The sequence below is a fragment of the Leptospira bourretii genome, assembly GCF_004770145.1.
GTDB lineage: Bacteria > Spirochaetota > Leptospiria > Leptospirales > Leptospiraceae > Leptospira_A > Leptospira_A bourretii.
Map to the genome: position 1 here is coordinate 403,701 of NZ_RQFW01000019.1, position 57,671 is coordinate 461,371.

Below are 57,671 nucleotides of genomic sequence, written 5' to 3' on the forward strand. Positions count from 1 at the left end.
GAAAAAATTCCAAAAAAAAACCATCCCCACCATCGTAACTTGATCCAAAACTTTTGGGACGGAATAAATGTTCACGGCGGCCAACACCAAAAAGGAACTTGGAAGTTTCGTAAGCGATAAAATGATTTTTTCCCAAATAAAAAGGCCTAAGGCCTGTTTCTATTCCTGAAGTTAATTGAATATTTAAATCCCAGACAACATTTTCTCTTTTATTTTTGTCTTTCAGGCCAACAAACATAGATTCGCCGGAGACTCTGTTCAAATAAGATGAATTTTGAAATTCTTTTCCCATTGGATGGATTTGTAAATCCCAGATGGGAGATTGAAATTGGTTTGTTTGGGTTTTTTCTTTAAAAAACAATTCATATCCTAAAATTCCAACTTCGACTCCTACTGCTTGGATGGAGCTCATCCCAAATAACAAGAAGAAGCTGATCAGAAAAAACTTTTGAAACGAGTTCAAAATTCCTCGCGAAAGGTTTCGTAGTCAAAAGGAGACATTCCTGAAGCACCAGATTTGAGCCAAAGAAATTCTCCGGTGTTGACTAAAAGGTGAAATGAAGAATGACTTTCTTTGTGCCCAAAAGAAGAAATCAGGATGGAATTCTGTCCTTGTTTTTTTCGTAACTGGATGGATTCTCCTGAAGAAATTCCATTTCCAATGGTTTGTGTAGTTCTGACTGTGAGGAGTAAATCTGATTCGGAATGAAAAATGGGTAAAAACCAATCTTTGCCGTCAGGATCAACAATCCAGGCACAAACATTCGGATCAAGAATCGTACGATTGGTTTGGAATTTTTGGCCGTTTTTTCCCAAAGGAGTGGAATTTGGAAAACGAGACTGATAAGAAATAAGTTCATCCACACTTACTTCATCTTCAATCAAATACAAACTTAAATCTTCTGACGCAGAAGATCGGTTGCAAACATAGATCCATTCATTTTGTGATTCTTTTGGGTTAGGAAAAATTGCTTCTATTTGAAGGGGACCTTTTTGTTCCAAAAAACTTTTTGGTTTGAGTAAGGATGGATCAGACCAAAAAGAATAAACTTGTTCTTCTGAAGAAAAGGAAGAGAAACCACTTAAATCCAGCTGATAATTCTTGTTCCCAAGTGAAGTATAGGAAATTGGAATTTTCCAATTTCCATTTCCTAACAAAACATTTGTTTGGTTACCCAAAGGAATGTTCGTAAAGTATAACACTTGGAAATTGATTTTTTCAATTTCTAAACTACGTTCTTTGACCAAACCGGGACTACGCCAATCCCCAGAACAAAGAGTCGATGTAACCAGAGAATTGGAAAATACGATGGGATTTGGTTCTGGATGGAGGGACCTCGTTCCCCCTAAAGATTTCTCTTTCGCAAACTTTGGATCCCAAGAAATAAATGTTGGGGTAACATTTTGATTCCCCAAATACCGTAATGATGAAAGGGTGCTCGTAAAAAAATCATCCGGTAATTGGTAAAACAAATCCCCATTACAAACCGAAGGCTCTGTTCCTAAGGTTAGGATGGTTTTTCCTTCTGGTTTCCAAAAGAGAAATTGATTTCCGTTTTCTCTTTCCAATTGGACAAGTCCTTCTACATGACTTTGGAATCCAAAATCCAAAAAAGGAGATTGGTTTGGTGCATACTCCAATAAATCACTAGGAACAAAATTCGCAGAGTTTTTGTTAGGTTTTCCTGGGCTAAATTGGAAACCATACTCCAAAAATTCTGATGAAGCACCTTCTTTTGGATGGGGAAATTCCTTTCCTGATTCTCGAACGATCGAAAATCGATTTTGTTGTTTAAAACGAAGTAAATGAAACAAACTGGGACTAGGTTGGAATTCGTTTTTTACTTGGCTCTTTCTTTCTTCCCAGAAAAATTTAGGAATCTGGAAAACAACTCTTGGAATCGAAAAAGGTTTTTCTTTTGCTCTTAGATCCCAACCCAACCAAAGTTTTTTAGAAATGATAAAATAAGAATTGGAATGAATCACCCATTCATCAGCTGACAAAGGATATATGGTATCATTGTAGACCCAGTTGAGGGAAGAAACATCACAACTTTCTCCTATGTTTTGAAATTCAAAAAAACTAGGGAAAGGAAATTGGGAATCAAATTGATTCCCAGGATAAAATTCCGTAATTTGAATTTGTTCTGCGATACAACCAGGGACACCACCTTCTTTCTGTTTGGATTCGAATTGATTCGGTAACCCAGGGTTTCCACAAAATTGATCTGATGAAGTCCAAAACTGAAATTGATCTCGACAGGATACTGGATGAAACTCGTTTGAAAAAAATTCATCCCCTTGGCGAAAATTAAATTCGGAATCGAGAAATTCTGAATTTCCCCACCGAACCTTTGTATTCGTTCCTAAATTTGATCCATATTCTTTGGGAAGGAAAATTCCATGGAATTTTGGTTCATCGGAGAAAAGGAGAACCCCTTTCGGAAGAATCAACTTGGTCCGTTTCGAAAAATCCTCCGAACGAAAAGATGTTTGAGATCCATCTTTTACCCAATCCAAAGATTCCGAACGGGGGCAAAGAAAGGTTTCTTTAGGATTTTCCCATTCGAGAAACCTTTGGAAACTGGATTCTGAATGCCGAAATAATTCCGAAACAACAGGTTCCCCCGGTTCACATTCAGAAAACCATTCTTCATTTTGGACCTGGATTCTTTCGGTAATTGCAGCAATGTCCGGGCAAGGAAGTTCGAAAGACAGAACTAGTTGTTTGTTCAGAGATCCTTTGAGTTGGTGTGAAAAAAACAAGACCTCACATTGGTCCAAAGTTCTCTGTAAAAAAAGTGGATGAGGAAGAGCAAACGTTTGGTAGGTGACAAACCCATTCGACCAAACCTGAGAATCCCAATCCAAAACAAATCCCAACTTGTCAGATTCTTTTTTCCAATTCCCATATTCTTTGAGTGTGGCAGTCCATCCCTTCCCCTTATCCAACCAGGAAGTATATTCACTTTTTTCTTCCTCTAAAATAGAAAACCCAAGTTTCCATTTTTCGGAATTGGATTCATCTGTTTTCCAACAGATTCGAAACTTTCCACCTAACTCTCGTCTATACAAGGAAACAGGTAAGGAATATATACAAAGAAGACCCGATTCATAACGAACTTGGTTTGTATCTTCAATGACATTCTCCTCTTCTTCTAAATTTCCGTATTGAAACTCGAAGCGAGGAGATTGATCAAACTGATTACCAAACAAAAAAAATGGGATCTCTTCTTGATTCTGACAGGAACAGAGAAGAAAAAAAAGAATGATCGTGATTTGTTTTTGCATCTCCCACCTCGAGGCCTTTGGGTGGGGAAAAAGAATTTATGGTTCTATTTTTTTTAGTTTTTGGATTCCAAGATAAATTTTTTCCGCAAGCACAGGTCCAATTCCAGGGACTTTTTGTAATTCCTCTTTTGTGGCATCCGTAACTTTCTTTTTGGATTGGAAATAAGAAAGAATACTTTTTCTGCGACTTGCTCCAATGTCTTCCATATCATCTAAAATTGTTTTTAATGCTTTTTTCTTTCTTTGGACACGTTGGAAGGTAACTCCAAACCGGTGAGCTTCGTCTCGCAAATTCCGCAGAAGACGCATCATGGGGGAATGGATATCAAAACTATATGGATATTTTTCTCCGGGAAAATAAATCTCTTCTCTCTTTTTAGCAAGACCCACCATCGGTATATGACCAAGTTCTAATGCATTTGCAGCTTCAGCAGCACGAGACAATTGAGTTAGTCCTCCATCGATGACAATAAGATCGGGAAGCGGTTCTTCTTCATTTACTAAATGGCTGAGTCTTCTTGCGATTACTTCATGGATCATTCCTGGATCATTGATTCCCTCATACCCACGCATTTTATAATGCCTGTAACCAGCCTTATACGGTTTCCCGTCGACAAACATAACACCACTAGCCACAGGGGAAGAACCTTGGAAGTGTGAGATATCATAACATTCAATCGTTCTCGGTAGAACAGGAAGTTTTAGTTTTTCTTGGAGTTCTTTCATTGCAACCGATTGGTCACGAAGTTTTGTGGCAAGAATTCGTTCTGTCAAACTGAGGTCCGCATTTTTTTCCGCCAAACGGAGCAGTGATTTTTTAGGTCCCATTTCTGGAAACTTCAGTTTGATAGAAGTTCCTAATTTTTCGGTGATAGCTTCCACAAAAACATCGTAATTCCCTTTGGCAGAAGGAGGTAAAAATAAAGTACTTGGAAGGACTGTGACATTCAAATAATAATCCCGAAGAAAAGAAGTAAAAACTTCTTCATCATCTGAAAAGGAAAGCCCAGTGATGGGAAAAGATTTTTTCCCTTCTAACCTTCCCCCTCTTACTTCTAAAATCACAACTTGGCCTTCATCCTCTCGTTTGCTAATTCCGAGTATGTCTTCGTCTCCTCCATCCATACTGACAACGGTTTGTTTTTCTCTGACTTGGTTGATTTTTTCGATCCTTGCTTTTAAGTATCCGGCTCTCTCATATTCCATTCGTTCGGATGCTTTGACCATCGAAGTTTTGAGCCCGGCAACCAATCGTTCTTTTTTTCCTTCTAAAAAACTCAATATCTCATCTACCAATTCTCCATAGGTTTCTTTTGTAATATTTCCTTGGCAAGGCCCAAGACAACGACCCATATGAAAATTGAGACAAGGCCTTTGCGGTTTTGCGAGTGGGAGTTTGAGTTTGGTTTTACGAATGGGAAAAATTCGATGGATTAATTCTAAAGTGTCACGAGCTGCTTTTACATCTGTAAACGGCCCAAAGTAGCGATCCCCATTGTCTTTTACATTTCTTGTCAAAAAAACCATGGGAAAGTCTTCACTTGTGGAAACACAAAGAAAGGGATATTTTTTATCGTCTTTTAACCTAACATTAAACTTTGGATTGTACTTTTTGATGAGTGTGGCTTCAAGAAGCAAAGCTTCCTTTTCTGTACTGGTGGCAATCCAATCCAGGTCATACAACTCAACGAAGAGTGCCCGCGTTTTGCGATCTTTTAGGTTTGGATTTAAATAAGAGCGGACCCTCGATTGTAATTTGAGAGCTTTTCCAACATAAATTACAATTCCTTCCTCATTTTTCCAGAGGTAACATCCAGGTTGGCTTCCTAAATTTTTAATCTTTTCTTGGATGGTTTTTAGAATGAGTTGGTCTTTCATTATCGTTTTATGCGGGAATTTTACGTTTACAATTCTTAGACAATTTGTATCCCTAGGGTATGGATATGCGTAAATTGATCAAATTTATAATTTTTGGTCTAGAAGGTTTTAATTACGGAATCGGCTTCCCCACTCTCCTTGCTTATATTTACTTTTTTACAGAATGGTCAGGAGAAGAATTTCAAATTATTCTAATTTCTACATCCATTTCTGTATTTTTTATCATTATTTTCTGTGTCAGTTTCTACTGGATTCGGTTTGCTTCCGTAAGTCGAATTGGAAAACCCGAATGTACCAAACGAGATCAAATTAAGGCCTATTTTTGGTTGGATCATTTGGCCCAAGTGGCCATGATCGATGTCATCATTCGCTATGCGATTGGATTTTTATTTGTCCTTGGATCTTTATACTTCTACCAACATTCCAAAAACTTTGTCCTCATGAGCGAAATGGGAATTGGCCTTTGTTTGACCTTAGCCTTCACAGTCATCTTCCAATCCATTTTTATTGATTATGTAGAAAATAAATTCAATACCAAAGGAATTCTACTTTCGATTCGACTAGACCACCATAAAAGCATCAATACAAGAAAACTTTCCCGCAATTTAGGTTTCCAAACTGTCCTCTCTTTTCTTGCGGCTATCCTTGTTTTGTTTATCATCAATTACCGGATGAATTTTAAACAAGAGTTAGACTTGGTACATTCCAGTATGGAACAATCAGTGATGGATTCAGAAACACTCATGCGTGTGACCCTTGTTGACTTTCGTGACAGGTTGACTCTTTCTATATTTGCTGAAAACAAACTAAAAGACCAAATTGTTCGTAAAGATTTACAGGGGGTTCGTTCGGTTCTCAACGAAATCCAATTAAAAAGTACAAACCATGCAGTGGAAGCCCTCTTCTTTTACAAACCTGACGAAGGAATTTTTGTTTCAACAAATGAATACGATCGTTCCAAAACTGGTACCATATTTTTTATTGAAGATGTGGACCTAGCAAAACAAGGGCCACTCAGACATACAAGCATTCGTTCCAAAATTTCTGGTGACATCGTTTCACCTTATACCCTTCCTGTTTACCAAAATGATCAATTTTTAGGTTATGTTGGGGGTTTTTTAAATATTGGAAAACTCTCTAGTTTTATTTTAGGTAATATTAAAATTGGATCTTCAGGAAAGGTTGGTTTTTTCGATGGAGATGGAACCATTGTATATTATACAAACAAAAAAGAAATTGGGAACAACGCAAAATCAAAGTTAGTTTTCGATACACCTTTTCAAAAAGAAGATGCTCTTGGATTTATTGATTCCACGGAAGACGGAACTCTCAAACGGATTTTTTATGTAAAAAATCCAGAATTTAATTATATCATCTACTGCATTTTTGAAAATTCAGAACTTTATGAAAAAACTCTCACCAGTTTATTTACAACACTTGGAATTTCAATTATCGTTTTACTCCTGATTGGATTTATCACTGTCGTTGTGATTGAATCCAAACTCAAACCATTAGAAAGAATTAGAGTAAGAATTGCAGAAATGGTAAAAGGAAATTTACAATCCGATTTTTATGACTCCAGCCGAGATGAAATCGGAAGTATGGCCAATGCGATGTTTGACTTCCAAACAAAACTACGTCAAATCGTAAACCAAACCCAAACAGTTTCCAATGAACTCACAAACACAAGTTCCGATATTTACGAATCCATGTTGTCTTTATCGGATGCAGCACAAAACCAAGCAGCAAGTAGCGAAGAAATTTCTGCCTCAGTAGAAGAAATTACAGCGGGTATTGAAAGTGTAGCACAAAGAACAGAAACTCAATCTTTTACCTTAGTTTCGCTTATGAAAAAAATGACAGAACTCAATCATGCTGTATCTGAAATTGATAAAAAATTCCAAGTTGCTGATGTACGAGTAGAAGAAATCACAAACGACGCCAAGTTAGGAGAAAAGTCTTTGGGAGAAATGAAACTTTCAATGGACAAAATTTATCAGTCTTCTTCGGAAATGACAAATGTCGTTGAAATCATTCATAATATCTCAGAACAAATCAACTTACTTGCATTAAACGCCGCCATTGAAGCAGCTAGAGCCGGAGTGAGTGGCAGAGGATTTGCCGTGGTTGCAGATGAAATTTCCAAACTTGCAGACAAAACAGCGAAGTCCATTGATGATATCGAAGAGCTCATCAAACAGAATGAAGGTGAGATCAAACAAGGTCAGGAAAAAATCGACCAGTCCATTGTGATTTTAAGTGAAACTATTTCAGGTGTAAACTCGATCAATCAAATGACAAAAGAAATTCGTTCTGTTGTTAGAAAACAAATTGAAACCAACGAAGAAGTCAACGAAGGTGTCACACAAATTCGTGAACTTTCGGAAATGATCAAAGAAGCCACTGATGAACAAAAAATGGCTATGCTTGAAATTTCCAGATCGATGGCAGAAATCAATAACCATGCACAAACCACAGCAATGTCGAGTGAAGGAACAAAATCTAGTTCCCAAACCATGAACCAACTATCCGAAAGCCTCAGAAGAGAGATCAACTACTTCCATGTCTAAATCAAAAAACAAAGTTCCTTTCAAAACAAGACTACTTGCATTTGCCATTCCTCTTGTTGTAGGCCTCGTCGCTGCCGTTGTCTTTAAATACTATGTAATCACGCCCGTCCACATTCAAAACCAGTTTATGGAACCTACGTTAAAAAATGGATCCACTGCTTATTTTAATCGATGGTTTCGTGCCAAACAATTGGGGATTGGGGATGTGGTTCTTGTCCACTCTCCTCTTGACCCGGACTCGGTTCTCATCGCAAGGATCGTTGGAAAACCGGGGGATACCATCTATGTCCAAAAACGAATGGTATTTCGCAATGGCACTCTACTCGATCCGACAAGTTTTCCAGAATCCTCATCAAACGATATCCCGATGATCCCTCCTGGAAAAACAGAATCGGATGATATGCCAAAAGTGACAGTTCCCGAAAAATCTTTTTTCCTACTTGCTGACAATCGCGAACTCGGAGTGGATTCCAGAACATTGGGTGTCATCCAAGAAAGCCATGTCATTGCTACCTTATGGTAAAAAAGATTTAGAAGATTGGATTCATTTTTTTGAATCCTCTCTACTCATTATAGGGTCTTCCCTTCTAGTTTCTGGAATATTTTTCCTAGTTGCATTCAACTGGAACCTACTAGATCACTTCACAAAACTAGGAATCATTTATTTCCTAAATTTTGTATTTTATCTGATTCCTTTTTTTATCCGTAAAAAAGAATTTCTTTATGAAATTGGGCTCACCATTCTATTTTTCCTAACAGGATCCGCCTTACTTGTGTTTGGCCAAATTTACCAAATGGGGGCTGATGTTTATGATCTTTTTTTGGGTTGGACAGTTTTTACCTTTCTTTTGGTTCCGATTTCCCGTTCTGGTGTGGTGGCCGGATTCTGGATGGTCCTACTATCATCCACTGTTTACTTGTATTCAATTCAAGTCACAACAGAAAAAGAAAATCACTTTCTATTCGCTTCCGCAGCAGTTTTCTTTGGTTTTCTAGGCACCATACTTGATTGGCAAAACACAGAGTTTTATTCGGAAAAAACAAAATCCTTTTTATCAACCTTAAGCATATTTTTTGCACTTGGTTTTTTGAATTTAATCCATTGGAACTTATTTAGAATTCATTCCGAATTCACTTCTACTTTAACTTATGGATTTTTCCAGATTTTTTTCCCTCTCCTTTTTTATGGATTCCTTTATGTGTATTACCGGTGGTTTCGATTTCGGCACTTAAATTTAAGTTTGATTTTACTCTTTGGGTTAGGCCAAGTCCTTTTGAAATCTGCAGATATATTTGGAATTTGGGCTTATGGTTCTGCGGTTAATTTTTTGCTCTTTGCCCTTTTGATCACCATTTATACCGTTTGGGCTGTGTTTCACCTAAAACAATTGCGAAAGACAATTGATACCGAAGAGAGAATCTTTTGAAATCTTATGTATATATAGAGATTTTGAGTTTTTTAGGGTCCCTACTTGCTGGTGGTTTTTTCCTACTTTGTTTACTTGTACTTGGATTATTAAATAACTACGAAGTCGATTTGTATTTAGGTTTGTTTCTGATGATTTTGGTTTCGGTTGTCTCTTTTGTTTTTAACAATTCAAAACGAGAAACATTAGGCCCAGTTTTATTTTCTTTTTTAAACCAAGGATTTTGTTTATTTCTTTTTGGAGTACAGAAAACCTTTCAACCAAAAGATACATCTTTTCTTTGGTCGATCCTTTGTTTTCAACTGATTTTCTTTTTCTTTGTATCCAATCCCATCCAAAGATTTTTTTCTCCAATCCTTATCTTTGTCTTTGCCAGTGTTTTACTTTTCGAATATCAGTTACTCTATTTTTTCCCACTCCTTACCACTGTTTGTTTGTGTTTGTTGTTATATTTTAGCCTGCCAAAAAATGCACCCGAACCGTTTCATCACCTTCCCCACTCACTCGGCATTTCCTTACTTTTATTGGTAGGTTTTTCATTTTTCCCAGAACTAAAAGAAATCCCTTGGGTTTCCAAATCTCAGTCCGTCGTTTTATTGTTAGCGGGAAGTTATTTATTATACAAAGAACTTGTTCCTAAAATTAGTAATTTTTCCTTTTTACTGTTTTTTATTTTCTATACTTTGATTTTTATCCCAACGATCCAAACACCAGGGATCATCACCTCCTCTTTTCTTTTCCTTTTGGGATTTGCAAGAGGGTATTCCTTTTTATTCTATCTGGCTTGGGTGACCTTCTTTCTCTTCTATTTTGGATTCTATTACGATTTAGAAACCACTCTCTTGGAAAAAGCAAAGCTGATGATAGGCTCTTCTTTGTTATTTTTTGTGGCTTATTTATTTTTAAGATTTTCACCAATGGGAAAAAGAAAATGAAACCCAACTGGTTAGTTTTACTCTTCCTGAACTTTTTAGTTTTCACTGGATTTTTTACATACTCTATATGGGAAAAAGAAAAAATTCGAAAAACAGGAAGGCTTGTCTTTTTACCCTTAGTTCCCAAAGATCCAAGGTCTCTTTTCCAAGGTGATTATATGATCTTAAACTATGACTGGCAGATTTTGGAAACGGAAGAAAACGCAGATACTCCCAAACGTGGCTGTCTGGTATTTCGAATTCAAAAAGAGGAGTTAGTCCCCATTCGTTTGCAGAAGGACTTTACCAACCTGTCTTTCGGCGAACATTGTTTAAAGTATTATCGGAGTGCGTTTCAATTGAAGATCGGACCCGAATCGTATTTTTTCCAAGAAGGTGATACTTCTCTCGGTTCGGAAGCAAAATTTGCGGGCATTCGTTTTTTGGAAACTGAGAACAATGGAGATAAACTCCTAATCGGGTTGTTTGACAAAAACAAACAAAAGTTAGGTTCCAAAATAAAGAACTAAATCCCAAAAACAGTAAAAACTAAAAAACCAGGTTTGTCCCTTTAGCTGACTCAGGAAGTGGCTTTGAGACACCTTCGTTTGCAAACGGGACCGCACCTTCCCTGGTGAGTACGTCCTACCCGAGGCGATTGTATTTGTTTGGATGCAAGCGGAAAACCCAAGGAAAAAGGGAATTTCTTATGGCATATCCGCACCTTCTACCCTTAAAATGAGTGACAGAGACCCCGAATCCGAAATTCTGTAATTAAAAAATCGTTTCATCTCTCGATACGAGCCTTTTAGGAGAAACTCATGGTAAAAATCGCAATCAATGGTTTTGGTCGCATTGGACGACTTGTACTTCGATCCGGAATCAAAGATCCCAATTTAGAATTTGTCGCAATCAACGACCTTGTCACGCCAGACAACCTTTCTTATCTTTTCAAATATGACTCTACTCACGGTCGATTCGACGGTGAAGTTTCTCACACAGACAACGAAATCATTATCGATGGCAAAAAAGTAAAAACTTTCTCGGAAAGAGATCCAGAAAAACTCCCATGGAAAGAACTAGGAGTGGACTTTGTGATCGAATCTACTGGTCTTTTCACTGACCGAGTGGGTGCTGAAAAACACATCAAAGCTGGTGCCAAAAAAGTAGTTATCTCTGCTCCTGCAAAAGACAAAGACATCCCTACTTTTGTAATGGGTGTAAACCATGAAAAATATGATTCTGCAAAAGACAATGTGGTCTCTAACGCATCTTGTACAACAAACTGTCTAGCTCCGATCACAAAAGTGGTTCTTGACAACTTTGGAATCGTAGAAGGACTCATGACTACCATCCACGCGATGACTGCAACCCAACCAACCGTTGACGGACCTTCTAAAAAGGACTTCCGTGGTGGTCGTGGGGCTGCGCAAAACATCATCCCTGCATCAACTGGTGCTGCGAAAGCGGTAGGACTTTGTATCCCAGAAGTGAACGGAAAACTCACTGGTATGAGTTTCCGAGTTCCGACACCGGATGTTTCAGTTGTGGACTTAACGGTTCGCACAGAAAAACCAACAACACTTGCAGAAATCAAAAAGAAAATGAAAGAAGCAAGTGAAGGTTCCATGAAAGGAATCCTTGGTTACACGGAAGATATGGTAGTTTCTAACGACTTCCTGGGAGACATTCGTTCTTCTATCTTTGATGCCGATGCTTGTATTGAACTTAGCTCCACTTTTTTCAAACTTGTTTCTTGGTATGACAATGAAATGGGATACTCTAACCGAGTGTTAGATCTCGTACGTTACATGGCAAAAAAAGGCTAAGATGAAATTACCTCTTCTTGAAGAACAAAATCTAAAAGGAAAACGAGTCTTTGTTCGTGTGGACTTCAATGTCCCTGTGGAAAACGGAAAAGCCACGGACAAAACTCGGATCGAAAAAACCCTTCCCACTTTGGAGTTACTCATCTCCAAAGGGGCAAAGATCATTCTGGGAAGTCACTTAGGTCGCCCGAAAGGTGGCCCTGAGGCAAAGTACTCCATGAAACCTGTGTTTGATGTGCTTACTACACTCGTCAAAACCAAAGTCAGTTTTTCTGACTCTGTGATTGGCGCAAACGTGGTCAAAATGTCGAATGAACTTGGGGAAGGCGAAATCCTCCTTTTAGAAAACCTTCGTTTCCATAAGGAAGAAGAGGAAAATGAGGCTGGTTTCTGTAAGGAACTGGCCAAATTAGCGGATGTCTATGTCAACGATGCTTTTGGAACCGCACACCGTGCGCATGCCTCCACAGAAGGTGTGGCCCACTTGCTCCCGGCGTTTGCAGGACTTTTGATGCGTAAAGAAATTGAAGTCTTAAGTGGCCTTCTTGCCAAACCAGAACGTCCTTTTGTGGCGATTGTGGGTGGATCCAAGGTGAGTTCTAAATTTGCTATTTTAAAGAACCTTCTCGAAAAGGTAGACCACCTCCTCATCGGTGGGGGGATGGCTTATACCTTCCTCAAATCCAGAGCCGTTCCTGTGGGTAAGTCCCTTGTGGAACCAGACTTTGAGTCCCAAGCCTTCCAACTGATTGACAGAGCCGGAATCCAAGGGGTAGACCTCCAAATTCCGGTAGACCATATCATTGCCGATCATTTTGATCCCAATGCCAAAACCAAGTCTGTTGATAAAATGGGAATTTTGGATGGATGGATGGGAATGGACATTGGTCCAAAAACCATCGATAATTACATCAAAGCCATCAAAGAAGCCAAAACCATTCTTTGGAATGGACCGATGGGTGTGTTTGAGATGGACAAATTCTCAAAAGGAACCATTGAGATTGCCAAAGCCATTAGTAAATCCAAAGCCAAAACCGTTGTCGGCGGAGGTGATTCCATCGCTGCCGTGAACAAAGCGGGTGTGGCAGACAAAATCACTCATATTTCCACTGGTGGTGGTGCTTCCTTAGAATTTTTAGAAGGACGCACACTCCCTGGTGTGGAATGTTTACTCCCTAAGGAAGGAAAATAAGATGAGAAAGAAGATCATTGCAGGAAACTGGAAAATGAATTTAACCTTGGCGGAAGCTTCGGCCATCACCAAAGGTTTGGTTTCCGCAACTAACTCCTCTTCCTACGAAGTCATGGTTTTCCCAAGTGCTTTGCATTTGGAAACTGTATCTTCCCTAACCAAAGGATCGAAACTGATTGTAGGTGCACAGAATGCTTACCAATCAGGACTCACCGCGATGACAGGAGAAATTTCCCCTACCCAACTGAAAGAAATCGGAATCCAGACGGTACTTGTGGGTCACTCCGAAAGACGCCAATTCCTCGGAGAAACTTCCGAGTTTGACAACCAGAAGATATTATTCTTTTTAAAAGCAGGTCTCCGTGTTGTTTATTGTGTTGGAGAAACCTGGGCGGAAAGAGAAAAAGGAAACACCTTCTCTGTGTTAGAAGACCAAATTAAAAAAGGTCTGAAAGACATTACCAGTGACCTCTTCTCTAAACTGGTGATCGCTTATGAACCGGTTTGGGCGATTGGAACAGGAAAGGTAGCCACTCCTGTAGAAGCAGAAGAAGCACATGCCTTTATCCGCAAAGAGATTGGGAATTTGTTCGTAGGAGCGGGTTCAATCGCTGAGAACATTCAAATTCTTTATGGTGGTTCCGTAAAACCGGACAATATCAAAGAACTTCTCGCCAAACCAAATATTGACGGTGGCCTCGTGGGAGGAGCCAGTCAAAAATTAGATTCATTTTTAGGACTTTTAAAATAAGGAAACATTATGGGATTTTTTGCAGGAACCATCCTCACACTTTTTATTCTACTTTCACTCTTTCTCATCCTTCTTGTGATGATCCAAACAGGAAAAGGCGGAAGCGCTGGAATGCTTGGCGGATCTACAGCGAGCCAATCTGTCTTTGGGGCATCCACTGCTGATGTAATGACAAAAACAACAAGAGTGGCAGCCATTCTATTCATCGTTCTTTCTTTGGCCCTATCTTTTGTTTTTGCAAAAAAAGACGAAGTGTTGGTTCCCGATGTAGAACCAAGTTTAGAAGCTCCGGTAGAAACTGATGGAACACCTTCCGAAGTACCGGCTCCTACTACTCCTTAGTTTTTTCTCACTGAATGTCAGCCTTTTTGCAGAGTCTGACATTTCTGAAAAAGAAAATCGTTTAGACAAGGAAATCCTTAGCCTTTACCGAGAAATCGCTAAAGCTAGGGAGTTGTTGTCTTACGAAAAACTCACATCACTTCCAGCAAATACAACCATTAGTTTTATTGGAACTTATCCCAACAGAACAGGGCTACGCATTCGAAAATACAAAGTTGACCCAGACCCCCAAAACAAAAATCGAATCAAACATTCGGAAGAAAAATCGATCCTCCTAGAATTCAATGGATCTGTTCTCTCAAAAGTGGAAGTACAAGTAGTCACAGAAGACACCGAAATTGAACAAAAAACAAAAACAAAAATAACTGATACCTCACCTCTTGACACTTCCTTAAACGATATGGTGATTAGTTTTTCTGGCCTGGATGGAACCGACAGTTTCCCACTTTCTTCCCTTCGTAATGATGATATCAAACAAGAAAGAAACGATTTCAAAAAAGATTTTTATATCAAATTCCTTTTGGATTTTCATAGCCAATTGGCATCCATATCCGCCTTACAAAAAACAGGTGGAAATAAAAACCAAAAGTCAATGTTCAAACAACTAAATCAGTCTTTAGGGTATTAGTTTTGCCTGAAAATTCACAAAACAAAGATACATCCTCAGTTGAAAAAGTTGCGGAAAAAGCACGCGAACTTGAAGCGATTTATGATGTAGTACAAGATCCTCTGGTGCTAATCGATTCCGATTTCCAAATCCAAAGAGCCAATCTTGCGACCATCCTCTTTGCCAAAAACAACAAATACGATGAACTACTTGATCGTAAATGTTACGAAGTTTTGTACCAAAGAACAGACATTTGTCCTTATTGCCCAAAAATCAATGTAAAGTCAAAAGAAAAAAATCAGACCTACTCGACTCCCATCACTCGTGAGATTTTTTTTCGTTCGGAAGATAAAAAACAAACTCTGCTTTTGGAATTTTACCCCTACCCCAAACAAGAAGATCTTTTTTGGATGGTTGAAAAAATTTCAGATGTGACCAAACAAAGAGACAAAGAAGAAGAGTCGTTTCGGATGCGTAACCTTGCTTCTCTTGGAATTTTGATTTCTGGAATCGCTCACGAGTTAAACAACCCACTAACAGGAATTAGTCTTACTCTCCAAAACTTAAAAGCAAATTGGCAAAACCAACCACCAGAACAAATTGAAAAACGTTTAGATATGATTAAAAACGATGTATCCCGGGCTGCCATCATTGTTTCCGATATCATTTCTTTTGCGAAAACGGATAAAGTAAAAGTCACACTGGGAGATATTGTCGAAACCATCAACCGTGCCAAAGATACAGTGATTCGTTTGTATCCCCATTTAAGTAAAAACATTGTTTGGCGAATCTCTTGCGACCATGACTATCAGTTTCCATTCCATCCAGGAAAAATGGAACGTTTGTTTATGAATTTATTTAGGAACTCACTCCAAGCCTTTGACTATCGACCAGGCGAAATCTCAATAGAAATCAGAAAAACAAAAAACTGGTTACATATCATAGTGGAAGATAACGCAGGAGGAATCCCGGATTCAATCATCCAAAAAATATTTGATCCATTTTTTACTAGCAATAAATCGGGAACGGGAACGGGACTTGGTTTATCAATTTGTCACTCCATAGTCAAAGAACATGACGGGAATATATCCGTAAAATCTAGTGAACAAAAAACACGTTTTACGATTTCCTTCCCTCTCACAAACGATATCACGGAGCAAAATCCATGAAACAATCCATTTTAATTGTGGAAGACATCCATTCCATTCGAGAAGCCATTATGGATTTACTTAGCACCAAATTTAATGTTTTTGGTGCGGAACATTTTGAAGAAGCTGTTTGGTATTTAACAAACGAAAAAATAGATTTAACCATTACGGATATCCGTCTCCCAGGAAAGTCTGGAATTGATTTAGTGAAACTCATCCAAAAAGAATTTCCGCATATATTGTATGCGCTTATGACAGCATACAATATTAATGAATATATTAAATTTGCCAAAGACCTTCATATCTGGAACATCATCCCAAAATATAGTTTTTTAGACATCCACCTAATCGAAGTAATGGTAAAAAAACTTCTTTCAAACGACATCTTTGGAATTGAAAAGTATTTCACGGGAGACTTTAAAGTTTATAGCCAAAACATAAACAATGAATTCGAAGAAGCCCCAAACAACGGAATCATTTACAAACAAATCAAATCGGATCAAGACCGCTCCATTCTTTGCGGAAAAATCTCCAAAAACTTAATCCAATTGGGAGCTCCAAAAGCCATTCAACAAGTGCTAGAGGAACTCACTTCCAATGCAATGATCAGAGCACCACGGACACATGAAGGGGAATACAAATACCAATTTGAAATCCCAAGCCATGATATGGTTGTCCCCCTTGACAATATCCAACTGATGCCAGATGATTATTTTTTAATTGGTTATGGTGCAACGGAAAGCACCATTTTTATTGTGGTTCGTGATCAATTTGGATCACTAAAAAAAGAAGAAATTCTGCACAGACTTGATCGCCATATTAGCATTGATGAATCCACAGGGTTTCCAAAAGGGCTGGAAGATAGTCACGGTCGGGGACTTTATATTTGCAGAGAAATATCCGACCAACTTATCTTTAATATTGAACCCGGTGTCTGTACAGAAACCATTGCGATGATCAATAGAGAAGGAAGGACAGGATTCAAATCTCTTTCCATCTACGAAGTGGATCCATCCAAAAAAACAAATTTGGATTCAGAATCTTAATCGAATTGTTTTGAAATCACCAAAACTTTTGAAACGAATACTTAAAATCTGAAGATTCAATCCTAAAAGATTTGGAATTGCATCAAATCCGATTTCGATTGCAGATAAAAAGTAGAGTTTGTTTTTCCCGGAAAAAACCTTATCGGCAATTCAGTCGGTGGCATCTTTTTGGATCGGATCAAGTTTCCCTTAGTATTGTAAAATTGGATTTCGGATTCGGATAATGCCATATAAACAGAATCAGTGGCAAAAATAGATTGGTACACTCCACCTGACTTTGTTTTGGTCTTTTCCCAAACCAATTCACCATCTCTATAAAAAGACAAACTATCAGGAAAGTTAAAAACAATCGATCCGTCGTTACCTATCGCAAAATAGAGTTTATGAGGATAAAACTTAGAAAGAGGAAACTCATCCACTGTGTCTCCAACTTCATCCAAAACTTCCACAAAATCTTTATCTAACAAAGAATAATGGATGGCTGTAAATTTTCCATTAGGAGAAAGCGCCACCGATTTAAAAAAAGAATCTTTTTTCTCCTTTGAAAGTTCTTTTTCAAACAGAGTATTTCCTTTTTCATCTAAACGATAAATTTCCCCACCTGAAAATAAAACAATCACACCTTTGTTTTTAGAATCAAATTGATAGTCAGTTAGGAACCTTCCGTTTAACTCTGATTTACCGACTCGGTTTCCACTTTCATCCATAAGGAAAACTGTATTGTTATCTCCCGACAAATACAAAACGGGAGATGCGAAGTATCCACTCCTGGGATAAGAATTAATTGGCTTTTTCCAAAAGAGTTCCCCTGAATCAGAGAAAAAGTTTACCTCATCTCCAATTTTTTCATATAACAGATAACCATTTGATAACAATGGGAAGTCGACCAAATACTTTGGATCCATTTCAGGAAATTTACCTGTTTTAAATGAATAATACCTTCCTCCAGTTTTATATCCATTGATTGTTTTGAATGGATCTTCTCCTATTTTTGGGGAAGTGGTACCAAATCTACCTTCACTATTCCAAACCCAAGTCTCTCGAATGTTAGGGACTAAATTTAAATCCACGTCCCAACTAAAAAAGAATAAAAGAAAAAAACCAATTGAATAAACAATCGTCTGCCACATGTTATATGTTCCTTTGTTTGAGAGACTGGTATAATAAAAATAGAGCTGTGTTACTTGCGTTTTCTCGAACCCCTTCCCTATTTCCAGGAAAGATATAGGAATGAGTTTGAACCGAACCATCTGGTGTTTTTAATCCAATCCATACTGTTCCCACAGGTTTTGCATCGGTTCCACCATCGGGTCCTGCGATACCGGTAATGGAGATACAATAGTCTGCTTTCGTTTTTTCAAAGATTCCGTTCACCATAGAACTGGCAGTTTCCATACTGACCGCTCCAAACTGGTTCAAAATTTCATGGGAAACACCAAGTTGGGATTCTTTCATCTCATTGGAGTAAGTCAAAAATCCACCCACAAAATAAGAACTGGAACCTGGCTGATCGGTCAATTTTTTACCAAGGAGCCCGCCTGTACAACTCTCTCCCACGGCGATTGTCAGCTGGTTGGCAATGAGTTCTTCATGAACATAGGAAAAAACATCGTCTGAAATGATTTTAGGATATTGTTTTTCTAACTCACTCACAATTCTTTCTAATTTTTCGGAATCATTCGACTGGAAGATACATTTGATATACCCTCTATTGGCGGTAACTCCCCATTCCACACCTGAAAACAAATTTTCTCTGTTCTTTTCTACAAAATCTTTTTGGTAGAGGGATTCACCAATGTTCCACAACCATTTTGTTTTTTGGACTAAATTCTCTCGAGGGTATAATCTTTTTAGTTCCGGTGTAAACCTTCTTGTAAACATTTCCTTCATTTCAGAAGGAACCCCAGGCATACATACTAAGTAAGAATCTGCACCAATGGGTTCAACAAACCCGACGGCAATTCCAACATTATTGTCTAAAATTTTACAATCTTCAGGAACATGAGTTTGGCGAAGAACGGTAGGAAGGATATCGCTATATTGTTTTCCTCTAGATTCATATACACGCGTTAAACGAATCTTTGCTTTTTCCACTGAATATGTTTTTTTTCCACTTAACTTCAAAACAGTTTCTAAAGTATAATCATCTTCTGTTGGTCCAAGTCCCCCTGTCATTAAAGCAAGTACTGGTTTTGTTTTACTTAGTTCTTTTAAGTTTTGCAGTTCCGATAAAATGAGTTCTGGGTCATCTGGTAGTGCGATAAACTTTTTTACTTTCCAACCCAGTTCAAATAACTGGTTTGCCATCCAACCAGAATTTGTATCTAAACTTCTGCCGGCAGTAATCTCAGATCCCGTTGCAATAATGACAATATAGGGTGATTCCATCTTTTGTTACTACTCAGTGTCTTCTTTTGACATCTTCTCAGGTGCAGAAATACCAAGAAGTTTTAGTCCACTTTCTAAAGCAAACTTCGTGTAAAGCACAAGTGCAAGGAGGGTGTCTCTTTCGTTTCCAGTTTTATCTTTGATCCTATTGTCTTTTTGCGAATAAAACTTTGTAAAAGACTTACTCAAAGATTGTAAATAGTTAGTAAGTCTGTGGGGTTCAAAACTTGTAGCAGTGTCATATACTTCTTCTTGTAATCTTGCCACCCAAAAAAGAAGACGAGTTCGTTCCTCTTGTTTTAAAAACTCAGCTGATATGCCAGATTGTAGAAGTTTAAGATCCATTGGCACTTGTAATTCACGAAAAATGGAACAAATCCTTGCATGAGCGTATTGGATATAAAACACAGGGTTTTTATCAGATTCGTCTTTTGCTAAATCCAAATCAAAATCAAGGGGAGCATCGGAACTTCTCATTAAAAAGAAATAACGTCCTACATCCCTACCTTGTTTTCCTAAATAAGATAAAAGATCGCGCATGGTTTGGAAAATTCCCAAACGTTTGCTCATTTTTACCTTTTCTTTGTTTTCGATTAAGTTGACTTGTTGGGCAATGAGAACTCGGAAACTCTCATCTGCTTTCCCAAAGGATTTCACCGCACCTTTCAAACGAGCGATGTATCCATAATGGTCCGGCCCCCAAATATCAATTAATGTATCAAATCCTCGTGTGAATTTATTATAATGATAAGCGATGTCTGCCATCAAGTAAGTGGGTCTTCCATCTTCTCTTCGAATCACACGGTCTTTATCATCTCCATAAAGAGTAGAAAGGAAATGAAGTTTTCCATCAATCGTGGTAACATCTTCTTTTTTTAAGATAGTAGGAACCTTTTCTACATCCCCAACTTCATGAAGGCTACGTTCGCTAAAGAATAAATCAAAGTTCACACCAAAGAGTGACAAATCTTCTTTTTGGCGGCTCAAATTGTATTCTACCGCATAACGAGAAAGGAAATCAATCACCTCATCCCATTTTTCTGCTGATACAGAATCAAATATAAATTTTGTCCTCGATGCATCTTCCAAACATTGGATGGCAATGTCTTTGATGTATTCGCCACGGTAACTTTCTTTGGGAAGAATTCTTTTTTTGACAAGATCTATAACCGAATCCTGAGATTCTTCTTCTTGGAATTGAATTGGTTCTCCCTTGGATTCAAATATTCTTAGTAAAACCGCAACACCAAGTAAATACACCTGATTTCCATAATCATTCACATAGAACTCTCGTTTGACGGTATGACCAAGACTTGTTAGTAAATTTGCCAAGGCATCTCCATACGCGGCTGACCTGGCCGAAACAATATTCATAGGTCCTGTTGGATTGGCAGAAACAAATTCAAGTAAGATCTTTTCTTTTTTAGGAGTCTCTGCAAATACCACGGATGGAAACATAACAGATTTTACATACTCATTCAAAAACTTTGTTTGGATTCGAAAATTAATAAAACCCGGTGGGGAAAAGCTAACAAACTCAAAAAAAGAATGATTTTGAATCTCCGCCAAAACCGCTTCCGCAATTTCTTTGGGATTTTTATTTAATATATTTTTGTTTTCTAAAGCAAAAGGAGAAGAATAATCTCCGAACTTTTCATCTCTAGAATATTCAATACGAATTTTTAAGTTTTCTTTAACGGAGCTAAGGTTATTTTTTTCTAAATAGATATCGACTGCCTTCTCTAACTGAGAAAGTACAAGTTGTTTTAATAATTGATTCACATTCATTTCTAAAATTTAATTTCCATTTTTAATTTGTCAGAATTTTGCCAGAGCTCAAAACTTTTGGCTTTGAATCTGGAAATAAAATGAGGGATACTTTCCTTTTCTTCCCGTAGTGTTGCCAAAAAAGGTTCAGATTGTTCTTTTGTTAAATTGTTCTTTTTATCTTTTCTGAAGTTTTCTCCTTTGAGTAGGAGTTGGAACAAAGCAAAAAAAACGGAAAGGGTCATACAGAGTAAAACTGTCTTTGTAATCGAATTCATAAATACCCTATTGACTTGTAAAACTCGAAGTAGGATTTTAATTCCTTTCCGAAAAGTGACCGGAGAAATTGATTCAAAATTAAATCCCCATCTCGGTATTCCGTTTCTTTTGGAAAGATTCCTAATACATTCGAAAATTTCTTTGATAACATAGTATGAAATAGTTTCAAAACAGGCAAATGATCTTTAGGGATAGGATGGCAATCTGAACATAAAAATTCACGCTCAGCGACCGCAAAATAAGCTGCCGATTTGGTAAGGACCTCTTCCCCACAAGTATGGCAATAGAATTCGGTAGGGAAATGGCCCATATGGGAAAGGGCTCGTAGTTTAAAAAAAGGAAGGATTTGTTTTTGAAATCCTTGTTCATTCGAGGTTTCTAAACTACCAGAAAGCAGTTGGAAAAGGAAGGGATGGTTTTCCCCTTCCGGATAAATGAGCGAAGTAAGTTCTGTTACATATAAAACAAAAAGTGTACCCAAATAATCCGACTTCAATTCATCATAACGTTTTACCAGATGAATTTCTTTGATGGATTTCCAATCTTTTTCCGCTTGATCATAATAATCAAGTTCCACAAGAGAACCAAGCTCCGTTGTAATGATGGCACGACGTTTGGATTTACGAATTCCTTTGCTCAGGAAATTCATTCTACTTTGTGATTCACCTGCTAAACTAATGAGCCTGTCGCTATCTCCAATATCTCGACTCTGGATGACAATTCCTCTCTCTTTGCGAATGGCCATTTAACGTTCAAACACCAATTCCAAACATTCATCTTCTTTGGCACGCATCCGGATGGCATCTTCTTCACCTGTTTCATGATCATAACCAAATAAATGCAAAATTCCATGCACCAGAAGGCGATAAAACTCATCAATGATTGAATGACCGATTTCTTTTGCCTGTCTGCGACAAGTATCCATTGAAATCACAACTTCGCCTAAAATCTGGAAAGGAATGGGTGGAGATTCTGAATAGAGAGGAAAGGACAAAACATCTGTTGTTTTGTTTAGTCCCCTTCTTTCTAAATTAATTTCTTTCATCACTGGATCATCTACAAGTAAAATCTCTAGTTCTAAAACTTGTAAAAAACTTGGACTTATATGTTTTAAAATCAATTCACAATTTACTAAAACAAGATCCGATAAAATTTCTGTATTCGACTCACATTGGTCATTCCAATGGGTCAAAACTTTTAAAGAGGAATTCATTTTTTAGTTTTTTTAGAGCCAGCAGATTCCAAAGCTTTTGTGTCTTCCGGTTTGGGGTATTTTGGTCTTTGGTGCAAACTAGAAAGTAATACTTCCTTAAAACTAGATTTTATCACCTCTAAATCACCAATGGTCAAACCGCTTTCATCCAGTTGGTTTTCGGCAAGTTTTGAATTTACAATTTTACGAATGAGTTCATCTAAACTTTCAGGCGACACTTCGTCGAGCGAACGTGAGGCGGCTTCCAAAGAATCAGCAATCATCACAATAGCTGTTTCTTTACTTTGAGGTTTAGGTCCTGGGTATTGAAAATCTTTTTTATTGATATTTTTTCTAGCAGAAGGTGAGATTTCCTGCAATGCCTTGTGGTAAAAAAATGCCATAGTGGATGTGCCGTGGTGTTCCGGGATAAAACTTATAATTTCTCTCGGAAGTCTTGCTTTTTTTGCCATTTCAATCCCATCTAACACGTGATCGATGACAGTTTTGGCAGCAAGGGAAGGATTGTTTTTATCAATATGTTCTGGTTTTGGGATCAAATGTTGGTTTTCCACAAAAAAACCCGCATTGGGGATCTTTCCAATATCATGAAAATAAACACCCACACGCACAAGCAGGCGGTCCAAATTTAAATTTTGGGCAGCTCGTTCAGACAAAGCGGCCACCATAAAGGTATGAGTATAAGTGGAAGGGGCTTTGGTTAATAACTGTTGCAACAATGGATGGCCAGTATCGGCCAGTTCAATCAATTTAAAACGTGTTGGAATATTAAAAACATATTCATACATTGGAAGTAAAAACTGAACTGCAGTTGCACTGGCAAAACCATTCACAAAACACATAACTGTAATACGGAAGAGATTGGAATTTGTTAGGTCGCGAAAAAAACCGACTCCGGTCGTTACATAAAACTCCCTTCCATCAAACAAATAACCGGCAGTTGTCACAAGAATTTGGACAAAGGTAAGTAAAAACCCTGCTTTCAAAAAATCGATTCGTTTGAGAAGTCTCCTTCCATAAATGGAACTCATGACGGCTACGGTAAAGGCCAACATAAACGATGTCGGATTGTATCTAGAGGCAAAAAATACAGCAAAGGCCAGAAAAAAACCTATGGATATAGAGAGTTGTTCATCATAAACAAACCCAAGAAGCAAACAAAGCATCCCCACAGGAACAAACATTCCAAAATAATAAACTCCCGACAAATCACTGTCAGTTGCATAAAAAACTTTTGAAAGTAGATAAATAGATGCGATCACAATCCAAAGTGTAAAGAAGATGATAAGATTACTTGAAAGATCATTCAATCGGTTTGGGCGGTACCGAATCAAATAGAACCCAACTATCACAATCAACACACATTGAGTTAAAAAAATAGATACAATCGATGCTAAGTTTGCCCGAGTGGCATAACGATTCATCATATCCAATTTGATTTTTACTTCTGGAGTGATCACATCTCCTGAACGCACAACTACTTCATTGGCTTGGATTCGGCTTTTCTGAATTGGAATAGCATTGGTAGCCCGCATCCTAGCATTTTCTGTTTCTTCTGGATTGTAATTACAGGCTGGATAAGAATACACATAATAAAGTCCAATCCGGGACACTGCTTTCAGTAGAGAATCAGAAACATTTGGCAATTTTTCAGAAGCTAACTTTGATAATACGGAAGCAACAGGTCCTTCTTTATAAATTTGAGATCTTGGAATTACCAAATTTCCATCAATGATAGAAGTTTGGTCTTGGGTTCCAATGTTACGAATTTTGGCTCCAGCTTTATCCAAATCTTTCGAAAACGGAAGGTCTTCTTTCACGATACAATACTTAGAAAAAATTAAGTTGGTATATTGTTGGAGAAAACTTTTTAACTTATCTTTTCTTGGATAATCTAGGATAGCTTGGATCTCTTCATTGGTCCTGTTTCTCCATCTAGGAATTCGATCCTTGACTAAACCAGGTGTTGCTTTTCCTTCTGCAAGAATCGCACGAAGGAGCTCCACATCTTCAGAAAGATTGGTGTCAATGCCTGTCACCAAAATTCCGAAATCTTTATCAAACGCATAAGGGACACTCGCCGCTGCTTTCTGTTTTTCCAGGTTTGTTTTTTCAGTGTCTTCGTAAGAAAATTCTTTGACCGACTGGATGGTTTCCGGAGCAATTTTTCCTTCTGAAAACATTCCATCAGGATCTGTATTGACACTTGTTTGTCCAAAAAAAGGAATCGAAAGTACATAGGTCACAAACAGTAATGTAAGAAAAACAAGGATGATTTGAATGTTTCGAACTACAGAAACTGGCCTTACTCTCGTGAGAAAGTCTGTAAGCCGGGTCATGGAAGTATCTAAGATGGCTTTCATGGTTTTTTCGAAAAGAGACTTTCGTTTTCTTCAAAACGTCTTACTATAGATTCGACGATGGGGTGGCGTGTGATGTCTTCTCTTCCAAAGAAAATTGTTTCGATCCCATTTAGATTTCGTAAAGTATACACTGTTTTTTCAAGGCCTGAACGTCCGTGGGCCAAGTCGATTTGTGTGGCATCCCCAGAGATTGCCATTTTGGAATTTTTACCAAATCTTGTGAGAAACATTTTCAACTGTGGTAGTGTGCAGTTTTGTGCTTCATCCAAAATGATAAAAGAATGAGAAAGTGTCCTTCCTCTCATAAAGGCAATGGGAGCAATTTCAATTTTCCCCACTTGTAAGTATTCACTTGTTTTTTCAAAACCTATACATTCGTGTAACGCATCATAAATGGGACGAAGGTATGGATTTACTTTTTGTGTTAAGTCTCCAGGTAAAAAACCTAAGTTTTCACCTGCTTCCACAGCAGGCCTTGTGAGGATGAGCCGATCCACTTCTCCCGTTTGCATCATACGACAAGCTGTGGCAATGGATAAAAAAGTTTTTCCAGTTCCGGCAGGACCCATAGCAATGGTGATGTAATTTTTATGAAGGCTATCGACAAAACTTTCTTGGTTTTTAGTGCGAGGAAAGATGGGTTTTCCTTTGAAGGTGACAAAGATTTTGTCCCGGGGAGTCCAAGTTTCCCCTTCCTTTTGGAAGTCAGAGGAACCAGGAGTCGGCCAACCACCACTGGAATCTTTTACCTTATTTACTAAGTAATCGATATCAAAAAAAGAATAATCGGCTTTGTCAGGTCTACGTTTGAAATTCTCTTCCACTTTATGGAAAGTATCCAAGGCTACTTGGACTTGGTCCTCACTTCCTTGGATGATGAGAGATTTTCCTCTGGGGATGAGTTTTACATTGAGGCGACTTTCCCATAACGGTAGTTTGCTGTCTCCAATCCCACATACCGTTTGGTAAAGGGATTCTTCCTGAAATGTAAAACTTTCATCCATATTAAATAGTGACTACCCTGAGTTTTAATTCTTCAAGTTGTTTTGCCTCAACAGGACCTGGTGCTTCACTCATCATACAGGTTCCTTTCTGAGTTTTTGGGAAGGCAATGACATCACGAATGGATGTTCCCCCAGTGAGTAACATCATAATCCGATCCACTCCAAAGGCAATTCCCCCATGAGGTGGCGCCCCAAAGGAAAGTGCATCCAGTAAAAATCCAAATTTAGATTTTGCATCTTCTTCCCCAATTCCAATGGCTTCCAAAACTAGGCTTTGGATTTCTGGGTTGTGAATCCGGATGGAACCACCACCAATTTCTGTACCATTGAGAACTAGATCATAAGCTTTAGCACCAATGGAAGAAAGGTCAACTTCTTTCCCAGCCTTCCAATCTCTTAGTTTATCAAAGTCTTCTTCTTTGGGAGAAGTGAAGGGATGGTGGAGGAAGGTCCAAGTTTTTGTGGTTTCATCCAGTTCAAACATTGGAAAGTCCACAACCCAATGGAAACTATAAGGAACCTTAGGTGGATCATATTTTTCCGATAATTTCAGACGAAGGGCACCAAGAGAGGCATTCACAATTTTAGAGGAGTCGGCACCAAAAAATACCATATCCCCTTCTTTCGAACCAACCGCTTTGGCAATGGCAGCAAGTGCTTCTGGTGTGAATCGTTTGGTGATGGTGGACTCAAGTCCATTGGCACCGTGTTTCATATACGCAAGTCCTTTGGCTCGGAAGTCACGTGATAACCAAGAAGTTAAGTCTTCGATTTCTTTTCTAGAAATCACAGAACCACCAGGAACACAGATGGCTTTGACTACTCCGCCGCCAGAAACAGCAGCACTAAAAACTTGGAAGTCTGCATCTTTGACAATCTCGGATACATTGACTAGTTTCATTCCAAATCGAATGTCTGGTTTGTCAGAACCATACTCTTCCATTGCCACGTGATAAGGCATGGTTGCAAAAGGGGCACTGACTTCTAAATTAAAAACTTTCTTTAAAGCAAAGGCCCACATAGCTTCAATTTCAGAACGGATGTCTTCTTCTGTTACAAAAGAAAACTCCATATCGAGCTGCGTGAATTCCGGTTGTCTGTCAGCACGTAAGTCTTCATCTCGAAAACATTTTACGATTTGGAAGTACCGCTCCATTCCCCCAATCATTAGGATCTGTTTAAAAAGTTGTGGGGACTGCGGGAGAGCATAAAACTCACCGGCATTCAAACGAGAAGGAACAAGGAAATCACGTGCTCCTTCCGGTGTGGATTTATTTAAAATCGGAGTTTCAATTTCCAAAAAGGATTTACTATCCAAGTACTCCCGCAGAGCAAATGTTAGTTTGTGACGCAAAACCAATCGGTCACGAAGTTCTTCACGACGCATATCCAGATAACGATACTTTAACCGAATCTCTTCTCCAGATGGATCAAACTCATCTAAAGTAAACGGAGGAGTTTTGGATGTATTTAAAATTTCTACTGATTCTGCAATCAGTTCGTATTTACCGGTTTCCATTTTTGGATTTACCGATTCGGCATCACGAAGAGAAAGTTTTCCTTTGACTGCAATCACAAACTCGGAACGAATTTTTTCTACTTTGGAGAAGTCATCACCCAAAATTTCTTTACGGGCTACAATTTGCAAAATTCCCGAACGATCCCGAAGATCGATAAAGATCACTCCCCCTTGGTCGCGGTAACGAAAAGCCCAACCGGAAAGGAATAAAGTTTTACCAACAGAGGCATCGGAGACACTTGTTGCGCTAATTCTATTTTTGTATTCGGAACTGACCCACTGATTCAATGGAAAACCTCTTTATAATGGAACGTTGTCGAAACGGCTGATCTTCGGATTGAACATCAATGGAAAATCGGCCGTAGCACCCGCTCTGTTTTTGGCGATAATGATTTCAGCCATTCCCCTTTTGTTTGGGTCAAGCTCTTCGGGAGGTTTCACCATTTCTTCCCGATATATAAAACATACGATGTCCGCATCCTGCTCAATGGCACCTGACTCCCGTAAGTCGGAAAGTTGTGGCCTTTGGTCTTTGGAGCGGTTTTCAATGGAACGGTTCATCTGTGACAATGCGATGATAGGACAACCTACTTCCCTTGCCATTTGTTTGAGTCCCCTGGAAATGTTAGCAACCTCTTGTTGCCTTCCCCCCATAGCGGCTTTGGGATCACTCATTAGCTGCAAATAATCCACAATCACAAGACCAACTTCTTCTGTCGTACGAAGTTGTCGGAGTCTTGCCGAAAATTCCTGAATGGTCAAATACCCAGAATCATCAATGTAAAGACTAGCCGAAGTGATATTTCCAATACTGTCTTTTAATTGCGTCATCTGTGCCGAAGTCAGAGTTCCTGCTTTTAAGGCATAGGAATCAATCCTTGCATCCGCACTGATGAGTTTGAGTAGTAACTCGATCCGGCTCATCTCTAACGAGAAAATAACAACCGTTTTACGTTCTTTCAAAGCGGCATTGGCAGCGATATTCAAAGCAAAAGTAGTTTTTCCATTTCCTGGACGGGCTGCAAGGATCATAAGTTCGTGTGACTTAAGACCTGTGGTTGCCATATCAAGACCAGTAAAATGGGTTTTTAATCCGTTGATTCCACCGGTTCCATTTTGGCTGGCAGCAACTACATTTTTAATGTAATCAATAAGGGCATTGGCATCATCTTTTACTTTTCGTAAACCTTTGGATCTCTCTTGGCGAGAAATATCCATTAGCGACTGTTCTACGAGACTGAATACAGAATCGTTTTCACCAGGTTCAATTTTAACTTTGTCAATGGCTTGGTTTAATGCTTCGACATACTTACGTCTGTCCGAAACACGTTTCACACGCCGCACATAATATTCAAGCGGCTGGAAAGGAACTGTATCTTTGTATAGAGAAGTGATGTATTCCAAGTCGCGAGATTCGTCTTTAAAAAGACGTTTTTCTCGCATTTGGTTTGTGACCGTAACTAGGTCGATATTGATCCCTTCATTAATGAGATCGGTAACGGCTTCAAAGACTCGCCTGTGGCTGTCCATATAGAAGTCGTCCGGGCTTAGACCTAAGTCTTCCTGCCCGGCTACCCCTCTCATGAGTAGGTAACCGATTAAATTCTTCTCAGACTCTATCTCCTGAAGGGGGTTAGAATTCATCGAAAAAGCTTTAGTGTAAGACTATGCTTGGCCGACGACTTTAACTACGATTTGAGGTACAACACCTTCAGCCAAACGAACTTTGATTTTGAATTCGCCTACTGATTTAATTGGCTCACCTAAATCTAACTTACGTTTGTCGAGTTCTACTCCAGTGTTTTTAATTGCTAGTGCAATGTCGTTCGCTGTAACAGAACCAAAAAGTTTGTCGTTTTCGCCCACTTTCACTTTGACTTCGTATGTTTTACCATCAATCGAAGCAGAGAGTTCTTTCATCACTTTTACGCGTTTGTCACGTTTCAGTTCTGCAAGTCTCTTTTGGTGGACTGCCGCTTTTGTGTTTCCATCATTGGCACGGACAGCAAATCTTCTAGGAATGAGGAAGTTACGTGCATAACCATCAGCAACTTCTTTCACATCACCAGCATCACCAAGATTTAATACGTCTTTTTGTAATACAACTTTCATCCGTTACTCCTACAGAACTTTAAACGGTAGTAAACCGATAGATCTGGATTTTCTGATTTCACGAGCAAGGGCTCTTTGGTGTTTGCCACAAGTTCCAGTGATTCTTCTTGGAATGATTTTACCGCGGTTGGTAACAAATCTTTCTAGAATGTCTACTCGTTTGTAATCAAGACCTGCAAGTAGGGCTTTGTCAGCGCAGAACTTACATACTTTCTTTTTATATTTTGCGTTTTTACGACCGAATTTGCCTTCTCCGTCTTTACCACGGAAACCGCCTTTTTCGTCGTCTTCCATCCCGTCCATACTCTCGCGGGAATCTGTTCTTGTATCATCAATATTTGTCGTTTCGCTCATTGTCATAACCTATCAAAAAGGAATGTCGTCATCACCGGCTGGATAATCATCATAACCATTACTTACGCCGGAATCATAAGAATTGGAACTGTCAGAACGGTCTCCACCTGATCCACCACCCTGTCCTTGGCCGCCCAGTAATTGTGCGGATTCAACATAAACACGGATTTTAGAGGCTTTTTTGCCTTCAGGAGTTTCCCAGGACTGTTGTTGCAGTCGACCTTCAATCGCTACTTGTTTTCCTTTGCCGGCATATTGTTTTAATATGTCAGCGAGTCGGCCCCATGCCACACAGTCAAAATAATGAGTTTCCTCTTTCTTTTCACCGTTAGTCACATAAACTCTGTTATTCGCAATTGAAAAATTGACAACAGAACTTCCGTTCACCGACTTAAATTCCGGATCACGGGTCATTCGACCGATTATAAGTACTTTGTTAAGATCGTTAGCCATTGGCCCTGATTACTAGGGTTTTTAAGATGTTTGCATTGAGTTTAAACTCATGTTCAATCTTTGCTACTTCTTGTGGGGCGCCAGAACACTTGATCAACGTAAAGTGACCTTGTTCGTCTTGTCCAACCGGATGCCAGAGTCTTTTAGAACCCCAATCCTCTTCGCCTTGGATCGTGAAGTTGTATTTGGAGAGTAAGTCTTTGACTGCAGACTTCGTCTCTTCTACATTACCTTCACGAAGAATATTCGTGATTTCGTAGTTTCTCATATTTCTCCTATGGGTATACCTACATAGAAACACTTGTAGGTAGAAGAATTTGTTAGTTTCCACTAGGGTTTTGCCAATGGGGCCTTGGGTCAATGGAATTTCTTCTTGGAGTTCCCAAACCCTTCCATTTCCATGTAATTTCTAACATTTTTATGGGTGAAAAATCAAATTTTCCAGAAGTTTGGGGCCTCGGTCTTGGCCTATTTTTAGCACTTTATGCTGGTTTTCTAAACCACATCACTCCCAAAGAACCGGCTCTCGACAACCACTCCGGATTTGAATCCACCCTCCTCGGCCTTGAAATGGCAGAAACCCCTAAACAAGTCCAAGACCTAATCGGAATCCCTGACACCATTGATTTTTTCCATTTATCTGCGGAATATAGAAAGGTTCACTATTTTGACTTTGGATTTATCTTTTGTTATTTGGCATTTTTAACATATACCGGGCATTATGCGGGAAGAAAGGTAAGACCCATATTTTTAAAAATCTTTATGGGAATGGTTTTACTCCTTGTGATTGCGGGTTTTGCGGATCTAATCGAAAACATTTTAATCTTAAATGTTCTGGATGCAAAATCAGCGGAAGAGATGGCACCTTCTCTTGAATATTTAAAACCTACATCCCAACTCAAATGGTTTTGTTTATTCGGTTATGTGGCAATAGTTTCCGTTTACTTTTGGTTATACGAAAAAAGTTGGATTTTACGAACGGCATCCGTTCTTTTTTTTACAGGATTTTTTTTGCAGTTGTTTTCGATTTACAAAACCAATTTGTTAGAACTTAGTTTTCCATTTTTTGCACTAGGGCTTACTTGCAGTTGGTTCCACTACGGTTTTAGTTTGGCCTTTAGTTCCTTATCCAAAAAAACATAACCCCTACCCCCAGAAATCACAAGATCGGTTCCGAGTTGTTTACAGAGGATCGCATATTCTTTTAAAAAACTTTCTGCCTCTTTTGGACCTAAAGGAAAAAAATAATGATCTCCCGGAAGCGATTGGTGTTTTCCAAAAACAGGAACCACTTCCACAAACAAAAGTTTATCGCCATCAAAATGCAAAACCACAGAGATATTGTGTTTTAAATATTGGTTTTTAGATCCAAAAAAAAAGTTACCGAGGGAATAAATTACCACACCTTTTGGAAATACTTCAATCCCTTGTGGGACATGAGGATGGTGTCCAATGATCACCTGATAACCAGCACCTACCAAATATTTAGCGGCGTTCCGTTCCGTATCCATTGGAAGAGGGTTATATTCCACACCCCAATGAACCGAGAGAATGTTTACTTGGTTTGGTTTTGTTTTTTTAACCAAACGTTCCGCCACTCCCACTCGAAAGTATGCTGCCCCCGGAGATTTGGTTCCCGAAAACAACCGAGTTTCACCAGTATCAGAAAAAGAAAAAATCCGATACTCGGTATTTTGTTTGGAAACCGTAATGGGAACCAAAGCCTCATCGGTATTTTTGCCTGCCCCTGTATGACGAATTCCAAATTCATCTAACAACTCTAAGGTATCATAAAGTCCGTTTTCTCCGAAGTCCATGGTATGGTTATTTCCAAGAAAAACCCCATCGATCCCAAGCATTCGCAAAACCATCAAATCCCTTCTTTCCCCAAAAAACACATAGGATTTTCTTTGGTCAGCAGCCGGAGTTTTGTGAAGGATCGGAGTTTCTAAATTGAGAAAACGGAAATCAAAGTTTTTCAAATAACTAGAAAAACTGCGAAAAGGAAAGTAAGGATCCTCACTTCGCATCGAATCCCTTACACCCCAATTGAACATCACATCCCCACCAAACCATAATTTGGTGGATTTTGGATATTGGATGGTCTCTCCTGTTTCTGTTCGAAAATGGTAAAGGTTCTGAATGGGTAAATCCAGTTTTGGCTCTACCGATTCAGGAATATCTGCTCCCAATAAAAAAAAGGGTAAAACAAAAACAAAGGCTAAACAAATACGAAACAGATTCATTTAAAAACGAAATACGTTTGAAGGCACTTCCGTGATTTGTGATTTTTTGAGTTTAATTTGGATGAGGACGTTTTCCTTTTCAGTATCCAAACTAATGACTTTGGTGATAATTTCCTTTGGTGGATGAATTTGTTCTGGTTTGGTTTTCACAAGAGCAATTGCTTTTAACCCACGTTTGACACTAACAAGTTCCAAACGGTCCAAATTCCCCGCTTTAAAAAAATACTCATACTCTCCATCGGCTTTGGATAGAGCAATCCTCGTATCATTTGTATTGAATTTTGCCTTTGGACTTTGGATTTCACCGATGTATGCGCCTGTCAAATATTCATAAATGACAGGGAAAGGGATCGCAAATTTTTTACCCGTGTTTGGATCTTGGATGAGGATGTCTCCCATCGGCAAGGTTTGGATTTCCTTTGTACTAGTTGGTTTGATTTGGATTTGGTTTGGGCCTGCAATGAGTTCAGTAAAAACCATTCCAAAAAAACTATCCATGAGTTGGATTTTGATCTGTTTGGAATCTTTAGAAAAATAGAGTTTCCCATCCAAAGATACATTCTCTTTTTTCGGAACAAAGGTTTGGATCTGCATGGAAAACTCAGATTTAAAACTTTGGAATTCGGTTTGTTTTTCTAAAATTTCTTTGAGTAAGGTTTTGGATTCTCCCTCTTTCGCTGAAATATATTTTTCTTTGTCTCTTCCGATGAAATTAGGATCCTCTACTTCAGTTGACTGACAAGAGATGATCAAAAATAAAACGCTAAAGAGGATGGTATTTCCTTTCATTCTGAAATTTCCTTTTGTACTTTTTTAATTTTTGCGATTAAGTCTTTATTTGGCTCTGATTTTGATTTTGATTCTGAAAGTTTAAAAAATTGAAGCGCATTGACTGGATCCTTTTTGGCCAAATACACATCGCCCAAATGTTCATAAATCACAGGATCTTCAAATCCTCGTTCCAATGCCAATGAAGCAGCAAAATTCAAATGGAGTAAGGCTCGATTAAAATCTTTTTTCCGAAACAATACCCAACCCAAACTATCCTGGTAAGCAGGATTGTCTGGTTCCAAAGACACTGCTTGGCTTAGAAGTTTATTTGCTTCTTCGGGATTGATGTCTTTTTCTGCATACAGATATCCCAAATAATTCATTGCATTCGAAGCATTGGGATTGAGTGAAAGTGTAGTTTTTAAATCTGCTTCCACTTCGCTAAACTTTTTTAATTTATCAAAAGCTGTGGCGCGATAAAAATAATAATTATAATTATTTGGATCTAGTTTGATGGCATCAGTAAAATCTTGTACACTTTCTTTGTATTTTGCCAACTGGAAATAAGTTAGACCTCTCAAATATAAATGAGTGGAAGTTGGATTTTCTTTGATTGTATCAGATAAAATAGAAACTGAGAGAGATTCTTTTTTTAAGTTCCCCTGTAAGTAAAGATAAGCCAATCGAAACCGCAACCGAAACTTTTTATCGGTTTGTTCTGTAAGCTTAAGAGCTTCTTTGGTCGACTTGACCGCATGGTTCCACAATCCAATCATCTCTTGGCAGGATGAAATTTTTTCGAAATACAAAGATTTTTCTTCGCTGGCATTTTCCTTTGTTTCAATTCGGGAAAGGCCTTTTCGTAATATTTTTTCTGCTGTAAGGTATTGTCTATACTCGAATGCATATTGGGCTGTGTCCGCATTTAATACTTCGTATTCGGGAATGTTTTCTTTTTCGGCCAATTCCAAAAGAGCAATCCGAGGAGATAACCTTCCTGGATTTTCTTGGATATAAGCCTTTAGTTTTGTTTCTAACCCAAGTTTTGATCCCGAAATCAATCGATCCAACAAATAGACAATTCCCTCTTTTGGAATTTTTTTCTCTTTTTTTAAGGTCGCAAAATAAATGGGAGCTGTGTCTCGAGAATCCATAAAATAAATTTCTGCGAGCATATGAGAGGCATCAATGTCTCTGGGATTTTTTTCTCGAATCTGTTCCAGGTAAATTCGGCAATTTTTAAAATCACCTAACACAAAATAGATTTGTGCCAATCGAAACAAAACTTCCATATCATTTTTATAAACATTTGTATATTCGCTATAACGTTTGATGGAAATTTTTGGATGATCTAATTTATAATTAAGTTCGCCCAGAGCTTTTGCTGTAAGGTATTTGTATTTGGAATGGTTGTCTCTTCTTTCAATGACAAAGGAAAGTGCAGTGTAGTATAAAATAGACTGGTTCCAAAGTTTTCTTTCGAAATTCAAATTTCCGAGTAAATACAAAAAGTCAGGGTCGTTCGGAAACTTGTGGAGGGAATTTTCCAAAACTTCCGATGCCTTTGCTAGTTCTCCTTGCCGAATTCGAATCCTTGTTTGCAAAAGAACCAGGTCTTTTGATACATCCGGTGATTTGCCAATAGATTTTTCCGACCATTCCCAAGCCTGGTCCAAAACTCCTAGTTCCAAATAATTCAAAGCCAATGTTTCCGAACTAAGAGCGCTTGGTTCTTTGCCAACTTCCAACAAACATTTGTGGTAAGAATCCAGAAAAGAAACAGAACGTTCAAAGGAAAGTTTGGATTCTTCTGTTTTGCGCCTTTGGGCTGCCTGAAACCCATCCACCTGTTCTCTGAGAGCCCGAGAGAGGAGAAACTCTGATGGTACTCCAGGATCTAACGTAGAACATTCTTTGGTTCTTGTCCCAGGTTCGGTGGCAAACAGAGAAAGAGAGAGAAAACAAAAGAAAACAAAGAGGAAGGGACGGTTTACAGTTTTAATTGCTTGAAACATTAGTAGATTCCGGCAACGATCGGGAACAGGGAAAATCCTTGAACCAAATCTTCCGAGAAAATTTAAAATACATCCTGGCCGTTCTCATCGTGTGGGCAATCACTTTCCCATGGATTCTGAGAAACAAGGACACCATCCTTGCCAAATTCACCCTCGCTTACAATTCGTTTTTTGGTTATCCCAATCCCCGGATTGCGCACCAACTCATCGCCAAAGGGGATGCAGTCCTTGATGGTAGAAAAGAGGGAGGAACAGATATCCTCCAAACCATAGGCCAGTTCTTTAGTTCGGAAGAAAATACCAAAGGCTCCATTTTGCCTTTGGATTTGGCTCTTATGGAAAAAGCCTGTTTGTATTTCCGAAGCAAAGAACATGTGGAAGATCATTTTTTAGAGCTCACCTGGAGAGAAAAAGCCAAAGATTGGGGCTCTCCCCTCTTCCTAAGAATGGCACCTCAAGGAGAACTCACCCTCGGGCCCAATCCCAAAGACTATTGGAATTCTCATATTGAGGCAGTTTTGACTGCTCTTGACTACTACAAACGAGCGTTACGTTTTTCAGGACCAGAACTCCTTGCCCCAAAAAAAATTGAATCCGTTGCATGGGCAAGTTGTCGCCCAAGTGAAATCCTACTCGGTTACAAAACACATATGTTGGAAACAGAAAGTTTTGTTTTAAAGAAATTAACCGAATTAGAAAAAGTCCCAAGTGGACTCAGTGCCGTTCAAAAAAGAACTGTAGTTTTATCTTCCATCAAACGCAGCGATTTTTCTGAAGTTTCTGCAAACGATTATTTAGAATCACTTCTCAGACAAATTTTATTAACAGGAATGAAAAACTTTTCTCCCAGAGAAATGGATGATATTTATGAAAGGATCATTTACTTTGTTGGTGCAGATGAAAGGGAGTATTTAAAATTTAAATTCCGCCGGGCTGAATTGTTTTTTCAACTGGGTAGAGAAGAAGAAACCTATTACAAACGTGCGGCAACTGAATTCAAAGAAGCTGCCAATATCCAACTTGCTTCAGAAATTGAAGATATCAATGTTCCTGCACTTCTCGTTCATGAATTTGAATCGAAAATGAAAGAAGCGGAATCTTATCACAAACTCAAAGAAAATTCCAAAAGTTTGACGATCCTTGATGCCCTAAAACCAAAACTTCGAAATGTCGATGAACGAAGCGTAGGTGGAAAAAAAGACGATATTCTAAAATCATATCATAATTTAACTAGATCCGTCCTTCGCAAACTGGGTCGCTACGAAGAAGCAGATGAAATCCCATTTAACGAATGAAATAAAATATTTTGATTACAATGCCACACACCCACCTTTTGCAGAAATTCTGGAATCCTGCTTGGCAACGTATCTCTCTGAGTTTTACAATCCATCTGGGATCACCAGGTATTCCTTAAAAAACCAAGGAAAAATCGAACAAACAAGAAAGTATTTAGTTACCCTAACGGGAGGTAATGAAAAACAATTTGTTTTTTCTGCCACAGGAACAGAAGCAAACTATTTACTCATCCAAAGTCTACGTGTTTTGTATCCCAACTTAGATTCCTTAATCGTTTCCCCTTTTGAACATTCTAGTATGTATGCGGCCTTAGAATCATATGGTTTTAGCGCTGACTTAATCAAAACTGATCAATCTGGGATCATTGACATTCAAAATTTGGAAAAAAAACTAAAAGAAAATCCAAGGCCTGTGGTTTGCCTTTATGCAGGAAACGAAACTGGGGTCATCCAACCAGCTGAAGAAATTTCAAAACTCACCAAAAAATATGGGCAACTTTTTTATAGTGATCTAATGCAAGGTTTTTGCAAAGTTTACCTCAACTTTTCATTGTTTGATGGTTATACATTTTCTGGCCATAAAATTGGTGCGGGAATGGGTGCCGCTGTTACCTATTTACCAAATGCAGATACAAACTTTCGTGTGTTTGGTGGCGGAAACCAAGAAAATGATCACAGAGCTGGAACAGAAAATACATTTGCCATCGAATGTTTAAATAAAGTTTCAAAATTCCAATTGGAACATTTAGAAGAGAAAAACAAACGACTTCAGTTATATCAATCTATGATCGAAACATCTTTAGAAGAAATGGGTTGTATCATCATTGCAAAAAACTCAAGACGACTTCCGAATACAACTTTTCTCATTTTACCCATCCAAGCCGTAGATTTCTTTTTATTAGGAATGGAAGAAAAAGGAATTTTAGTTTCTACGGGAAGTTCTTGTAAATCCCGAGCAAGAGAAGCCTCAAAATCTCTTCTTCATATGGGCTACACAGAAGAGGAAGCCTTACGTTCTATTCGTATCTCCACTGGATATTTTACAACCAAAGAAGACGTAGAACAGTTGTTATCGAGAGCAAAGGAATTAATCCAAAAATTCCAGTCCATTGAAGTCCCATGAAACTTAGAATTATCGCAAAATATTCCAGAGAAGAATTCGCCGATGGAGAATGTATTTGGGAAGAAAAACAAGACCAATTTGGAACTGTGGAAAAAACAACCAAGTTCTCCGGTAAACTCCTCAGCGAATTTTTAAAAGATTGGGCTCTATTTGTCGAAAGAGTTCTTTCACAAAATCCCACAAATGAAGAATTCTTAGAAAAATTAGGGAAAAAATCGGATAGTCTGGAACAAATTGTTTTTGGGAAAACACTCCCCTTTTGGCGTTATCCCGGATTTCCCGATTCCATCCAACTCCTCATTGATCCTGAATTTTCCCCCATCCCTTGGGAAATTTTACGCACACACAAAGGTTTTTTATTCCAAGACAAAGATTACCGAAGAGGAATCAGAATCGACACAATCCAAAAAGAAAACAAACAAAAAACAAATTCCGTTTTACTTGTTTGTAATCCAGTTAAACCCAACTTAATTGCGACTGTAAAAGAAGAATGTGCGATCCTTTTTCCTATTTTGGAAAAAAAACTAAACTTGAGGATTTTAAAAGAAAATCATTTAACAAGGGTAAGGCTAATTGAAGAAATTGGTTCTGTAAAGTATCTACACTATGCAGGCCATACGGAAAAAAACGGAATTCCACTGGGTGCAAACGACTTTTTATATTCCAAAGAAATAGCAGAACATTCTTTTACCAATTTAGATCTTGTTTTTTTCAACAGCTGTCACTCTTCTTTTGACTCTATCGAACATTCAGGCTTAACCACGAGTTTTTTAAAAGCTGGCGCCAAGGAAGTCATAGGGTTTCTTTTCCCAGTGGAATCTAACTTAGCTAAGAGCATTGGAATCAAATTCTGGGACTCTTTTTTAAAATCAAAAAGTTCCCACAAATCCTTAGCAAAAATTAGAAAAACATTATATAATGGAACTTCAAAAGAGATCATAACGGCAATTAGCTTAGTCCATTTTTCAACACAAATACCCAAACGTAAGTTTGGTCAAATTGCGGGCATAACGTTTGTTTTATTGTTTTTATTTTTTTGTATTGTTTTTTTAGGTAAAAAGAAGGAGCCTATCAAGGTAGAGAGTTTTGAAATCCAAAATACGCCCAAGGTAGAATCTAAAAAACCAAAAGAAGATATTGCCGCTGCCAAGGATCCGATTTTACTTCAAATCTCTCATTTAAAAAATTCAGAATTCCGCAAAATGGCTCTTCAGTTTTTAAACACCAAACATGAATTTTTAGATGATTCTCAAAAAAGAGAACTATTAGAATCCATTTTATCAAACGGTACCTCTGAAGAAAAAATGTATTATGAGTTCAAAACCAGGAGCGGATTTTGAAAGAATTCAGAAACATTCTCATCATACTTTTTTTTTCCAGTTTTCCAATCCATGCGCAATGGTTCCCAAAATCAAAATCTTTTGAGGATGTATGGACTTCCTATTATTTAAAGCAAAATCTATTTAGCCAAGCCTATGGCATTCAAACAAGGGACTTGATTCGTCAAACAACGGAAGCAGAAGAGGAAGATTTTTCTTTTTACTGGAAATCATGTCACCAACCGGAGATTAAAGACTTAACACAGATTTTACGTTATATTTCTTTTTATGATGCGATTCTGACAGTAAGACAATGTGTTACAGCAAACAAAGAAGAACAAATCCAAATTGAAAAACAAACAAAGAAAAAAATCTTCGATTTAATTGTTTTGCCAAAATTTGAAATTTTAGAATCCGAAATAACAAACGAAGAACTCATCCCCCTTGTAGATGAACTAAAAAAAGAATGGGAAAAAACAATTTACGTATTTTCAAATTTTTATAAATCTCACGAAGTTTTATTCTTAGGAAAAGAAAGAGAATACACTTTAGCCATTAATCGCATATTATATTCCGATATGCCAGAGGGCAGAAGGAAAACTTTAATTTTAAAACTTCTGCAAGATATGAAACAACAGAACAAAAGCACCTATCAGTTATTTTATTATTCAAAACAGAACCCTTGGGCAGCTTCTAACTTAAACGAAGAAAATTACGAATCCAAAAAATTCTACTTATCCTTGATTGAAGAATGGAAAGTTGACCCAGATTTTGATCCAAACCAAATTAGTTCTCTAAAGGATTTCCAATTTTGTTTAGAAGAAATTCCTAATTCCAATCAGAAGATTCGAATATTAGGATTTTTTGGTTTTTTTAGTGATTATGGAAGGTTCACAACAAAAGACCAGACTTCTTTTTCACAAACGAACCAAACTCGAATTCGTTATATCAGACATTCCTTATTTCATTCACATCATTTCCAAAAAAGATTAGAAAATATACTGATATCTTGCAAAAATTCCGTCCAATCGGTGAAAGAAATATGAGTGATGAAATTCGAAAGTTAATCGATAACTGCCTACTCGGAAAGAGTTCTGCATGGCAGGAGTTGATTCGAAGGTTCCACAGGCTCATCATTGGGACTTGTGCGCATTACGTTCCAAGAGAAGAAGTCACAGACACTTCCCAACAAGTGTATCTCAAACTCACAGAAAACGATTACCACCTCCTGCGAAAGTTCAAAGGGGATAGTTTACCTGCATTTATTATCTATTTAAGTGAAATTTCTAAAAATATCAGTATGTCTCAGACAAGATCCATTCGTCGGTATGAATATCGAGAGGGAATTTCTTTGGATTTGAGTATCGATATTTTAGATGATCGGCAAAACCAGGAAGATGTCTATTTTGCTTGGGAAGAAAAACGCGAGTTTTACGATCTCATTGAAGGTTTGGATGATGCTCATAAAGAAATTCTCATCCTGAGGCTAAAAGGTTACAAGTTTAAAGAAATTGCGGAAATCCTCGATGTTCCCCTAGGGACTGTCCTTGCCCGGGCCAACCGAGCCAAAGAAAAGATAAAAAAAATCCTGACAAAGGAAATAAAGCCGTAGCGGGGGGAAATAAATACAATGGAACCAAAAGATCCGAATGAATTTATGAACCGACTCAAATTAAAAGAAGCCCTTTACCTCATGTCCCAAGGGGAAGATGCGGACTCATCCACGGTCGATTGGATCTTGGATACCGTTCTTCCGAACAAGGGTTCCAGCATACAGATTTACCTTCAATTTGTGAAAGACCAATTGAAACTTCTCACAAGTGACGAGGGAGGTATCAATTTAGTAACTCCGGAATTGGCCTTTCGGGGAACGGGAAATTCTAGCGGGGCTTTCCGAGTCCACAGACAGGTGGGAGGAAGGGATTTGGATTTTGTCTTCCAACCCAATGCCGAAAAAAACCAGGTTTTCCTTTCGGTAGAAGGAACCAACTGCGACCGACTTTCTGCAAAATTGTTTTTAGATGGAGCCCCTGTCGAGACCTTACCGAAACTCGGGTCTCAGTCCATGTTTGATTCCCCAATTACTCTAGATTCCAGTCCTGAGCTTGCGATTTTTGAATCAGGAAAGGAAATTGGTCGTTATCATTTTATGTTACAATCATAATTTTTTTTGTGAACATGCAATAAAGGGAGAGGCCCAGGGCATTGATGAATTGAGAAAACGTTCCTAATTTTTTGGAACCACTTTCTTTTCCAAACTAGTTCACTTCAAAATCCCGACGAAGGTCGGGATTTTTTTTATGCGTTCACTCGGAAATAAATCACATCTCCATCTTGGACTATGTATTCCTTACCTTCGACACGGAGTTTGCCCTCATCTTTCACTTTGGTGGCATCACCTGTTCTGTCGATGTCTTCATAACGCATGACCTCAGCCCGGATGTATCCTTTTTCAAAATCGGAATGGATGACACTGGCAGCCACTGGCCCCGTGCTCCCTTGGTGGGTGGTCCAAGCGCGAACCTCTTCTACTCCTGCAGTAAAGAAAGTCAAAAGTCCAAGAAGTTTATAGGAAGCACGGATCATTCGTGATAAACCCGATTCCTTTTCACCAATTTCTTCTAAAAAAGCCAATTGGTCTTCTTTTTCTAATCCGGAGATTTCTTCCTCAAAACGACCACATAACACAACGACAGGTGCATTTTCTTTGGAAGCAAAATCGATGATGGTTTTGACAAGTGGATTTTCGCTGGTTTTGACATCGGAATCTAAAATATTAGCAACATATAACACTGGTTTAATGGTGATTAAATTAAATTTTTTAGCAATTTTCTTTTCTTCTTCACCCAGTTCCACTGTAGAAGCACGATTTCCTTTTTTTAAGGCATCTAAAATTTTATCCATAACAGATAGAATTTCTGCTGCTTCTTTGTTCCCGGTTTTGGCAGTTTTTGCAACACGTTGTTGTTGTTTTTCCAAACTATCCAAATCGGCTAAAATTAATTCGTAATTGATGACAGTGATGTCTTCGATGGGATCTACTTTCCCATGAACATGTGTTATGTTTTCATCTTGAAAAGCACGAACTACATGACAAATTGCATCCACTTCGCGGATATGCGATAAAAACTGATTTCCAAGTCCTTCCCCTTGGCTTGCCCCTTTCACAAGACCTGCGATGTCCACAAATTCAATCATGGTGGGAACCGTACGTTTTGGTTTGTATACTTCCGCCAAACGGTTCAGTCTTTCGTCCGGGACTTCCACAACTCCAGTATTGGGTTCGATGGTACAAAACGGATAGTTGGCAGCTTGGGCTCCTGCCTTCGTGAGTGCATTAAAAATAGTCGACTTACCGACGTTCGGGAGACCTACAATTCCACAATTCAAAGCCATAGGGATAGGTTTTTACCGAGAGACGGTAAGACAAGGAAAATTGCTTCCTTAGTTTTGAAATCCTGTCTCTAGATAGACAGAAGTAAGATAAAAAATAGAACTAAGGATAAGGGTAAGATAGACCACAGTGTAAATTTTACCAATCCGTTTCCAAGGATATCGATCAAACAAATAAAGTTCTCGGATGATGAGTTCTGGGGAGGGGTCGGATGGTAGAATGTCTTCTCGTCCTGCCTTTCTCCAAACGAACTGACGTTCTTCTTTTCCTAGTTGGAAAAAAGGAGCAGAGGAACCTTCTGTAAAAACATCCAAAAGTATAGTCGGGATTTCAAAGTATTTGAAGGTGATGATCCCCGAAAAACTGGTGAGAATGGCAAGGTAATTAATCACCACAATGAGTGGACTTGCCGTATAACTAGAGCTAAAGAGTAAATACAAATAAATAACGAGAAATCCAATCGAAACGTATTTGGCAATTCGAGAAAGGATTTTGTATAATTTTTGTTCTTGGATAAAATGGTGAAAAACTTCGTGTTTCATTTTGGTTTGAATCTAAAGAGAAAGTGATTTCCCCATTCGATTTGAAAATTCTAAAGGAATCTCTGTCTCCACCCACTGTTTTTTTCCCTGGAAGTCGGTAAAGCACAATCGAAAGGAATGAAGATACATTCTTTCTTCTTTCTTTGACTGGGTTGTTAAAGAATACACAGGATCACCTAAAACAGGAAAACCCAACTCACGAAGCATAACACGAATTTGGTGCCGCCTCCCTGTTAATATTTTTGCCATCCCAAAAGAAATATTTTCCTTCTGGTGACTCAAAAGAATACGAAATTCTGTAATGGCTTTTTTTCCCCCACTCCTCACCACCTTTACTTCTTTATTTCCATCTTTTAGAAAACATTCAAACCGTTTCTCTTTCCAATCGGGAATGCCAAAACATAAAAAAATATATTCTTTTTCTGCTTCTTTTAATAAGGAATCGATTTCTTTATTTTTACTTTGGGTTTTTCCAAGGAGCACAATCCCACTCGTTCCCAAATCCAAACGGTTGGCAGTGCGTAGTTCCGTGAGGCCAAGTTTTGTTGCCAGTGACCTTGTAAAATCTATTCGGTTTGGATCTTTGGTTTCATGTACAGGAATTCCTGCTGGTTTTTCTGCTAACAAAAACTCATCGCATTCAAAAAGAATGTTGGTTGTGAGCCCAAAACCAATCGGAATTTGTTTAAGTGGAGACTTCAATCCAAAGACCACTAAGACTGCGAATGTTGATCACTCCCGTCCGAAATAGTAGGTACTGCCCTTTGATTCCTACGAGAGTATCGGTGATGGGAGTTTCTTTTGTGAGTTTGAGAGATTTGATTTTTTCAGGATACGTTTCAATGGGATAGTTGATTGTTGTTACACCAACACTTAAATCCAACCGGTTCCAAACCAGTTTGGTTCTGGTATTTGGAGGAGATAGGAATTCATTTTTTTCCAAATGGTTGAGGAATTTATTTGCCTCTTTCACCAAATCCATATCAGGTGGATCGCCCGCCACCATTTTTTGCCAAGTGGTTTTATCAGGCAAAAACTGACTCAAATAATGTTCTAAAATTCCAGCATCCCTTCGAGATGTTACTTCCAAAATGGGAATTCCATACTTGGCCCCCTGGTCCACCCAACGGTTGGACACTGGATTTTCTTTTGTGATCCCCACTTTTAATCCACTGGAGTTAGCAAAATACACAGTATGTTTTTTAAAACAATTGGTTTGCCCCCAGTCTGGTTCCCGACAAGTGCCTTTGTGAAAATGACAGGTTTCTGGCCTTAGAATACAAAGATCGTTTTCTGCGAGGTTTGTAAAACAAGTGAAACAATATCCTTGGCTAAATGACTTTTTCGTTTTTTTCCCACAATGCAAACATCGAATTTCATCATTTGTAGAAAGTGTAATTTTTTTCCCAATCCAAGATTCTACAGGGTTTTCGGAAGTGGACTCTTTAGCAGTTAAATCTTTTTTATCCGCCTCATTGTAGTTCGCTGTCTCCCAAAAATAAGAAACAGGGGAGATTCCCTTGTGTGACATTTTCCGAACATACCCTTGGATCTTTGGCATAAATTTTAAAAACTAAACTCCTTTACATCTTCTGGAAAATAATCTTTGTTTACGTTTACAAAAAGTAAACCAACGAGGCTCGGCTCTGTGAGTGAAAGATCCCATTTGAATATAACAAGAGTTTGCCTGTACAAATAATGAGAAATTTGTCCTTTGGGCCCGTAAAAAAGTTTGAGTTGGTCTTCACCTTCCCCAAGGAAAACCACCTTTCCATTTAAGTTTGGGGATTTTTGTTTGATACGTTTGATGGTAATCTTTCCACCAGGATAGATATCTTCTGGATCAGATCCTTCCGTGGCCTCTCCATCATTTGTTGCGGAACTGGGAGCCACTTCCAATGTTGTACCTTCGTAATCCAAATAATTGCAAGGGAAGTCCCCTGGCATACTTGGAAAATTTTCCGAACAAGAAGTATATACCGATTCCTTCTCTTCACCCTCCCCATAAGAAACAAGGAGAGTGGAACGGATTGTGGCATAAGCAACCGACTTCAAAACTTTAGCAGTTTTGTTTTTGGGAACAGAAACAAATTCCCTTTCGGAAGCAGATAAAGTAAAAACAAAAAGTAAAATAAAAAATAGAAGGAAAAGTCGTTTCATCATTACCTCAATACAACAAATAAGGAGCGATTTTTTTACGTTCCGATTCTTCTTCTGCTAAATAAGTATTATGGAAATCACTAAAAGATTTTCCTTCATTGATCGAAGTGCGGAAATGTTCATTCCCCCAAAGTTGGTCTACCCAATGGTTTGCCGAACCTTTACTCCATTTAAAATCATTTGGATAGGTTTCTTTCATGAGCCGGATCAAATCATAAGCCAATTGGATGGGATCATAATCGGGACGAACTAAATTCATACGAAGTCCTGAACAAATTTTTCCTTTATGGGGACCAAAGGTTGGTTTGAAATAAACAGGAGAAAAATAATAAGATTTGTTTCCGAGACTCGCCAGTTTATTTGCAAGCTCTTCTGGGTTTGTCATCCAAGGAGCTCCAAAATAAACAAAGGGAGCTTGGGTCCCTCGGCCCACAGACACATTCACACCTTCGAGTAATACCAAAGAAAGGTAATTTCTCGCAGAGTCCACCATAGGTAAGTTTGGTGAGGGAGTGGTCCAAGGAATTCCTGTATCTTCAAAATACATTCCTCGTTTATAACCTTCAACCGGAACGACCATCACATCCACACTGTCTTTTAAATATTCTTTATTATAAAACCTTGTGGCCTCACCAACCGTCATCCCAGTGATGAGTAGCGATGGAAACTCACCAGCAAAATTCAAATTTCTTGGATTCATTTTTTCACCCATCGGCGGAAGGTGCATGGCAACATGAATATGATCGAGAACTATCAGTTTTGTTTTTGTATTCTTCATCGCATCCATCAGTCTTTTTAATACACTTAAGTATGTATAACAACGCATTCCTACATCTTGGACATCAAAAACAACATAATCCACTTCCCGAACAAGATCTCTTAATTCAGAATCTTTGATTCGATAGATATGATACAAAGGTCGATTGAAAGTAGAATCCATTGTAACAGGTGTTTGGCTAAACTCTTCTTCTAAACCAAGGAACCCATGTTCAAGACCAATCAAATGTTCCAGAGTGATTTTATGTTTTTCTAAAGAAGTGATGATTTTTTTAGGACTTGTTCCAATCCCCGAAGGATTCGTGGCAAGCATCAATTTTTTTCCAGCCATGGTGGGGAGGACTTTTTCATAAAAAATGTCCTGGGAAATCCGCAACTTGGAATCATTCGGATGGACACGAAATTGGGGAACTGTGTTCCCGTGGCATGCAAGGACTAGAAAGCAGAGAGAAAACCTAAAAAAGTAATTGGTCATGTAAGTATATGTTTCTATAATATAGCAAATCTTCAAGGAGAAATGTCCTTCATGTTCAACCGACTTCGTTTGGCTCCCTTAACCGGAGTTCTCATCCTTACTATTTTGGCATGTGCCGGATCCAATTCAGCCCAGAAACAACCTACGCTGCCAGACAATGTGGTAACAGCGATGGGAGAGGCACCAATTTACCAAGGAGACTTGGCTCTTGCACGAAACAAAGCATTGAAAGATGCCAAACTCAATGCCATACGCAAACTTGTAGGGGAACAAATTACAGAAAAATCGGGAGTATCCGATGGCCAGTCCCTAGGCTCCAAACTCTATGGGAAAACTGATAGTTTTGTAAAAAAATACGATATCATTAGCGAAGAACAATGGAAATTGGACACCCAAGACATGATCCGTTTGAATGTCCGTTGTGAAGTGGAAGCAACCAAACTTTCCACAGCAGTGGATGCCCTCCTCGATGATGTAGGAAATCCAAGAATTGCTGTCCTTGTCCAAACTGTTGTGAATGGAAAGTCCTATCCGATTGGATCAGCAACAAACATTGCCGAAGCAGAACTCATTGAAAAACTCCGCACCAAAGGAAACAAAGTTGTCGATAGTTCGCAACTCACTGCACTACTCAAAAAAAATCCAAGCCTTGCCAAACTCGACCTCACCTCTGTGGAAGAAGGAAGCCCTCTTCTCACACTGGCACAAGATTCTGGTGCCGAGGTTTTGATTGTTGCCAAAGTCTCAACCACCGACCAAAAACCAGTGGTTTTGCCTGGTGGGAAAAAAACAGATTTTTTAAGTTCGGCAGCCACTGGCCCTTATCGCATCATCCAACTTTGGGGTGATGGAAAAATATTTGGTTCGGGAAGTTTGGAAGGACGCGGTGCAGATATCACCCAAGAAGTTTCCAGAGAACAAGCAGTCAAAGATTGGGCTAATCTTGTTTCCGGAAAAGTGGGAAAACAAATCAAAGACGAGTGGTTCAAACTCACAGAACAAAACACTGTCATCCTAAAATTCAAAGGACTTGGATTGGAAGATGCCATCAATTTCAAAAACGATTTGATGGAATACACTTCAGTCAAACAAATCAATGACCGCAAAACAGAAATGAATGGTTCGGAATGGGAGCTGACATATCCTGGAAAAGAATCTATGTTTGCTGAAGAGTTAATGTATAAAAAAGATTCTAGTTTTCGTTTTTTAAGTAGCAAAACATTAAGCATCAACAGCTCCAAACGCGGGGTTGTGGAAGTAGAATTTAGAAACAAATAGTTTACAGTAATTATGATCCTGCAGAGAGAAAGGAACTAATCTCTGTGGGATCAAATGGTTTGGAAAAATACCGAGCCACTTTTTTTTCAATGATTGCCGTTTGGATTTCCGGAGTCAGATCATAACCCGTTAAAATACAATAAGTGATATTGGGCCGAATGTTTTTGGCTTCAGTGATAAATTCTAATCCGTTCATTTCTGGCATCCGCATATCGCTAATCACAAACTGCACATCCAAATTTTCGCTAAGTTCTTCTATTGCTTCCTTCCCGGATTTTGCGACGATTACTTCAAACTCATTTTTAAAATAGTCACGAAATAAATACAAGTTGAGTATTTCATCATCTACATAGAGTAACTTACGTTTGGTTTTTGTATCGTTCATTTTGGTTTAGGGAGTTTGATCAAAAACTTTGTTCCCTTTCTCCATTCGGATTCTATCTCAATCAAACCATTATGATCTTTGATAATTTTGTATGCAATGGAAAGTCCAAGACCAACACCTTTTCCTGGTTCTTTGGTAGTAAAAAAAGGATTTCGAATGAGGTTTAAGTGTTCATCACGGATACCCACTCCTGAATCGGTAATGACCATGATGGCATATGGACCTTCTTCAAAGGATTGGATTCCCAAAATACCGGAATCTCCCTCCATGGCTTGGATGGCATTTGTCAGTACATTCAATAATACTTGGTGGATTTTTCCTGAATTTCCTTGGACAAGGAGAGGTTGTGAAGTTAAATCCTTTTGGACCTTAATTCGATCCCGAAGCGAATGAGTTAACATCGCAAGGCAGTTTTCTAAAATCTCGTTCAAATCAAAACGTTCATCAAAAGAATCGCCGCTGCGAGTGAATTGGTTAAGGCCTTTGACAATACGAGAAGTACGATCAACCCCTTCTTTAATGGCATCTAAGTATAATTTTGTTTTTTCAGATTCTAATCCGGATCCTTCTAAAATCTCACGAACCCCAAAATATCCACCTAAAATGAAGTTAAGAGGATTGTTGATTTCATGGGCAATCCCAGCTGACAAAAGTCCAAGGCTTGCCATTTTTTCTGATTCGATGAGTTGGTTTTGCCTTTCCCTCAGCTCATCTAACGTTTGTTTTAGTTCACCAGTCCGTTTGTCAACCAAAGATTCTAATTCATGGTTGTTCTGTTCCAAACGATTTTCATACTCGGATCTTTCTAATTCAGCGGCAATCCTTCCAGAAAATATTTGAAACAAAGTTAAAATTTGGTCTTTGTTTTGGATTTCCGTTTCAAATAAACCAACAATCAGTCCCATCACTTCTTTTTTGGAATTGAGTAAAGGGGAACCAATGTATCCTTCGATTTTCATTTCGATGAGAAGTTGGTCACCCGGAAAAACTTTTTGAACTTCTGTGGGATAATAACATACCGAATTATCAAACACTTCCGCACAAGGTGTATCTTTCAAAGAATAAGCCATGTTTTCTGCGATCTGGCCTTTTGCGACAAGGGTAATGGTTTTCGATTCGTATTTTTCCTTATCGAAGATGGCAATAAAAGTATAATCTGCCCCAATTGTGGAAGCTAATTTGAGTGTAAGCCTATCTAAAAACTCGTTTCCAAAGGTATTGGAAACGGCTTCGATGATGTCGGAAAGAAGTTCACCTTGGATCATGGAAATTTATTTCGATAAGACCATAAAAGGGAATCCTTCGTCAATCGAAATCAAGGAACCGGCGAATCGCTGACAAGAGGGAGGACTGTTTTTTTAACATCCAAAAGTGGTCCTAATTCATAGATGGATTCGTATCCATAAGCTTTGAGAGAGTTATATGTAGAAAGGTTGAGAGAAGCTGCAGGACTTTTTGCGGCAAAGGCTTCCTGGTTTCCTTCAAAGTTGTTATTGCAATAGATTAAGATTTTAGATTTTTTTTCCGGTATCACTTCTGCCAAAGACTCTTTTGTAAATTCGGTAAAGGGAAGGTTTTTGGCTCCTTTGATGTGCAGAAGATGAAACCGATTTTCACTACGAGCATCCAATAACACAACACCCTCTTCCGACATTAATTTCAAAAACTGATCTTCTGTTAGGCGGTGAGTTTCTCTTTCTCCTTCGGATCGATTGACAATTCGTTTGAACTCAGTGTAATCAATGAGTTTGTTTTCTATTGGGACTGGTTTCGATTTTGTTTTTTTCTTTTTGGAAGATTCCGAAAACATTGGGATTGTTACCAATACGAGTAAAATCAATACAACCTGCTTCATGACAAGTCTCCTTTCCAAAATCGATGGTAGTATGATTCTATCCTCGGATGCGAGAAACATAAAACCTTTTTTCGACTTGCCAGGGAAAATCCAAGAATTGTGATACTGGAATGAGCACATTGAGAGCAATTATCAAAACAAATAAAGGCGAAATTCGCATCGATTTGTTTCCAGACAAAACACCAAATACGGTAGCCAACTTCGTAAACTTAGCCCAAAGGAATTTTTACAATGGACTTAAATTCCACCGAGTGATTGCGGATTTTATGATCCAAGGTGGTTGCCCCCAAGGAACAGGAACTGGGGGACCAGGTTATAAGTTCAGAGATGAGTTCGATTCTAGTTTAAAACACAACAAACCAGGTATCCTTTCTATGGCAAATGCAGGTCCAGGAACCAATGGCAGTCAATTTTTTATCACTCATGTTCCAACACCTTGGCTTGATGGAAAACATTCTGTGTTTGGTGCTGTAGTGGACGAGACAGACCAAAAAGTGGTGAATACAATCCAACAAGGTGATGTGATGGAATCAGTGACCATTGAAGGAGATCCAAGTTCGGTTCTTGCGGTCGCAAAACCATTTTTGGACGAGTGGAACCAAATTCTGGATTCTAAAAAATAAGAATTGATTCTTCCCACTGCCTTCAAAAGTCTAAAGATTATGAAGGCAAAAGGAAAACAAAAACAAGTCACCCAAATCAAAGCGGCTTCTAGAATGATTTTTTCTATGAAACCAACAAAAGTAAAACCATCAAAAAAACTCTATTCTCGAAAGAAAAAAGAAGATCATTCGGGAATAGAGTTTCTGATTTCTCTTTTTTCTTAATCATAAAACTCACCTTTCCATTTCACTCCAAGGATCCCTTTCCAACTCATCTTCCTTTCCCAAGTCCACAAGCATCAACCTTTCTAACTCTGCGTTTCTTTGTTTCGCAAGACTCATATATTGGACTCTGTCCTGTCTTAATTCAAAAAGTTCATGAAAGGTTTCATCATCATGTTTCAAAAACAAATTTTTTGCCTTTTCTGCCGTATGAGCCCTAGTTCCGAGTAACTTAAGTACATCTTTACCCATTTGCACTGCGGTTTCTCTTGTCTCTCGATAAATAAAAGACACTCCCATTTCCTTTAAATCATAGGCCTCTTCTCTATCTCCAGCCCTAGCAACGATTTTGATATTTGGGTAGTGTTGGCTCACATTACGAATGAGTTCTGCTTGTTTTTCTGGATTGTCCAATGCAGCCACAAGAATCTTTGTATGTTCTAATCCAGCTGATTCTAATAACTCTAACCTAGTGGCATCTCCAAAATACACTTTAAATCCAAATCGACCAAGCATCTCCACTCTGTCGGCATCAAAATCTAAAATGGTAATGGGAACCCCATTGGAACGAAGGAAACGTCCTAACATATTTCCAAACCGACCAAACCCACAAATAATGACTGGGTTTTCTTGTTTATGAATGTCTTGTTCTGTTTGTTTTTTGGGAATTTTTGATTCTAAAAATCCAAATATCGTTTTTTCATATAACAAAAGAAGTACGGGAGTGAGAGCCATACTCACAGCAACACAAGCAACTAAAATGACAATGGTTTGTTCATCTAAAATCCCAAGTCCTTCTGAATAACCAAACAATACAAAAGAAAATTCACCCACTTGAGAGAGTGCCAAAGAAAAATAAAGATTTTGGTCCAAAGGAAGACGAAAAACAAATCCTAGAAAAAATAAAACCAATGCTTTCAGAAAAATAATTCCAAAAACAATTCCGAGAACTTTCGTCGGACTTTCCATCACAACAGGAATTTCCATAGAAGCACCCACACTCAGAAAAAACAATCCAAGCAATAGCCCTTTGAATGGTTCAATATTACTTTCTAACTCATGACGAAATTCGCTACTCGCAAGAACCACTCCACCAAGGAAAGTACCAAGAGCCGCCGAAACTCCAATTGCTCCCATTAACAAAGAGATGGCGATTACGAGTAATAAGCTCGCACCAGTGAAAATTTCACGGCTTCCCGATTTTGCCAAAATTCGAAACACAGGTTTTAATAGATATTTACCAACCAAAATGATTCCAATCACAACAGAAAATACGACCAATGTTTTTGCATACCCTGGTAAATGTTCAATTAAGGAATGGTGTTGTGACGATGTTACTTCATTTGTTTCACTTAACATAGGGAAGATGGCAAGGATCGGAATGACGGCCATATCTTGAAATAGCAAAACAGAAAATGCAGCTTGGCCGGAGAGTGTTTTCATTAGGCCTTTTTCTTTCAAAGTTTGTAAAACAATGGCTGTTGAAGATAAAGACATGATGAGACCAAGGGCAAGTGAGGGTTTCCACAAAAAACCAAATCCATAACAAAACATGGCAGTTAGGGCCGTTGTGATGATGATTTGTAATCCACCAAGCCCAAGTAACCAAATTTTTAATTTCCAAAGAAGGTCTAATTCTAATTCCAAACCGATGGCAAAAAGCATCATCACCACACCAAATTCGGCAAAGTGTAACATGTCCTTACCTTCTGTCCCAACAAAACCAAAAACAAAAGGACCAATGACAATACCGGCAATTAAATAACCGAGTACAGAACCAAGCCCAAGTCGGTTGGCAATCGGAACCACAATGATGGCACTTGTAAGGTAGATCAAAGCTTGGATAAAAAAACTAACTTCATTCATTTGATTCACCTAACAATTGATTAACGAACATGGAATACCGATTGGATTCTTTTTGAAGATCCAACTCAGTCAACTGGAAAGTTCCTTGGACTAAAAAGGGAGGCAAATAGTCCATTTGGCAAAGTTCTGCCGTACGACGAAAGGGCAGAAGGAATTCCTCTGTTTCGTAACCGTGGAATCCGTGTTTTGAATAAGCATCTTTAGAACCGCCAGTTGTAATGACTTGGATCCATTTTTTTCCAGACAAATGAGATCCATTGGTTCCGTATGCCCAACCATCCTCAAGGACCAGATCCATCCATAATTTCATCAAAGGTGGGCAACTGTACCAATACAACGGATGTTGAAAAATGATGATTTGATGGTTTGTTATTAGATTTTGTTCCGCCTTTACGTTGATTGAAAAATTAGGATATTCTTCATATAAATCATGTAAGGTGATGTTTTCTGATACCGGCAACGAATCCAAAAGGAGTTGATTGGCCTTGGACTTCTCAAGAGTGGGATGGACAAGCAAAATCAAAATTTTGGGCATACGAGACAAATTCACAAAATGAAAGAATCGGTAAAACTTTAAAAAATTTACCGACAGTCTTTAGTTGTAAATTTATTCTATTTCATCGTTATGGGTAAATAAGGCTCCCGATTCGTAGAGGCGTTTGAATAAATCATTTGGGATTTTTGAACTTTGTACATCTGCAAATTCAGGCAAAAAACCTTTTACTAAATACAAGGGAATATTGGTTCCCCCTCTCAATGAAAGAGAACCACGAGGTTCACAATCAAAATACGATTTTACCTCTTCATACACTTGGAAAGAAATATTTAACTCGCCAACTACCCCAGAATTTTCCAAACGACTTGCCGTTTTGACAGTATCCCCCCAAACATCATAAACAAATTTATCTGTACCCACGACACCGGCGACAAGAGGCCCCGAATGAATTCCCAAACGGATCTCCCAAAAGTCCCTCCCCCTTAAAGACTGAACCTGTTTTTGTTCGGCCATATAAGACTGAAATGATAAACCACATAATACGGAATCAACAGCATTGGTTCTATTTTGATTTGGAATTCCACCGACAGCCATGTAGCTATCCCCTATACTTTTTATTTTTTCCAATCGATATTCTTTACAGAGACGATCAAACTCACGAAAGATTGTATCCAATTCGTAAACGAGTTCTTCTGCATTCATTTTCTCTGCAATTTTTGTGAACCCGGCCATATCACAAAACAGTACAGAAGTAAATTCATATAACCGAGGGATTACACGGCCTTCTTTTTTTAATTCAACGGCAATGGGTTCCGGTAATATATTTAGTAGTAATGTTTCCGATTTTTTCCTTTCCACATTTAGGTTTCGTCTCAGAATAAAAACCATGATCCCGATCAGGATTTGGATAAAAATAAATTTACCACCCGCATCCAAATACAAATCAGAATCCGTTCCATAACTTGTGACCCATTCGTGATGAAAAAACTCGACGATATACAAAGTGACTGGCAATAAAACATAAATCGAAGAAACGATGAATACATTCTGATCTCGAATTAAAAAAAGTGCGATCACAAATGCAGGTATTAGATAATAGTGGTTCCCTCCCAAAGAACCGCCGCTATACAACCACATTGCTGATAAATAAAAAAGAATTGTTAAATGAAAAGGCCAGTATAAAGAAAAATAAATACTTTTGACACGGCTCAAATAATACATGGCGAACATCAGTATCCCTGAACCAAAATTCAATGCCATAAGAACTAAAGAATTTTCTAAACGAATCACTCGCAAAGCCACCACTAAATTAAGGATCGCAGTAACTAAGGAAACTGTATTAAACAATCGATGTTCGAGAGAATGTTTTCTAGGATCTCCGAGGAAGAAGTATATCCATTTCATTGTAATTGATTAGTATCACCTTAAAAACCTATCGAATTCAACCTTTTTTCAAAATGATTCTTTTTGATTTTGAAGATTTCCAATGTTTTTCTTGCATAAAATTCTAGTTAAATGATTCTTGGTGGATTCCAATGAGACCTGTAATAAAAGAATATTCATTTGACTGAATCATATTCTGAAAGAGTTCCCTTGAGAAAAATTCTTCCTTCTGAATTAAAATCAATCCATCACTAAATTCTCAAGCAAATAGGAAAGAACTGCTAGTTCCAAGCCAATATGCAAATGCGAAAAAAAGGAATCCAATTGAAACTTAATTTCAAATTATCTCTATTCATAGTGGGAAATCTATTGCTAACAGGTTCGCTTTTTCCCGAAACAATCATTTTAAAAACTGGAAAAACATTTTTTGGAAAAGTCATCGAACAAAATAGAGAATTTTTAAAAATAAAAGAAAATAATGGAAACGTTCTACAATTTCAAAAAAACGAAATTTTAAAAGTCACCTACAAAGATTTAAATACCAAAGAAATCAAACAAATCATCGATATCGAAACAAAAAAAAATCAATCATCCTCCAATCAAGTTACAGAAACAAATGAGGAGTCTGATCTAGATACGAAAAAACAAAATCAAACTTTTCTATCCAGTGAAATGTCATCTCCCGTGATTCCAAAAAAGATTCGATGGGAAGTTATAGGACGTTCGGCGATCGTGCCAGGATGGGGACAATACCATTGGAATGAACCTGTTAGGGGCTCTTTGTATCTAATTGCGTTTTTAGGTGCGGCCGTCCATTACAACCAAGCCTGGAATCTCCACAAGGAAGCTAAGTCGGAATACCAGAACGATTTTCGTTCCTTGGTAATTTTTACTTCAGGAGGTAGTGGATTTGTTCTGAACCTCATCGATAAAAATAATCTTGCTTCCGATTATCGCAGAACAGGGAACAATTTAAATACTGCCTCCGATATTCTCATTGGTGTATTACTCATCAATTTGATCGATTCTATGTTGTATCGTGCTGATAAAAATGTTAGTTCATTTACATCGAATGGTAAAAGACCAGGTTTTTATGTAAATGCTGGTATGACACAAACGAGTAGGTTCGATCTTGATTCTATGGACCAAAAATTCGCGCCAGGAAGTGTAGAATATAAACTTGGTTACACTTGGGTATTTTAACAATGAATCACTTTAAACGATTTCGAAATGTGTCTCTTTATAACGTTGTTTTTATTTTCTTCCTTATTTTTTTTCTCCATTGTCGAGTGAATCCAAATCCAAAAGGCAGTCTTTTAGATCCCCTAAGCCAAGAAGGGATTATACCTTCCCTCCTCTTAAATGATTTCATCAACAATGTATCCATTCGGAATTGGACTACCTTCGTTTCTTCTCCGTTCGGAACTACAGATCCGACTGATTCCGTGGTATTTGACCAAATTAGTCCAACAATCTATGCAATCTATATTAGAAATTCAAACTTACAAACAGGTCTCTATTCCATTACGGGCGGAACCACCTACTCCCAGTTAGGTGTTTTAATTAACAATACCAATACAAATATTTTTGGAGCATTTACAGGTCGATTTCAATTATCGAATTACAATTCGTTAGACAATGGATTAAATTGGAATTCAAGTGTGACGATCCCAGGTTTTTGTATGGTGAAATACAGTGGTACAAGTGCTTATATATTGGGAGATGGTTTTGTCAACAGAACCACTGATTCTGGAGTTTCCACTAATACACTTACCTCTTCCCCCGCATATCCTTCTCGCACATCTGGGTCCTGCCTGTTTGCAAATGGAAAAGCCTATTTACTCGGTGGGAAAAATGGATCTGGTTATTTATTTGATTTTTGGGAGTCAACAGACGGAATCAATTGGGCTCTCATCACAGAAAGAGTTAAACAAACATCAGGTGGTGGGATCAATCGTCCATGTAACAACATCCAAAATTCAAATGATATCAGCGTTCTTGGGTTAGTTTACTCAACTGTTACAACATACAAATTTTACGTCATCTTTAACAACTTGAGTCTTTTACAAAGTAATGATGGGAAAACATGGACATGTTCCAATCCAAATATCAATTTTTACTCTGGATTCAATTCCATTGCCAACAGGGCGGTTTTGATTGGAAAAAGACTTTATGTCTATGGACAACCAGAAAATGCGTATACCGATTTGGAATGACAATCCAACCAGTTGTGGAACAGGCAAAGTGGGATGACCCCAATCACTATTATCATTATAAGTGAAACAATAAAAAAGCCCCTTCCCGAAGTGTCCTTCGAAAAGAGGCAACCGTCTTAAGGCAACTCTTGCCTTACTACAACTTAAGTGTTATTCAAAAGTCGTAATACAGAATTTGGCCGAAGACTGGCTTGCGCTAGCATTGCCGTACCGCTTTGCACGAGAATTTGTTTCGTCGTGAGCGCTACCATTTCTTCCGCCATATCTGCGTCCCTAATCCTTGATTCGGATGCTTGCATATTTTCGTATGCACCCATGAGGCCTTTTGCAGTACTTTCGAGCCTATTTTGATAAGCTCCCATATCTGCTCTCTGCTTCATGATCTTGTTCAAGGCGAAGTCCGCTTTAGCAATCGCTTCGTCTGCTTTTCCAGGTGTAGAGAGAGCAATCTTAACTGCTCCTTCTGACATCTTCAAAGCTTTCGAAGTCATAGTTCCAATGTAGAAACGCTCTCTTTGCCTTGCGTTTGCTCCCATGTGAAACCACATCGATGCCTTCGTTGACTTTCGAGCGAAGTCTCCTTCAAACAGTTTCATTTTATTGAACTCTGCTTGCGAAGCAATTCGATCGATCTCATCCACCAGCGCAGATACTTCTACCTGCACGAGCTGCCTGTCCTCCGGTGTGTAGATTCCGTTCGAAGTCTGGATCGCTAGGGTCCGGATTCTTTGAATGATTTCCGCCGACTGGTCGAGGAAACCCTCTGCAGTCTGGATGAAACTCAGTCCATCTTCCGTATTCCTT

General features: G+C 38.4%; 57 protein-coding genes (2 of these 57 cut by a window edge). 24 read left to right on the top strand and 33 right to left on the bottom strand.

Annotated elements, in window-relative coordinates; translation table 11 throughout:
* The 3 genes in view from EHQ47_RS16240 to uvrC are tightly spaced (at most 36 nt apart) and all read right to left on the bottom strand, a layout consistent with a single transcriptional unit that may run on beyond the window.
* Window positions 1-463 carry the start of an LA_2168 family protein gene (locus EHQ47_RS16240; protein ID WP_135777580.1) on the bottom strand. It extends 968 nt beyond the left edge of the window, so 463 of the gene's 1,431 nt are visible here — the first part of the coding sequence; the start codon lies at window positions 461-463; its stop codon lies off the left edge, out of view.
* Window positions 460-3,291, bottom strand: coding sequence for a lamin tail domain-containing protein (locus tag EHQ47_RS16245; protein WP_135777581.1), 2,832 nt, complete (start codon window positions 3,289-3,291; stop codon window positions 460-462). The genes EHQ47_RS16240 and EHQ47_RS16245 overlap by 4 nt, the downstream gene beginning before the upstream one ends.
* A 36-nt stretch (window positions 3,292-3,327) precedes the next feature.
* Window positions 3,328-5,169 carry an excinuclease ABC subunit UvrC gene (uvrC, locus tag EHQ47_RS16250; RefSeq protein ID WP_135777582.1) on the bottom strand — a complete coding sequence of 614 codons (1,842 nt, stop codon included), beginning with the start codon at window positions 5,167-5,169 and terminating at the stop codon, window positions 3,328-3,330.
* A 65-nt stretch (window positions 5,170-5,234) separates the two neighbouring features.
* Here uvrC and EHQ47_RS16255 point away from each other — a divergent pair, with 65 nt between their 5' ends.
* The 12 genes from EHQ47_RS16255 to EHQ47_RS16310 all read left to right on the top strand — a co-directional run bounded on the left by EHQ47_RS16255 (window position 5,235) and on the right by EHQ47_RS16310 (window position 16,995).
* Window positions 5,235-7,739 (top strand): methyl-accepting chemotaxis protein, encoded by a 2,505-nt coding sequence (locus EHQ47_RS16255; RefSeq protein WP_135748774.1) that lies wholly within the window; start codon window positions 5,235-5,237, stop codon window positions 7,737-7,739.
* On the top strand, window positions 7,732-8,262 hold the full coding sequence (gene lepB, locus EHQ47_RS16260; RefSeq protein ID WP_135777583.1) for a signal peptidase I: 531 nt from the start codon (window positions 7,732-7,734) through the stop codon (window positions 8,260-8,262). The genes EHQ47_RS16255 and lepB overlap by 8 nt, the downstream gene beginning before the upstream one ends.
* Complete coding sequence (locus EHQ47_RS16265; RefSeq protein WP_135777584.1) at window positions 8,240-9,166, top strand: DUF2157 domain-containing protein; 927 nt, start codon at window positions 8,240-8,242, stop codon at window positions 9,164-9,166. The genes lepB and EHQ47_RS16265 overlap by 23 nt, the downstream gene beginning before the upstream one ends.
* Window positions 9,163-10,101, top strand: a complete 939-nt coding sequence (locus tag EHQ47_RS16270) for a DUF4401 domain-containing protein (RefSeq protein ID WP_135777585.1) — start codon at window positions 9,163-9,165, stop codon at window positions 10,099-10,101. Before EHQ47_RS16265 ends, EHQ47_RS16270 begins: the two co-directional genes overlap by 4 nt.
* On the top strand, window positions 10,098-10,610 hold the full coding sequence (locus tag EHQ47_RS16275) for a GDYXXLXY domain-containing protein (RefSeq protein WP_135777586.1): 513 nt from the start codon (window positions 10,098-10,100) through the stop codon (window positions 10,608-10,610). Before EHQ47_RS16270 ends, EHQ47_RS16275 begins: the two co-directional genes overlap by 4 nt.
* Window positions 10,611-10,901: 291 nt before the next feature.
* Entirely contained in the window at window positions 10,902-11,909 is a 1,008-nt protein-coding gene (gene gap, locus EHQ47_RS16280) for a type I glyceraldehyde-3-phosphate dehydrogenase (protein WP_135748779.1), read from the top strand.
* Between the two features lies 1 nt (window position 11,910).
* A complete protein-coding gene (locus tag EHQ47_RS16285; RefSeq protein WP_135777587.1) occupies window positions 11,911-13,101 on the top strand; it encodes a phosphoglycerate kinase in 1,191 nt (396 codons plus the stop codon).
* 1 nt (window position 13,102) lies between these two features.
* Window positions 13,103-13,852, top strand: coding sequence for a triose-phosphate isomerase (gene tpiA / locus EHQ47_RS16290; RefSeq protein WP_135748781.1), 750 nt, complete (start codon window positions 13,103-13,105; stop codon window positions 13,850-13,852).
* 9 nt (window positions 13,853-13,861) lie between these two features.
* Complete coding sequence (gene secG / locus EHQ47_RS16295) at window positions 13,862-14,194, top strand: preprotein translocase subunit SecG (protein ID WP_002974121.1); 333 nt, start codon at window positions 13,862-13,864, stop codon at window positions 14,192-14,194.
* Complete coding sequence (locus tag EHQ47_RS16300; protein ID WP_135777588.1) at window positions 14,154-14,822, top strand: LIC_12096 family protein; 669 nt, start codon at window positions 14,154-14,156, stop codon at window positions 14,820-14,822. Before secG ends, EHQ47_RS16300 begins: the two co-directional genes overlap by 41 nt.
* Before the next feature lie 2 nt (window positions 14,823-14,824).
* Entirely contained in the window at window positions 14,825-15,970 is a 1,146-nt protein-coding gene (locus EHQ47_RS16305) for an LIC_12097 family sensor histidine kinase (protein WP_135777589.1), read from the top strand.
* The gene (locus EHQ47_RS16310) at window positions 15,967-16,995 is read left to right on the top strand and encodes a response regulator transcription factor (protein ID WP_135777590.1); all 1,029 of its coding nucleotides are present in this window, start codon (window positions 15,967-15,969) and stop codon (window positions 16,993-16,995) included. Before EHQ47_RS16305 ends, EHQ47_RS16310 begins: the two co-directional genes overlap by 4 nt.
* A 62-nt stretch (window positions 16,996-17,057) precedes the next feature.
* On the opposite strand, the gene EHQ47_RS16315 is transcribed toward EHQ47_RS16310, so the two are convergent.
* The 14 genes from EHQ47_RS16315 to rpsF all read right to left on the bottom strand — a co-directional run bounded on the left by EHQ47_RS16315 (window position 17,058) and on the right by rpsF (window position 30,715).
* Complete coding sequence (locus tag EHQ47_RS16315; RefSeq protein ID WP_135748784.1) at window positions 17,058-18,125, bottom strand: hypothetical protein; 1,068 nt, start codon at window positions 18,123-18,125, stop codon at window positions 17,058-17,060.
* 1 nt (window position 18,126) lies between these two features.
* Window positions 18,127-19,383, bottom strand: coding sequence for a nicotinamide-nucleotide amidohydrolase family protein (locus tag EHQ47_RS16320; RefSeq protein ID WP_135777591.1), 1,257 nt, complete (start codon window positions 19,381-19,383; stop codon window positions 18,127-18,129).
* A gap of 9 nt (window positions 19,384-19,392) precedes the next feature.
* Window positions 19,393-21,171 carry an arginine--tRNA ligase gene (argS, locus tag EHQ47_RS16325; RefSeq protein WP_135748786.1) on the bottom strand — a complete coding sequence of 593 codons (1,779 nt, stop codon included), beginning with the start codon at window positions 21,169-21,171 and terminating at the stop codon, window positions 19,393-19,395.
* A 2-nt stretch (window positions 21,172-21,173) separates the two neighbouring features.
* Complete coding sequence (locus tag EHQ47_RS16330) at window positions 21,174-21,428, bottom strand: hypothetical protein (RefSeq protein WP_208727451.1); 255 nt, start codon at window positions 21,426-21,428, stop codon at window positions 21,174-21,176.
* Entirely contained in the window at window positions 21,425-22,174 is a 750-nt protein-coding gene (recO, locus tag EHQ47_RS16335; protein ID WP_135748787.1) for a DNA repair protein RecO, read from the bottom strand. Before recO ends, EHQ47_RS16330 begins: the two co-directional genes overlap by 4 nt.
* Window positions 22,175-22,642, bottom strand: a complete 468-nt coding sequence (gene ybeY / locus EHQ47_RS16340) for an rRNA maturation RNase YbeY (RefSeq protein ID WP_135777592.1) — start codon at window positions 22,640-22,642, stop codon at window positions 22,175-22,177. It lies immediately after the preceding gene.
* Window positions 22,639-25,005, bottom strand: a complete 2,367-nt coding sequence (locus EHQ47_RS16345) for an HD family phosphohydrolase (protein ID WP_135777593.1) — start codon at window positions 25,003-25,005, stop codon at window positions 22,639-22,641. The genes ybeY and EHQ47_RS16345 overlap by 4 nt, the downstream gene beginning before the upstream one ends.
* Window positions 25,002-26,009 carry a PhoH family protein gene (locus EHQ47_RS16350; RefSeq protein WP_100719498.1) on the bottom strand — a complete coding sequence of 336 codons (1,008 nt, stop codon included), beginning with the start codon at window positions 26,007-26,009 and terminating at the stop codon, window positions 25,002-25,004. The genes EHQ47_RS16345 and EHQ47_RS16350 overlap by 4 nt, the downstream gene beginning before the upstream one ends.
* A 1-nt stretch (window position 26,010) precedes the next feature.
* Entirely contained in the window at window positions 26,011-27,816 is a 1,806-nt protein-coding gene (gene aspS, locus EHQ47_RS16355; protein WP_135777594.1) for an aspartate--tRNA ligase, read from the bottom strand.
* A 12-nt stretch (window positions 27,817-27,828) separates the two neighbouring features.
* On the bottom strand, window positions 27,829-29,172 hold the full coding sequence (gene dnaB / locus EHQ47_RS16360; protein ID WP_100790890.1) for a replicative DNA helicase: 1,344 nt from the start codon (window positions 29,170-29,172) through the stop codon (window positions 27,829-27,831).
* A 21-nt stretch (window positions 29,173-29,193) separates the two neighbouring features.
* Window positions 29,194-29,640, bottom strand: coding sequence for a 50S ribosomal protein L9 (rplI, locus tag EHQ47_RS16365; RefSeq protein WP_135777595.1), 447 nt, complete (start codon window positions 29,638-29,640; stop codon window positions 29,194-29,196).
* Between the two features lie 9 nt (window positions 29,641-29,649).
* On the bottom strand, window positions 29,650-29,934 hold the full coding sequence (gene rpsR / locus EHQ47_RS16370) for a 30S ribosomal protein S18 (protein WP_012389070.1): 285 nt from the start codon (window positions 29,932-29,934) through the stop codon (window positions 29,650-29,652).
* 72 nt (window positions 29,935-30,006) lie between these two features.
* Window positions 30,007-30,447 carry a single-stranded DNA-binding protein gene (locus tag EHQ47_RS16375; RefSeq protein WP_135693773.1) on the bottom strand — a complete coding sequence of 147 codons (441 nt, stop codon included), beginning with the start codon at window positions 30,445-30,447 and terminating at the stop codon, window positions 30,007-30,009.
* A complete protein-coding gene (gene rpsF, locus EHQ47_RS16380) occupies window positions 30,440-30,715 on the bottom strand; it encodes a 30S ribosomal protein S6 (protein ID WP_135568766.1) in 276 nt (91 codons plus the stop codon). Before rpsF ends, EHQ47_RS16375 begins: the two co-directional genes overlap by 8 nt.
* 92 nt (window positions 30,716-30,807) lie before the next feature.
* Between rpsF and EHQ47_RS16385 the strand changes: the two genes are divergently transcribed.
* Complete coding sequence (locus tag EHQ47_RS16385; protein WP_135748793.1) at window positions 30,808-31,590, top strand: hypothetical protein; 783 nt, start codon at window positions 30,808-30,810, stop codon at window positions 31,588-31,590.
* On the opposite strand, the gene EHQ47_RS16390 is transcribed toward EHQ47_RS16385, so the two are convergent.
* Genes EHQ47_RS16390 through EHQ47_RS16400 form a run of 3 tightly spaced genes read right to left on the bottom strand, consistent with a single transcriptional unit; the run spans window position 31,545 to window position 35,479 of the window.
* On the bottom strand, window positions 31,545-32,693 hold the full coding sequence (locus EHQ47_RS16390) for a CapA family protein (protein ID WP_135748794.1): 1,149 nt from the start codon (window positions 32,691-32,693) through the stop codon (window positions 31,545-31,547). The two genes, EHQ47_RS16385 and EHQ47_RS16390, sit on opposite strands and share 46 nt — an antisense overlap.
* Window positions 32,694-33,482, bottom strand: coding sequence for a hypothetical protein (locus tag EHQ47_RS16395; RefSeq protein WP_135777596.1), 789 nt, complete (start codon window positions 33,480-33,482; stop codon window positions 32,694-32,696).
* Window positions 33,479-35,479: a tetratricopeptide repeat protein gene (locus EHQ47_RS16400; protein ID WP_135777597.1), complete on the bottom strand. Its 2,001-nt coding sequence runs from the start codon at window positions 35,477-35,479 to the stop codon at window positions 33,479-33,481. Before EHQ47_RS16400 ends, EHQ47_RS16395 begins: the two co-directional genes overlap by 4 nt.
* Window positions 35,480-35,517: 38 nt before the next feature.
* Between EHQ47_RS16400 and EHQ47_RS16405 the strand changes: the two genes are divergently transcribed.
* The 6 genes from EHQ47_RS16405 to EHQ47_RS16430 all read left to right on the top strand — a co-directional run bounded on the left by EHQ47_RS16405 (window position 35,518) and on the right by EHQ47_RS16430 (window position 41,380).
* On the top strand, window positions 35,518-36,774 hold the full coding sequence (locus EHQ47_RS16405) for a hypothetical protein (RefSeq protein WP_135777598.1): 1,257 nt from the start codon (window positions 35,518-35,520) through the stop codon (window positions 36,772-36,774).
* Window positions 36,752-37,897: a cysteine desulfurase family protein gene (locus EHQ47_RS16410; RefSeq protein WP_135777599.1), complete on the top strand. Its 1,146-nt coding sequence runs from the start codon at window positions 36,752-36,754 to the stop codon at window positions 37,895-37,897. The genes EHQ47_RS16405 and EHQ47_RS16410 overlap by 23 nt, the downstream gene beginning before the upstream one ends.
* The gene (locus tag EHQ47_RS16415; RefSeq protein WP_135777600.1) at window positions 37,894-39,237 is read left to right on the top strand and encodes a CHAT domain-containing protein; all 1,344 of its coding nucleotides are present in this window, start codon (window positions 37,894-37,896) and stop codon (window positions 39,235-39,237) included. Before EHQ47_RS16410 ends, EHQ47_RS16415 begins: the two co-directional genes overlap by 4 nt.
* A gap of 155 nt (window positions 39,238-39,392) precedes the next feature.
* On the top strand, window positions 39,393-40,262 hold the full coding sequence (locus EHQ47_RS16420) for a hypothetical protein (RefSeq protein ID WP_135777601.1): 870 nt from the start codon (window positions 39,393-39,395) through the stop codon (window positions 40,260-40,262).
* Window positions 40,259-40,828: an RNA polymerase sigma factor gene (locus EHQ47_RS16425; RefSeq protein ID WP_100719489.1), complete on the top strand. Its 570-nt coding sequence runs from the start codon at window positions 40,259-40,261 to the stop codon at window positions 40,826-40,828. The genes EHQ47_RS16420 and EHQ47_RS16425 overlap by 4 nt, the downstream gene beginning before the upstream one ends.
* Before the next feature lie 18 nt (window positions 40,829-40,846).
* Complete coding sequence (locus EHQ47_RS16430; protein ID WP_135748801.1) at window positions 40,847-41,380, top strand: hypothetical protein; 534 nt, start codon at window positions 40,847-40,849, stop codon at window positions 41,378-41,380.
* A gap of 134 nt (window positions 41,381-41,514) precedes the next feature.
* Here EHQ47_RS16430 and ychF read toward each other — a convergent pair whose 3' ends face one another.
* Genes ychF through EHQ47_RS16460 form a run of 6 tightly spaced genes read right to left on the bottom strand, consistent with a single transcriptional unit; the run spans window position 41,515 to window position 46,564 of the window.
* The gene (gene ychF / locus EHQ47_RS16435; protein ID WP_135748802.1) at window positions 41,515-42,612 is read right to left on the bottom strand and encodes a redox-regulated ATPase YchF; all 1,098 of its coding nucleotides are present in this window, start codon (window positions 42,610-42,612) and stop codon (window positions 41,515-41,517) included.
* 48 nt (window positions 42,613-42,660) lie between these two features.
* Window positions 42,661-43,152: a hypothetical protein gene (locus tag EHQ47_RS16440; RefSeq protein WP_135777602.1), complete on the bottom strand. Its 492-nt coding sequence runs from the start codon at window positions 43,150-43,152 to the stop codon at window positions 42,661-42,663.
* A gap of 12 nt (window positions 43,153-43,164) precedes the next feature.
* Entirely contained in the window at window positions 43,165-43,854 is a 690-nt protein-coding gene (locus EHQ47_RS16445) for an RluA family pseudouridine synthase (RefSeq protein WP_135777603.1), read from the bottom strand.
* On the bottom strand, window positions 43,838-44,713 hold the full coding sequence (locus EHQ47_RS16450; RefSeq protein WP_135748805.1) for a DUF2797 domain-containing protein: 876 nt from the start codon (window positions 44,711-44,713) through the stop codon (window positions 43,838-43,840). The genes EHQ47_RS16445 and EHQ47_RS16450 overlap by 17 nt, the downstream gene beginning before the upstream one ends.
* A gap of 5 nt (window positions 44,714-44,718) precedes the next feature.
* Window positions 44,719-45,312 (bottom strand): LIC_11883 family protein, encoded by a 594-nt coding sequence (locus EHQ47_RS16455; RefSeq protein WP_135748806.1) that lies wholly within the window; start codon window positions 45,310-45,312, stop codon window positions 44,719-44,721.
* A gap of 7 nt (window positions 45,313-45,319) precedes the next feature.
* The gene (locus tag EHQ47_RS16460) at window positions 45,320-46,564 is read right to left on the bottom strand and encodes an exo-beta-N-acetylmuramidase NamZ family protein (RefSeq protein ID WP_135748807.1); all 1,245 of its coding nucleotides are present in this window, start codon (window positions 46,562-46,564) and stop codon (window positions 45,320-45,322) included.
* Between the two features lie 51 nt (window positions 46,565-46,615).
* Here EHQ47_RS16460 and EHQ47_RS16465 point away from each other — a divergent pair, with 51 nt between their 5' ends.
* Window positions 46,616-47,842, top strand: a complete 1,227-nt coding sequence (locus tag EHQ47_RS16465) for a lipoprotein LipL46 (protein ID WP_135777604.1) — start codon at window positions 46,616-46,618, stop codon at window positions 47,840-47,842.
* 10 nt (window positions 47,843-47,852) lie between these two features.
* Here the strand turns inward: EHQ47_RS16465 and EHQ47_RS16470 are convergent, their stop codons facing one another.
* Genes EHQ47_RS16470 through EHQ47_RS16480 form a run of 3 tightly spaced genes read right to left on the bottom strand, consistent with a single transcriptional unit; the run spans window position 47,853 to window position 50,082 of the window.
* Window positions 47,853-48,227, bottom strand: coding sequence for a response regulator (locus EHQ47_RS16470; RefSeq protein ID WP_135748809.1), 375 nt, complete (start codon window positions 48,225-48,227; stop codon window positions 47,853-47,855).
* Complete coding sequence (locus EHQ47_RS16475) at window positions 48,224-49,492, bottom strand: sensor histidine kinase (protein ID WP_135748810.1); 1,269 nt, start codon at window positions 49,490-49,492, stop codon at window positions 48,224-48,226. The genes EHQ47_RS16470 and EHQ47_RS16475 overlap by 4 nt, the downstream gene beginning before the upstream one ends.
* 50 nt (window positions 49,493-49,542) lie before the next feature.
* Window positions 49,543-50,082: a rhodanese-like domain-containing protein gene (locus EHQ47_RS16480; protein WP_135777605.1), complete on the bottom strand. Its 540-nt coding sequence runs from the start codon at window positions 50,080-50,082 to the stop codon at window positions 49,543-49,545.
* A gap of 110 nt (window positions 50,083-50,192) precedes the next feature.
* Here EHQ47_RS16480 and EHQ47_RS16485 point away from each other — a divergent pair, with 110 nt between their 5' ends.
* Window positions 50,193-50,705 (top strand): peptidylprolyl isomerase, encoded by a 513-nt coding sequence (locus EHQ47_RS16485; RefSeq protein WP_135693792.1) that lies wholly within the window; start codon window positions 50,193-50,195, stop codon window positions 50,703-50,705.
* A gap of 39 nt (window positions 50,706-50,744) precedes the next feature.
* A complete protein-coding gene (locus EHQ47_RS19710; protein ID WP_167483307.1) occupies window positions 50,745-50,909 on the top strand; it encodes a hypothetical protein in 165 nt (54 codons plus the stop codon).
* Between the two features lie 9 nt (window positions 50,910-50,918).
* Here EHQ47_RS19710 and EHQ47_RS16490 read toward each other — a convergent pair whose 3' ends face one another.
* From EHQ47_RS16490 to EHQ47_RS16500, 3 genes are all read right to left on the bottom strand, one after another.
* Complete coding sequence (locus EHQ47_RS16490; protein ID WP_135777606.1) at window positions 50,919-52,772, bottom strand: monovalent cation:proton antiporter-2 (CPA2) family protein; 1,854 nt, start codon at window positions 52,770-52,772, stop codon at window positions 50,919-50,921.
* Window positions 52,765-53,307: an NAD(P)H-dependent oxidoreductase gene (locus EHQ47_RS16495; protein ID WP_135777607.1), complete on the bottom strand. Its 543-nt coding sequence runs from the start codon at window positions 53,305-53,307 to the stop codon at window positions 52,765-52,767. The genes EHQ47_RS16490 and EHQ47_RS16495 overlap by 8 nt, the downstream gene beginning before the upstream one ends.
* A 72-nt stretch (window positions 53,308-53,379) precedes the next feature.
* A complete protein-coding gene (locus EHQ47_RS16500; protein WP_135777608.1) occupies window positions 53,380-54,672 on the bottom strand; it encodes an adenylate/guanylate cyclase domain-containing protein in 1,293 nt (430 codons plus the stop codon).
* A 303-nt stretch (window positions 54,673-54,975) separates the two neighbouring features.
* On the opposite strand from EHQ47_RS16500, the gene EHQ47_RS16505 reads away from it, so the two are divergent.
* Together EHQ47_RS16505 and EHQ47_RS16510 are read left to right on the top strand one after the other, a co-directional pair.
* Window positions 54,976-55,854 carry an LA_0442/LA_0875 N-terminal domain-containing protein gene (locus EHQ47_RS16505; protein ID WP_244290388.1) on the top strand — a complete coding sequence of 293 codons (879 nt, stop codon included), beginning with the start codon at window positions 54,976-54,978 and terminating at the stop codon, window positions 55,852-55,854.
* 2 nt (window positions 55,855-55,856) lie between these two features.
* Window positions 55,857-56,867, top strand: a complete 1,011-nt coding sequence (locus EHQ47_RS16510; RefSeq protein ID WP_135777609.1) for a hypothetical protein — start codon at window positions 55,857-55,859, stop codon at window positions 56,865-56,867.
* Window positions 56,868-57,010: 143 nt separating this feature from the next.
* Here EHQ47_RS16510 and EHQ47_RS16515 read toward each other — a convergent pair whose 3' ends face one another.
* Window positions 57,011-57,671, bottom strand: partial view of a flagellin N-terminal helical domain-containing protein gene (locus tag EHQ47_RS16515; RefSeq protein WP_002974287.1) — the 3' portion only. It continues 188 nt past the right edge of the window; 661 of the gene's 849 nt are visible here — the last part of the coding sequence; its start codon lies beyond the right edge, outside the window — the gene reads right to left on this strand; the stop codon is at window positions 57,011-57,013.

Excerpts from the sequence above, each read along its gene's own strand:
- EHQ47_RS16245 (WP_135777581.1), bottom strand. The coding sequence starts at position 3,291 with ATGCAAAAACAAATCACGATCATTCTTTTTTTTCTTCTCTGTTCCTGT.
- uvrC (WP_135777582.1), bottom strand. The coding sequence starts at position 5,169 with ATGAAAGACCAACTCATTCTAAAAACCATCCAAGAAAAGATTAAAAAT.
- EHQ47_RS16255 (WP_135748774.1), top strand. The coding sequence starts at position 5,235 with ATGCGTAAATTGATCAAATTTATAATTTTTGGTCTAGAAGGTTTTAAT.
- lepB (WP_135777583.1), top strand. The coding sequence starts at position 7,732 with ATGTCTAAATCAAAAAACAAAGTTCCTTTCAAAACAAGACTACTTGCA.
- EHQ47_RS16265 (WP_135777584.1), top strand. The coding sequence starts at position 8,240 with ATGTCATTGCTACCTTATGGTAAAAAAGATTTAGAAGATTGGATTCAT.
- EHQ47_RS16275 (WP_135777586.1), top strand. The coding sequence starts at position 10,098 with ATGAAACCCAACTGGTTAGTTTTACTCTTCCTGAACTTTTTAGTTTTC.
- gap (WP_135748779.1), top strand. The coding sequence starts at position 10,902 with ATGGTAAAAATCGCAATCAATGGTTTTGGTCGCATTGGACGACTTGTA.
- EHQ47_RS16285 (WP_135777587.1), top strand. The coding sequence starts at position 11,911 with ATGAAATTACCTCTTCTTGAAGAACAAAATCTAAAAGGAAAACGAGTC.
- tpiA (WP_135748781.1), top strand. The coding sequence starts at position 13,103 with ATGAGAAAGAAGATCATTGCAGGAAACTGGAAAATGAATTTAACCTTG.
- secG (WP_002974121.1), top strand. The coding sequence starts at position 13,862 with ATGGGATTTTTTGCAGGAACCATCCTCACACTTTTTATTCTACTTTCA.
- EHQ47_RS16300 (WP_135777588.1), top strand. The coding sequence starts at position 14,154 with ATGGAACACCTTCCGAAGTACCGGCTCCTACTACTCCTTAGTTTTTTC.
- EHQ47_RS16310 (WP_135777590.1), top strand. The coding sequence starts at position 15,967 with ATGAAACAATCCATTTTAATTGTGGAAGACATCCATTCCATTCGAGAA.
- EHQ47_RS16315 (WP_135748784.1), bottom strand. The coding sequence starts at position 18,125 with ATGTGGCAGACGATTGTTTATTCAATTGGTTTTTTTCTTTTATTCTTT.
- EHQ47_RS16320 (WP_135777591.1), bottom strand. The coding sequence starts at position 19,383 with ATGGAATCACCCTATATTGTCATTATTGCAACGGGATCTGAGATTACT.
- argS (WP_135748786.1), bottom strand. The coding sequence starts at position 21,171 with ATGAATGTGAATCAATTATTAAAACAACTTGTACTTTCTCAGTTAGAG.
- EHQ47_RS16330 (WP_208727451.1), bottom strand. The coding sequence starts at position 21,428 with ATGAATTCGATTACAAAGACAGTTTTACTCTGTATGACCCTTTCCGTT.
- recO (WP_135748787.1), bottom strand. The coding sequence starts at position 22,174 with ATGGCCATTCGCAAAGAGAGAGGAATTGTCATCCAGAGTCGAGATATT.
- ybeY (WP_135777592.1), bottom strand. The coding sequence starts at position 22,642 with ATGAATTCCTCTTTAAAAGTTTTGACCCATTGGAATGACCAATGTGAG.
- EHQ47_RS16345 (WP_135777593.1), bottom strand. The coding sequence starts at position 25,005 with ATGAAAGCCATCTTAGATACTTCCATGACCCGGCTTACAGACTTTCTC.
- EHQ47_RS16350 (WP_100719498.1), bottom strand. The coding sequence starts at position 26,009 with ATGGATGAAAGTTTTACATTTCAGGAAGAATCCCTTTACCAAACGGTA.
- dnaB (WP_100790890.1), bottom strand. The coding sequence starts at position 29,172 with ATGAATTCTAACCCCCTTCAGGAGATAGAGTCTGAGAAGAATTTAATC.
- rplI (WP_135777595.1), bottom strand. The coding sequence starts at position 29,640 with ATGAAAGTTGTATTACAAAAAGACGTATTAAATCTTGGTGATGCTGGT.
- rpsR (WP_012389070.1), bottom strand. The coding sequence starts at position 29,934 with ATGGAAGACGACGAAAAAGGCGGTTTCCGTGGTAAAGACGGAGAAGGC.
- EHQ47_RS16375 (WP_135693773.1), bottom strand. The coding sequence starts at position 30,447 with ATGGCTAACGATCTTAACAAAGTACTTATAATCGGTCGAATGACCCGT.
- rpsF (WP_135568766.1), bottom strand. The coding sequence starts at position 30,715 with ATGAGAAACTACGAAATCACGAATATTCTTCGTGAAGGTAATGTAGAA.
- EHQ47_RS16385 (WP_135748793.1), top strand. The coding sequence starts at position 30,808 with ATGGAATTTCTTCTTGGAGTTCCCAAACCCTTCCATTTCCATGTAATT.
- EHQ47_RS16390 (WP_135748794.1), bottom strand. The coding sequence starts at position 32,693 with ATGAATCTGTTTCGTATTTGTTTAGCCTTTGTTTTTGTTTTACCCTTT.
- EHQ47_RS16395 (WP_135777596.1), bottom strand. The coding sequence starts at position 33,482 with ATGAAAGGAAATACCATCCTCTTTAGCGTTTTATTTTTGATCATCTCT.
- EHQ47_RS16400 (WP_135777597.1), bottom strand. The coding sequence starts at position 35,479 with ATGTTTCAAGCAATTAAAACTGTAAACCGTCCCTTCCTCTTTGTTTTC.
- EHQ47_RS16410 (WP_135777599.1), top strand. The coding sequence starts at position 36,752 with ATGAAATCCCATTTAACGAATGAAATAAAATATTTTGATTACAATGCC.
- EHQ47_RS16415 (WP_135777600.1), top strand. The coding sequence starts at position 37,894 with ATGAAACTTAGAATTATCGCAAAATATTCCAGAGAAGAATTCGCCGAT.
- EHQ47_RS16425 (WP_100719489.1), top strand. The coding sequence starts at position 40,259 with ATGAGTGATGAAATTCGAAAGTTAATCGATAACTGCCTACTCGGAAAG.
- EHQ47_RS16430 (WP_135748801.1), top strand. The coding sequence starts at position 40,847 with ATGGAACCAAAAGATCCGAATGAATTTATGAACCGACTCAAATTAAAA.
- ychF (WP_135748802.1), bottom strand. The coding sequence starts at position 42,612 with ATGGCTTTGAATTGTGGAATTGTAGGTCTCCCGAACGTCGGTAAGTCG.
- EHQ47_RS16440 (WP_135777602.1), bottom strand. The coding sequence starts at position 43,152 with ATGAAACACGAAGTTTTTCACCATTTTATCCAAGAACAAAAATTATAC.
- EHQ47_RS16450 (WP_135748805.1), bottom strand. The coding sequence starts at position 44,713 with ATGCCAAAGATCCAAGGGTATGTTCGGAAAATGTCACACAAGGGAATC.
- EHQ47_RS16455 (WP_135748806.1), bottom strand. The coding sequence starts at position 45,312 with ATGAAACGACTTTTCCTTCTATTTTTTATTTTACTTTTTGTTTTTACT.
- EHQ47_RS16460 (WP_135748807.1), bottom strand. The coding sequence starts at position 46,564 with ATGACCAATTACTTTTTTAGGTTTTCTCTCTGCTTTCTAGTCCTTGCA.
- EHQ47_RS16465 (WP_135777604.1), top strand. The coding sequence starts at position 46,616 with ATGTTCAACCGACTTCGTTTGGCTCCCTTAACCGGAGTTCTCATCCTT.
- EHQ47_RS16470 (WP_135748809.1), bottom strand. The coding sequence starts at position 48,227 with ATGAACGATACAAAAACCAAACGTAAGTTACTCTATGTAGATGATGAA.
- EHQ47_RS16475 (WP_135748810.1), bottom strand. The coding sequence starts at position 49,492 with ATGATCCAAGGTGAACTTCTTTCCGACATCATCGAAGCCGTTTCCAAT.
- EHQ47_RS16480 (WP_135777605.1), bottom strand. The coding sequence starts at position 50,082 with ATGAAGCAGGTTGTATTGATTTTACTCGTATTGGTAACAATCCCAATG.
- EHQ47_RS16485 (WP_135693792.1), top strand. The coding sequence starts at position 50,193 with ATGAGCACATTGAGAGCAATTATCAAAACAAATAAAGGCGAAATTCGC.
- EHQ47_RS19710 (WP_167483307.1), top strand. The coding sequence starts at position 50,745 with ATGAAGGCAAAAGGAAAACAAAAACAAGTCACCCAAATCAAAGCGGCT.
- EHQ47_RS16490 (WP_135777606.1), bottom strand. The coding sequence starts at position 52,772 with ATGAATGAAGTTAGTTTTTTTATCCAAGCTTTGATCTACCTTACAAGT.
- EHQ47_RS16495 (WP_135777607.1), bottom strand. The coding sequence starts at position 53,307 with ATGCCCAAAATTTTGATTTTGCTTGTCCATCCCACTCTTGAGAAGTCC.
- EHQ47_RS16500 (WP_135777608.1), bottom strand. The coding sequence starts at position 54,672 with ATGAAATGGATATACTTCTTCCTCGGAGATCCTAGAAAACATTCTCTC.
- EHQ47_RS16510 (WP_135777609.1), top strand. The coding sequence starts at position 55,857 with ATGAATCACTTTAAACGATTTCGAAATGTGTCTCTTTATAACGTTGTT.